Below are 57,306 nucleotides of genomic sequence, written 5' to 3' on the forward strand. Positions count from 1 at the left end.
GGTCGAGAAGCTTGGCGGCCGCTTCGGGCACGAAGGGCTGGGCCAGGATGCCGACTGCGCGCAGGACCTCCGCCGTCACGTAGAGGACCGTGGCCATCCTGGCCGGATCCGTCTTCCGCAGCACCCAGGGCTCCTGCGAGGCGAAGTAGCGGTTGGCCTCCGCCACCACGGCCCAGATCTCCGCGAGCGCGTTGTGGACGGCAAAGCCTTCCATTGCCGCCCTCGCCTTCCCCGGCAGGGCATCGGCGAGCCAGAGCATGTCCTGGTCCGCCTGGGTGAGTTCGCCGGGCTGCGGCACGGCGCCCGCACAATTCTTCGCGATCATAGACAGCGAACGCTGGGCTAGGTTGCCGAGGTCGTTCGCCAGATCGGCGTTGATCCGATTGACGATAGCCTCATGCGAGTAGTTGCCGTCTTGGCCGAACGGAACCTCCCGCATGAAGAAGTAGCGGAGCTGGTCGACCCCGTAGAGATCGGCGAGGTCGAAGGGATCGATCACGTTGCCGACCGACTTCGACATCTTCTCCCCGCGGTTGAACAGGAAGCCGTGGCCGAAGACCCGCTTCGGGAGCGGCAGGCCTGCCGACATCAGGAAGGCCGGCCAGTAGACCGTGTGGAAGCGGACGATGTCCTTGCCGATGATGTGCACGTCGGCCGGCCAGTAGTGCCAGCGCGGGTTGCTTTCGTCCGGGAAGCCGCAGCCGGTCACGTAGTTGTTGAGGGCGTCGACCCAAACATACATCACGTGCTTCGGGTTGCCCGGAACCGGCAGGCCCCAGTTGAAGGTGGTGCGGCTGATCGAGAGGTCCTGCAGGCCGGACCGGACGAAGCTGACGATCTCGTTGCGCCGGGTGTCGGGGCCGATGAAGTCCGGATTGGCCTTGTAGTGGTCGAGCAGGCGATCCTGGTAGGCCGAGAGGCGGAAGAAATAGCTCTCCTCCTCGATCCATTCCACCGGCGTGCCTGTGGGTGCGCGCCAGCTGCCGTCGGGCTGCTTGGTCAGCTCGCTTTCGTCGTAATAGGCCTCGTCCCGGACCGAGTACCAGCCGGAATACTTGGATAGATAAATGTCCCCGGCCTCCTCCATCCGGCGCCAGAGCTCATGGGTCGATGGAAGGTGGTCCGCATCGGTGGTGCGGATGAAGCGGTCGTAAGAGCAGTTCAGCCGGTCGGCCATGTCCTTGAACTTGGCCGCCATCTCGTCGACGAAGGCCTTCGGGGTCGTGCCGTTCCGGTCGGCGGTCTGCTGGATCTTCAGGCCGTGCTCGTCGGTGCCCGTCATGAAGAACACGTCGAACCCGTCGATGCGCTTGAAGCGCGCGATCGCGTCGGAGGCGACGATCTCATATGCGTGTCCGATATGGGGGGCGCCATTCGGATAGGAGATGGCCGTCGTGATGTAGAACTTCTGCTTCTCGGCCATGTTGAACCCTTGCCGTCAGAACCTTCGAACCCGCCGTCATCCTCGCCGGCGGCAGTCAGGCCGTTCGCCGGACCGCATCGGCGAGATCGTCGAACAGCGTCAGGATGAATGGCCGGCGGTCGAGGTTGAAAACGTCGATCTCGCGGGCCGTGCGGGCGATCTTCTCACATACCTCCACCAAAGGCGCAAGGCGCGACGCGCCAAGGCCGGCCTGCTCCCGAAGCCGTTCCGTCACCCAGCGCTGCACGGTCTCGATGGCGAGCTCGTAACTGTCGTCGGCGTCGCGTCTGGCGAGAGCCTCCGCCAGGGCATGGACCTGCCGCACGTCGGTCCGCGGAAGGGACTGCAGCAGCCGTGTGACCTGGTCGATGAAGCCGACCTTGCCGGCATCCAGGAGCTCGAGGGTCCGGCGGGCCGAGCCTTCGCCGTACCGGAGGGCCTGATCCATGACGTCGTCCGGAACGCCGTCCCAAGGCGCACCCAGAGAGCCGATGACCGACCGGATGTCCGTGTCGTCGAGGGGCCGCAGGAGCAATCGCCGGCAACGCGAGCGGATCGTGGGGAGAACCCGTTGCGGGGCATGGCTCACGACCAGGAAGAGCGACCGCGGCGGCGGCTCCTCGATCATCTTGAGCAGTGCATTCGCGCTCGAGATCGTCAGATCCTCGGCGCTGTCGACGATGCAGACGCGGTATCCGCCGTCGGCGGCAGTCGAGCCGAACATCGCAAGCGCCCGGCGGACCGCTTCGACGGGAATCGTCGCCGAAGGGCCCTTCTTGTCGGTCGCCGGCGCCCGCCGCAGGATCGCAAGGTTGGGATGGGACAGGGCCGCCACCTGCCGCGCCACGGGATTGTCCGGGGCCATCGCAAGGTCCGCCAGGGCCGGATTGCCGCTCCGGCGGGGATCGAGCACCGTCCGTGCGACCCGATAGGCGAGCGTCGCCTTGCCGATGCCCTGAGGTCCGCCGATCAGCCAGGCATGGTGGAGCCTGCCGCTGCGCAGCCCTTCAAGGAAGGCCTCCTCCCCTTCCCTATGACCGAAGAAGGCGAACTGCTCCCGGGGATGAGGCGTGCCTTCGAGCTGATCCGGCTCGGTGCTGTCCCGCTCTTCACGCGACATCGAGGGGTCTCGCTGCATGTTGCGTCAGTCGGGGAAGCCGTTCAGACAGCGCGTTCCAGATGATGTCCTCGACCTCTTCGGCCGGACGATCGGCATGGATCACCACGCAACGTTCGGGAAAGGCGCGTGCGATCGCCAAGTATGCCTGCCGGAGCGCCTGATGAAAGGAGAGGTCCTCGCCTTCGAAGCGGTCCGCCCCCTCGCCCTCCCCGCGGCGTCTGCCGGCGCGGCCAAGCCCCACCTCGGCCGGAAGATCGAGGATGAAGGTCAAGTCGGGCTTCACCCCCTTGAGGGTGATCCGTTCCAGGGAGTCGATGAGGGCGCCGTCGAGATTGCCGAGGGCTCCCTGATAGGCGCGGGTGGAATCGGCGAAGCGGTCGCAGAGCACGTGGGTTCCGCGCCTGAGAGCCGGCACGATCACGTTGTCGATGTGGTCGATGCGAGCCGCTGCGAACAGAAGAGCCTCGGCGAAGGGGCCGAGGGCCTTGGCGCGGCCTTCCAGAATGAACGCGCGGATGCGTTCGGCGTCCGGCGATCCGCCCGGCTCCCGGGTCACGACGACGGACTGGGACAGGGCCTCGAGCCGCCGCCGCAGCCGTTCGATCTGTGTCGACTTGCCGGCTCCCTCCCCGCCTTCGAAGGTGATGAAGCAACCGGTCATCACAAGCGGTCGACGAGGCTTGAGAAGGCGTTTCGGACCCACCCCGTGCTCATTTCGAGGAGGCCGTCGAGGGCGCGCTGGCTGAGGGTGCCGACTTGGACATCCTCGTTGGCGTAGAGGGGCATCTCGAGCGCCTGCATGTCGCCACGGTCGACCCTGAGCTTGGCGACCTCGGCTCCCTTCTTGACCGGAGCCTTCAGGGGTCCCGTATACACGATCCGGGCGGAGACCCGCTCGGACTCGCCCCGGTTGACGAGGACGCGAACCGGCTTCTTGGCCACGAGAGGCAGGGACCGGCGGTCGCCGCCGAAGACCTGCACCTCCCCGATCACCTGCCCTTCGGAGAAGAGCTGGCGGGATTCGAAGGCGCGGAAGCCCCATTCCAGGAGCTTCCGGGACTCATTGGCGCGGTCCTTCGCCGTCTTCAGCCCGTTCACCACCACGATGAGCCGCTGGCCGTTCTGGACTGCGGAGCCGATGAGTCCGTATCCCGACTCGTCGATATTGCCGGTCTTGAGGCCGTCAGCGCCGATTTCCATCGTCAGGAGCGGATTGCGGTTCTGCTGACGGATCTTGTTCCAGGTGAATTCCCGCTCGCCGAAGATCTTGTAGAGATCCGGGTAGGTTTCGATGATGTGGAGCGCCAGCTTCGCGAGGTCGCGGACGGTTACCTTCTGCTCGGGATGGCCGTACCCCGTGGCATTCCGGAAGGTCGAGTTGGTCATGCCGATCTGCTTGGCCCGCTCGTTCATCATCCGGGCGAAGTTGTCTTCCGTTCCCGCAATGCCCTCCGCGACGGCGATCGCCGCATCGTTGCCGGATTGGACGATGATGCCGCGCAGCAGATCCTCGACCCTGACGCTGCTGTTCACCTTGGCGAACATGGCCGAGCCGCCGGAGCCTGCCCCGCCTTTCCGCCAGGCGTTCTCGGAGATGGTGAACTCGGTATCCATCGAGATCCGACCGTTCTTGATCTCGTTGAACAGGACCTCGACCGTCATGGTCTTCGCCATGCTGGCCGGCGCCACCGGCTCGTCCGCGTTCTTTTCGAACAGGACGGCTTCCGATTCCGCGTCAATGAGGATGGCCGTCGGCGCGATGGTCTGGAACCCTTGGGCGCGGGCGCTGCTGCCCGGCGCAAGAGTGGCAAGGGCCAGGACATTGAACAGAAGCGCGAAGGCTGCCGCGGCACGGCTTATTCGAAACTGACGCATCGTGAGGATTTCCAACTCTCCCGCTAGGAGAGAGGGAATTTGTGGCGCGTCAAGCACAAATCAACGCCAAGGCCACGCTCGGTCGAGGACGCCGCGGCTGTCGGCTATCGAAGGAAGCGAGACTGGTCCAGATTGGTGAAGGACGAGCTCTTCTGGAAGCCGCCCTTCGCGGCTTCAGGCTCAGCATAATAGAGGCCTGCCAAGACCGGCCGGGATGGTGGCACAGGGCGGCTCGAGAGCGATGCGACTGGAACCGGGGTGGCCGCACCCGGGATCGTACCGAGGTCGAAGGGCCGCTCAGGCGGCAGCGGAACCGATCCGCCAAGCGGCGCTCCCGCATTCGCGGCCGTCGTCAGAGGCTGGGAAGCCCGGATCGGTGCAGCAGAGATCGCTTCCTCGGCCCCGTCATCCGAATCGTAGCTGCGCAGGGCAATCGTCTGGCGCGGTGCATTCGGCCGCGGCGTTGCCTGGGCGATCATGGTCGGGGCGGCGTTGGTCAGAGAGGCAGGCTGGCCGTCGGTGCGAAGGCTGGCGAGCAGGATGCGGTCATCGCTGCCGTTGGTGGAGGCGCGGCCGACATACTCGACCTTCACGCGGGCCGTTCCCTGTGCCTTGAAGCCGAGCGCCAGGGCCGCCCTTTCCGAAACGTCGATGACGCGGTTGCCGTGGAACGGTCCGCGGTCGTTCACGCGAACGATCATGGAGTGGCCATTCTGCACATTGGTCACGCGGGCATAGCTCGGCAGCGGCATCGTGGTATGGGCGGCCGCGATCGAATCACGGTCGAAGATCTCGCCATTGGCCGTCATGCGGCCGTGGAAGTTCGAGCCGTACCAGGACGCGAGGCCCTCGGCCTTGTAGTTCGGGTTCTCGGTCGGCGCGTAGGTGCGTCCCGCCACCACATAGGGCTGGCCCACCATGTTGCGACCGCCGCCCTTCGGCACGGGCTGGCCGTCGGCAACAACCTTCGGGCTGGGGGCGACACCGTATTTCGGGTCGATCCCGCCACGCACGTTGGAGGAGCAGTTAGCGGCCGTCAGGGCGATTGCAGTCACGCCCGCGACACGGAGAATGGTCCGATGGTTCAAAGAGGCGACACGCCCCTTCGGCCCCGTCTGCGATCCGGTCCGCTTGCCCTGCATATCGTCTTGCATCCCCTTACCCGCACGATTGCTGCGGGCCGGCTTTTGCCATGAACGTCCCGTCAACGTGCTTCTTGGTGCTTAAGGAAAGGTTAAACTGCTCCGCTTGTCAATGGCCAAGCCTAAACAAATGAAACATTGTGTATTTGATGATAAAAATCCGACATTTCAGATGGTTGGACAAATAACTTGAGGGTTCGAACGATGTCTCCGGATCGTCTCGACCTGATTCGAATGCGAGAGGATCGCGAAGCGGCGGCGGCGTGTGGAGCACCGAAGTTGCGTCCGAGAACTCGCATCACGCCGGATACATTTCCTTTTATCCGCAATGATTTAGCTGAAAGCACTCCAAAGCGGCGGCAATGTCGCCCTGCCGACATCACGACCGCGGCGCTCCGCCGCGACCCACTCATTCTTAACCACAAGACAAAACAGCGGCGGCTTATCGGCCACTTCCTTGCCCTCCAGCCGGATGTTCGTTGATCTATTTACGGATCGGTTCGAGTTGACGGCACACGGCCTGCGGCCTTAGACACCGTCTGAACCATGAGAGCGGGAGGCTGCGCGAGCAGGCCGCATCATCCCCGGAGGGGTGGCCGAGTGGTTTAAGGCAGCGGTCTTGAAAACCGCCGTAGGTGCAAGCCTACCGTGGGTTCGAATCCCACCCCCTCCGCCATGATTTTGCGCCGATGCCGCCTTAGGCGGGCGCGCTCCGGATGTCAGTACAAGCTTTGCAAGAGTGGATTTGGCGGATGAATGCTCCCGCGCCGAAAGTTTCGTTCGTGTCCCTGGGCTGCCCGAAGGCCCTGGTGGATTCCGAGCGCATCATCACCCAGCTCCGGGCCCAGGGCTACGAGCTGACCCGCCAGCATGACGGGGCCGACGTGGTCATTGTCAACACCTGCGGCTTTCTCGACAGCGCCAAGGCCGAGTCGCTCGAGGCCATAGGCGAGGCCATGGCGGAGAACGGCAAGGTGATCGTCACCGGCTGCATGGGCGCAGAGCCGGAGCAGATCCGCGACAAGTTCCCGAACGTGCTCGCGATCACGGGTCCGCAGGCCTATGAGTCCGTGGTCTCGGCCGTGCACACCGCCGTCCCGCCCGCCCATGATCCCTTCCTGGATCTCGTCCCGCCCCAGGGCGTGAAGCTCACGCCGCGGCACTACGCCTACCTGAAGATTTCCGAGGGCTGCAACAACCGCTGCACCTTCTGCATCATCCCGAAGCTGCGCGGCGACCTCGTCAGCCGGCCCGTGGGCGACGTGCTGCGGGAGGCAGAGAAGCTCGCCAAGGCCGGCGTGAAGGAGGTGCTGGTCATCTCCCAGGACACCAGCGCCTACGGTCTCGACGTGAAGTACCAGCCGAGCCTCTGGAAGGACCGGGAGGTCCGCACTCGGTTCTTCGACCTCGCCAAGGAGCTGGGCGAACTCGGCATGTGGGTGCGCATGCACTACGTCTATCCCTACCCGCACGTGGACGAGGTGATCTCGCTCATGGCTGAGGGCAGAATCCTTCCTTATCTCGACATCCCGTTCCAGCACGCCTCGCCGAGCGTCCTGAAATTGATGCGTCGTCCGGCCCACCAGGAGAAGACCCTCGAGCGAATCCAGAAATGGCGCATGATCTGCCCGGACCTGGCGATCCGCTCGACCTTCATCGTCGGCTTCCCCGGTGAGACCGAGGAGGATGTCGACTTCCTCCTGTCGTGGCTGAAGGAGGCCAAGCTCGACCGGGTCGGCTGCTTCCAGTACGAGCCCGTCCAGGGCGCACCGGCGAACGAGATCGCGGCGCCGGTGCCGCCGGAGGTCAAGGAGGAGCGCTGGCACCGCTTCATGCAGACCCAGCAGAAGATCAGCGCCAGGCTGCTCAGGGCGAAGGTCGGCAAGGCCCTTCCGGTCATCATCGACGAGCCGGGCGCCACCGTCGCGACGGGGCGCACGAAGTACGACGCCCCCGAGATCGACGGCGTCGTCTACGTGGCCTCGCCACGGCCGCTCAAGGCCGGCGAGATCGTCGACGTGAAGATCCAGCGCTCGGACGAGTACGACCTGCACGGTTCGGCGGTCTGACGGCCGCCGTCTCCTTACGGGGAAACGATCTGGCCGCTGTGGATGATCTTGACGCCCACGGCGTCGAGATCCGCCCTCGCCTGCGCCAGCGAACCGTTCGTGTCGATTGCGCGCGAGGCGTCCTCGATCACGTAGGTGTCGAACCCGGCCGCCTTGGCGTCGAGCGCCGTCCAGTGGACGCAGAAGTCGAGTGCGAGCCCGGTGCAGAAGACGCGCCGGAAACCCCGCTCCCGCAGATAGCCGGCAAGGCCCGTTGAGGTCTTGCGATCGGCCTCGATGAAGCCGGAATAGCTGTCGATGGCCGGATCATAGCCTTTGCGGATCACGAGCTGCGCGTGCGGGACGTGGACGTCGCGGGAAATCTCTGCGCCGGGCGACCCCTGGATGCAGTGATCCGGCCAGAGAACCTGCCGGCCGTAATGCAGGTCGATCAGCTCGAAGGGCTTCTTGCCCGGATGGCTCGACGCGAAGGACGTGTGTCCCGGCGGATGCCAGTCCTGGGTCAGCAGCACGTGGCGGAACGCCTTTGCCAGACGGTTGATCGGTTCGATCACCGCATCGCCCTCCGGAACTGCGAGCGCGCCTCCGGGCAGGAAGTCGTATTGGACGTCCGTGACGATCAGGACGTCGTTCTCGTTCGGCGTGATCCTGGGCTGCTCTGTCATGTCGGCTGCGTTCCATTCCCTTGCTGCGGTTCAGGTTTAGCGGATCCGGACCAACAAAAAAGGCGGCCGGTTCTCCGGCCGCCTCTCGAATGCTTCGTAGCCTTCGCTTATTGCGGCAGCTTGTCGTCGATGCCCTTCACGTAGAAGTTCATGCCGAGGACCTGCTCGTCCGAGAGGGCGCCGTTGCCCTTGCATTCGACCTCGGTGCCGTCCTGCTTCACGACCGGGCACTTGAACGGGTTGAGCTTGCCGGACTTGATCGCGGCCTCGGTCTCCTCGGCCATCTTCTTCACGTCGTCGGGCATGTTCTTGTAGGGCGACATGACGACCATGTGGGCTGCGAGACCGCCCCACGTGTCCTCGGACTTCCAGGTTCCGTCGAGCACGGCCTTGGTGCGGGCCACGTAGTAGTCCGACCAGTTATCGACGATTGCGGTCAGCTGCGCCTTCGGGGCGAACTGCTCCATGTCGGAGGCCTGGCCGAAGCCGAACTTGCCGCGGGCCTCGGCGGCCTGGAGCGGCGCCGGGCTGTCCGTGTGCTGCGCGATCACGTCCACGCCCTGGTCGAGCAGGGCCTTGGCGGCATCGGCCTCCTTGGCCGGATCGTACCAGGAGTTCGCCCACACGACCTTGATCTTGATGCTCGGGTTCACCGATTGGGCGCCGAGGAAGTACGAGTTGATGCCGGCCACGACTTCCGGGATCGGGAAGGCGCCGACATAGCCGATGGTGCCGGACTTCGACATCTTGGCGGCGATCTGGCCGATGATGTACCGGCCCTCGTGGAACTTCGCCGCATAGGTCGCGAGGTTCGGCGCGCGCTTGAAGCCGGTGGCGTGCTCGAACTTCACGTTCGGGTACTTCTTGGCGACCTTCAGGGTCGGCTCCATGAAGCCGAACGAGGTCGTGAACACCAGGCCATGGCCCGTGCGGGCGAGCTGCTCGATGGCGCGCTCGGAATCGGCCTCGGGCACGCTCTCGACGTAGGTGGTCTCGACCTTGTCGCCGAAGGCCTTCTCGATCGCCTTGCGGCCCACATCGTGCTGGTGGCTCCAGCCGTAGTCGCCGACCGGGCCGACATAGATGAAGCCGATCTTCAGCTTCTGCTGGGCCGCCGCGCCGCCGGCCGACAGGGCCAGGGCCGCAGCCCCCGCCAGAACGCCCATGAGACTCCGTGAAAACATGTCTGCTCCCCTAGGAAAGTAGTTCCGCACATCCGTTGCAGGTCCAGGCATCCCTGGCAATAGGCTCATTGCCTACAATAACATCCCTTTGCCTACCGGTCAGGCACGAAGGGCAGACCAAGCGAGCCGGGGGCTCCGATCGCCCTGCCCCGCCGGATGGACAGGAGCAGAAGGGCGAGGATCGTGGCCAGATAGGGAACTGCGGACAGAGCCTGCGAGGGCACGCCGAACTGGGCCGCCTGGGCATGAAGCTGAAGGACCGTCGCCGCTCCGAAGATGTAGGCGCCGACGAGCGCCCATCCCGGCCGCCAGGCGGCGAACACCACGAGCGCGAGCGCGATCCAGCCACGGCCGGCCGTCATGCCGGGCGACCAGAACCGGGTGTAGACGAGGGACAGATAGGCCCCTGCGAGGCCCGCGCAGGCGCCGCCGAACAGGATCGCGAGAAAGCGCGTCCGCAGGACCGGCAGTCCCAGCCCATGGGCCGAGCCGTGGTTCTCTCCGATGGAGCGAAGCATCAGTCCCACTCGGGTCCGGTTCAGGTAGACGGCCACCGCGATGGTGAGGAGGATCGAGCCGTAGACGAACAGGTCCTGCTCAAAAAAGAGGCGCCCGACCACCGGAAGGTCACTCAGGACCGGGATGTCGAGCGGCGCGATGGGGTTGCGGCGGGCGCCCACGAAGGGCGCGCCGATGAGGCCCGCAAGGCCCAGGCCGAGGATGGTCAGAGCGAGCCCGGACCCGACCTGGTTGGCGGCGAAGCCCAGGACGACGAGCCCGAAGAGCGCCGCCATGAACGTGCCGGCAAGAATGCCCGCCAGGACGCCGAGGAGGGTCGAGTCGAAGGTCACTGCGGCCGCGAAGCTGCAGGCGGCGCCCATCGCCATCATTCCCTCGACCCCGAGGTTGAGGACGCCCGAGCGCTCCGTCACCAGCTCGCCCAGGGCAGCGATGAGGAGCGGCGTCGACGCAGTGACGATGGTCAGGAGAATGGCCTCGAACGTGGTCACTTGCCCCCTCCCCGGGATACGAGACGAACGCGATAGCTCACCAGCGCGTCGGCGGCGAGCACGCACAGGAGCAGGATGCCCTGGAAGGCCTGCGTGAGATCCAGCGGCAGCTTCAGCATGATCTGGGCGCTCTCGCCGCCGATGAAGGTCAGCGCCACCACAAGCGCGGCAATCAGGATGCCGATGGGGTTGAGCCTGCCCAGGAACGCGACCGTGATGGCCGTGAAGCCGTATCCGGGCGAGATCGAGGGCTGAAGCTGCCCGATCTGGCCCGAGACCTCGGAGATGCCGGCGAGGCCTGCCAGGCCGCCCGAAATGGCGAAAACGGCGAGCGTGGTGGACCGCGCACTGAAGCCGGCGAAGCGCGCCGCCCGCGGGGCATCCCCGGTGAGCTTGAGGCGGTAGCCGAAGAGCGTGCGGCCGAGCACGACCGCCGTCACGAGGATGGCGATCAGCGCGAACACGGTCCCGTAATGGACGCGGCTCGCCTCCCAGACCGGAGGCAGGGTCGCGGACGGATCGAAGGTGACGGATTGCGGGAAGTTGAAGCCTTTCGGGTCCCGCCAGGGTCCGCGCACCAGATAGTCCAGCGTCAGCTGCGCCACATAGACCAGCATGAGGCTCGTCAGGATCTCGCTGACGCCGAAGCGGGTCTTCAGGAAAGCCGGGATGAGGCCGTAGAGGGCGCCGCCGATGATGCCGAGCACGAGCATGGCCGGCAGCACCCAGAAGCCGGCCTCCGTTCCGTGGGTCTTCAGCGCGAGCCAGCCGCCGAGCACCGCGCCGATGACGTACTGGCCCTCGGCGCCGATGTTCCAGAAATTGGCCCTGAAGCAATAGGTCAGGCCGATCGCGATCAGGGCCAGAGGCGTCGCCTTCACCAGCAGTTCCTGCAGCGACCATGGATCGCTGAGGGGCTGGATCACATAGACCTGAAAGGCCGCCACGGGCGAGCGGCCCATCAACCAGATCACGAAGCCGGCGATCAGGAACGCCGTGATGAAGGCCGCGACCGGTGCAAGGGCCCGAACCACCGGAGAGACGGTCGTGCGCGGCGTCAGTTCAAACCGCATGCGCCGCTCCCTGCGACTGCGAAACACCAAGCATCTCGAGGCCCACGGCTTCCTTCGTCCATTCGTTGATCGGCTTGAGGGCGCTCAGCTCGCCCTGGTGGATGACCGCCATCCGGTCGGCCACCTCGAAGAGTTCGTCGAGGTCCTGGCTCACCACAACCACGGCGCTGCCCTCACTCGCCAGATCGACAAGGGCCTGGCGGATCAGGCGGGCAGCGCCGGCATCGACGCCCCAGGTGGGCTGGTCCACGATCAGGAGGCGGGGGCGCCGAATGATTTCGCGCCCGATCACGAACTTCTGAAGGTTTCCGCCCGAGAGCTTGCGGGCCTGGGGGTCGGCTTCCGGGGTGCGCACGTCGAAACTTTTGACGATGGCGCCGGCCAGACGCTTGGCTGCGTTGACCAGGATGAAGCCGGAATGGCTCACCTCCGCTGCCGCATGGGAAATCAGGGTGTTCTCGCTCAGGCGGTGCGTCGGTGCCGCTGCATGGCCGAGGCGCTCCTCCGGCACGAAGGCGGCGCCGAGACGGCGGCGGCCATCGACCCCGACGGTGCCGCACCCCTTGCCGGCGATAGCGATCGCGTCGGCTCGATCCGCGAGCCTCTCGCCGGAGAGGGCGGCGAACAATTCGCTCTGGCCGTTGCCGGCAACGCCCGCGATCCCGACGATCTCGCCCGCACTGGCCACGAGATTGATGTGCTTGAGCGCTTGGCCGTGCAGCCCGCCCGGCGCCATGGTCAGGTCCGCGACCCGCAGCATCTCCCCCTGCGGGACGTGCGGCGTTCCCGAGCGGACCTCGCCGACCTCGTTCCCTACCATCAGGGCGGCGATTTCCCGGGCGCTGCGCGCGCGGGGATCGATGGTGCCGACCACGCGCCCCGCCCGCAGGATGGTCGCCCGGCGGCAGAGGCGGCGAACCTCCTCGAGCTTGTGCGAGATGTAGAGGATCGAGCAGCCGTCCGCCGACAGCTTGTCGAGGGTCACGAAAAGATGCTCCGCCTCCTGCGGTGTGAGCACCGAGGTCGGCTCGTCGAGGATGAGGAGGCGCGGGTTCTGGAGCAGGCAGCGCACGATCTCGATCCGCTGCCGCTCGCCCGCCGAGAGGGTCCAAACGGCCCGGTCCGGCTCGAGAGCGAGGCCGTAGGCGCGGCTGATGTCGCCCAGGCGGCTGCGCACGGTCGCCAGGCTCCAGTCGTCGGACAGGGCGACGGCGATGTTCTCCGCCACCGTCAGCTCGTCGAAGAGCGAGAAGTGCTGAAACACCATGCCGATGCCCAGGGCCCTCGCCTCCACGGGCGACCCGATGGCGACCGGCCGTCCTTCCCACAGGATCTCGCCCTCGGTCGGCTCGATCACGCCGTAGAGGATCTTGACGAGGGTCGACTTGCCGGCGCCGTTCTCTCCGAGGAGAGCATGGATCTCCCCCGGCTCGATGGCCAGATCGATCCGATCGTTGGCCAGGAGGTCGCCGTAGCGCTTGCTGATGCCTTTCAGCTCGACCAGGTGATGTCCCGAGGGTGAAGCGTCTGCCTGCACGAACTGCGACTCTAACAAAATGGGTTAACGACGGTTAAGGAGACAGAACCGTGGGAGACAGCCTGTGCGGAACGATCATAGGGACGCCCCGCACCGGTCGGCAATGGCGAATGCATCGTTTATTGTGAGTCTGCAACCAGCCCGCAACACTTGGTCGTGAGAGACGCTTTGACTGAAGAGACCTTTGACATCGCGGTGGTCGGCGCAGGGGCGGTCGGCCTCAGCGCGGCCCTGGCCTTCGCGCGGGACGGATACCGGACGGCTCTCGTCGGAGGGCTCGACGTGCGGCGCGACGGCCGCACGGTCGCGCTGCTCAACGGCTCGATCCGGTTCCTCGACGCCGTCGGCGCCTGGCCTGCCTTGAGGGATGTCTCGGCTCCCCTCGAGACCATGCGGATCGTCGATGACACGGGAAGCCTCTTCCGGCCGCCGCCTGTGGCATTTTCGGCTGGCGAAATCGGCCTCGACGCCTTCGGCTGGAACATCGAGAACGCCACGCTGGTCGAAGGCTTGGCGGAGAAGGCGAGACACCAGGACAACCTGACCCTGATCCCGGAGCAGGCAACCGCCTTCGAGGCGGGCGGTGGCGCCGCCGTCGTATCGCTCAAGGACGGATCGGAGCTGCGTGCCGGGCTGGTAGTGGCGGCGGACGGGCGCAACTCGATGCTTCGCCAAAGCGCCGGGATCGAGGTGAGGCGGTGGTCCTACCCGCAATCCGCCGTCACGGCGATCCTGGCCCATGATCGGGATCATCGCGACAGCTCCACGGAGTTCCATACCCGCCACGGACCGTTCACCCTGGTTCCCCTGCCCGGCCGCCGCTCCAGCCTCGTCTGGGTGACCAGCACCGAGGAGGCGCAACGCCTTGCGGCGCTCGATGACGATGCCCTGGCGCGGCGGATCGAGAGGCAGGCGCAGTCGCTGCTCGGAGCCATGCGCTTGGACGGTCCGCGCGGGCTCGTGCCGATGAGCGGCCTGTCGGTCTCGCGCTTCTGGGCACCGCGCCTCGCCCTCGTCGGCGAGGCGGCCCACGTCTTCCCGCCCATCGGCGCCCAGGGGCTGAACCTGGGCTTCCGCGATGTCGCATCGCTGCGGGACGCGGTGGTGGATGCACGCGGCGAAGGACGCGCGGCCGGGGACGAGGAGACGCTGCGGCGCTACCAGCGCGGGCGCGACCTCGATGTCCGGCTTCGGACGGCTGCGGTCGACAGCCTGAACCGGACGCTTCTCACCGGGCTCCTGCCGGCCGATTTCCTGCGCGGGGCCGGGCTGCTCGCGCTCAGCAACATCGGTCCGCTCCGGCGGGCGGTGATGCGGGAGGGTGTCCTGCCGCGGGTCGGGGCCCCTCGCCTCATGCAGGACGCCCAGCGCGCTTAAGGGAAGAGGTCGTACGGCACCATCCCGGTCCTGATCACGAACAGCAGCGTGGTCAGGGTCAGCATGGAGCCGATCGTGCCGATGAGCACGCAGGCCGAAGCCCGTTCCACGCCCACATTGTACTGGGTTGAGATCACGAAGATGTTCAGGGCGGGCGGCAGGGCCGCCATCGTCAGGGCCGCATAGGTCCAGGTCGCGCCGAAATCGCCGACCGCCGAGAGCAGAATCCAGACGAAGAGCGGATGCAGAACCAGCTTGGTGACGACCAGGATCGGGACCTCGCCGGGGATGCGCCGCAGCGGCCGCATGGCGACCGTCACACCGAGGATGAACAGGGCGCAGGGCGCCGCCGCGCCCGACAGCCACGTCACCATCTGGTTCACGGGCGCCGGCAGGGTCAGGTGCAGATAGCTTGCTGCGATGCCGAGCATCGTCGCCACGTTGAACGGATGCGTCAGGATGCGCCAGACGATCCGCCGGATCGTGGCGCCGAGGCTCAGCTTCTCGAGGCCCGCGACCGACATGAGCAGCGGGATCAGGGAGAACAGCAGCAGGTTGTCGAAGACGAATATCAGGACCACCGGGGCGCTGGCGGCTTGGCCGAGGGCGGCGAGCACCAGCGGCGGCCCCATGTAGCCGATGTTGGAATAGGAGCCGGCGACGCCCTGCATGACCGATTGCGGCAGGTCCTTCGTGTACCGCCAGCCGGCAGAGAACGAGAGAGCGAAGGCGCAGAAGGTGGCGAGCGTCGTCGCCGCGATGAACGACCAGTTCGTCAGCTGGTCGAGGGGCTTGTCGGCGATGAGCCGGAAGAACAGGCACGGCAGGGCCACATAGATGACGAAGAACTGCATCCATGCGAGCCCGGCTTCCGGCTGCCTGACGAACTTGCCGCACAGGAAGCCGAGTCCGATCAGTCCGAAAAAGGGCGCAAGCAGGTTGAAAAGCCCGATCAGCTCGGACATCGCGGGCTCCCGGCCAAGGTCGTGGGAGGGTCCCTTCTGGCAAGGTTCCGTTCTCCCGACAATCCCGATACGCGGCGGGGCTGCAGTCCGAAATTGCAACGCTGAGCCGGTGCCGGGGACGATCTCGCCTGATCGTGAGAGGGGCGGAATTTGTGGAATCCAGATGGGGTCTCTATATTCGGATCAAGGAGTTACGACCCATGAAAGCGAGTTCAGCCAAATTCGCGATCGGCCAGGTGGTCCGTCACCGGCTCTATGAGTTCAGGGGGCTGATTTTCGACGTCGATCCGGAATTCGACAATACCGAGGAATGGTGGCTGTCGATCCCTGAGGAGGTCAGGCCTCACAAGGACCAGCCGTTCTACCATCTCTTCGCCGAGAACGCGGAGACCGAATACATCGCCTACGTTTCCGAGCAGAACCTCCTGCTCGACGAAACCGGCGAGCCACTCCGCAATCCGATGATCAAGGAGATGTTCGTCCGGGACAAGAACGGCGTCTATCGCGCCCATCCGATCCTCGCGAACTGACAAGCATTGCCGAGAATGAAAAACGCCGGGCTTTTGGCCCGGCGTTTTCGTGTCTGTGTGGATATATCGCTTACGGCTTCGGAGCAGCCGGGGCAGCGCCGCCGGCGGCCGGGGCTGCCGGAGCGCCGGCCGCGGGAGCCGCGCCGCCGTTGTTGCTTCCGAGCTGCTTGCGGAGCTCTTCGCTGCGCTTCTGGAGCTCTTCCTGCAGCTTCTTCTGCTGCTCCTCAAGCACCTTCGGGTCGATCGGCGGGCCGTCGAAGGCCTTGGCGAAACCTGCGGCTGGAACCGCGAAGGTGATCTCGCGGCCGAGCTGGTTCTGGACGCTCACGTTGAGATTCGCGCCCTTCTTGAGGGCTGCGATGAAGTCATCCTTCACCTGGGCCTCGGCGAAGCAGCCGTTCGGCAGGCACATGACGTAGCGGCCGGGGGTCGGCTGACCCTGGTCGACCGTGAAGCGCAGGCCCGGCTGAAGCAGGAGGCCCAGCGGCATCACGAAGCGAACGATCTTCTGCGACTGCGGGCCCTTCACGTCATAGAGCGCCATGGCGAGGACCGGCTGGCCCTGGTCCGACACGAAGTCGCGGGTGGTGTAGCAGATCTCGGAATTGGTGTTCTGGTCCTTGCCGCAAACCTTGGTCCATTCCGGCTGAGACGGCTCGGCCTTCACCTGAACGACCGTCGGGCCGGCGTTCTGCTGCGGCTGAGCGGGCTGGCCCTGGGCCGGGGCGGCGGGACGCTGCGCGGGGGCCTGGGCCGGAGCGGCAGGACGCTGCGCGGGGGCAGTCTGGGCAAGAGCGGGAGCTGCCAGCAGAAGGGCCATGGCCGTCGCCAGACCGCGGGTGCCCCCCAGGTTCGCGAGGCGGGTCGCGAGTGACATGTCGTAGATCCTCTTCAGTCGGAAGGTCGGCTGATGAATGGGCCGTAGGCTCGGCTCTCTTCGTAACCTTCAATGGAACGGTTGAATCTTTGCCGATTAAGGCGAAGACATGACGTGTGGCGCTCCTTTAACCTTTCGCGAGGTATGTTTCCAGTCGCTCCGGGAAACTTTCTTTATAATATCCAGTCCCGCGATGCGCTGTGTTCTCTCAGGGGCGCCATGGGCCGGAACGTTCTCAAAAGTCTGACTTTTCTGGCATTCTTAATCCTCGCCTCCCTCCTGACGGCGGCGGCGTCCGGAGCCGAGACCCTGCGGCACGGAATCGCCATGCACGGCGAGCCTGCCCTGGAGCCCGGCTTTCCCCACCTCCCCTATGCAAACCCCGATGCTCCGGACGGTGGGCGAATCGTCCTAGCCCTCCAAGGCTCCTTCGACAGCCTCAATCCCCTGATCGTGATCGGCGTCGCCCCCGACGTGGTGCCGCGATACGTGCTCCAGAGCCTGATGATGCGCTCGGCCGACGAGCCGTTCACCGTGTACGGCCTCATCGCCCGATCCGCCGAAATGCCGGATGATCGGAGTTCCATTACCTTCAACCTGGACCCGAGGGCTCGCTTCTCGGACGGAAAGCCCGTGACGGCGGAGGATGTGCGCTTCACCTTCGAGCTGCTCAAGAAATACGGGAAGCCCTTCCACCGGTCGAGCTTCGCACAGGTCAGGGCGGTGAAGGTCGACAATCCTCAAAGGATCAGCTTCGACCTCACGGGCGTGAACGACCGGGAACTCCCCCTCATCATCGCCATGATGCCGATCTTCGCAGCTCATGCGACCGACCCGGAAACCTTCGACAGGACGAACCTGACGCCGCCCGTCGGGTCCGGTCCCTATACGGTCGCCGAGGTGAAGCCGGGCGAGCGCATCGTGCTCACGCGCCGAAAGGATTTCTGGGCGGATGACCTGCCCGTCACCCGGGGCCTCTATAACTTCGACGAAATCCGCTACGACTTCTACCGCGACGCCAACAGCATGTTCGAGGCGTTCAAGGCTGGGCTCTATGATTTCAGGATCGAAGGCGATCCCGGCCGCTGGGCGACCGGCTACGACATCCCCGCGGTCCGAAGCGGCCGGATCGTGCGAGAAACGGCTCCGATCCGGCTCCCGAAGGGCATGAACGGATTCGTGTTCAACACCCGCCGCTCCCTCTTTGCGGACGTGCGGGTCCGCGAAGCATTGGGCTATGTGTTCGATTTCGATTGGGTCAACCGCAACCTGTTCTTCGGCCTCCTCAACCGATCGGACAGCTACTTCGCCGGGTCGGACCTCTCGTCCGCAGGGCGACCGGCCGGCGGGACCGAAAAGGCGCTGCTCGGGCCGTTCCCCGGCGCGGTGCGCGAGGACATTCTGGAAGGCACATGGTCTCCGGCCGCGCCGGACGGGTCCGGCCGGGACCGCGAAAGCGCGAGGCGGGCTCTCGAACTGTTGGCCGAAGCCGGGTGGACGCTGGAGAACCACGGTCTGCGACACAAGGAGACGGGCAAGGCGTTCACGTTCGAGATGCTGGTCAATTCGCGCCAGCAGGAGCGGCTCGCCCTGAATTTCTCGCAATCCCTCGGCCGCATCGGCATTCAGGCCCGCGTACGGCTCGTCGACGACGTCCAGTACTGGCGCCGGCTTGCCCAGTTCGACTTCGATATGGTGCAGTGGGTCTGGCCTGCCTCGGCGTCTCCGGGCAACGAGCAGCGCAACCGATGGGGATCGGCAGCAGCCCAGAGAAGCGGATCGTTGAACTATTCGGGGGCAGCTTCGCCGGCAATCGATCGCATGATCGATGCCCTTCTGGAGGCGAAAAGCCGTGAGGATTTCGTCTCGTCGGTACGGGCTCTCGATCGGGTCCTGCTGTCAGGATTCTATGTGATCCCGCTGTTCTACGTGGGGGACCAATGGCTTGCCTATGATTCCGGTCTCGGGCGGCCGGACACCGCTCCGCTGTTCGGGAACAATGTCGATACCTGGTGGCGGCGTCCGCGCTGAGGCTTTCTGAAGCAACCCCGCGGATATTGTTGAGCTTCCATTCATCTCCGAAATGAAACAAATACCGTCCGAGGGCGTTGGTGAGGATGCTTTCAATCTTTGCCGTTTCGCCTTTCGATAAGGTATCGCAATGACCCGTTTTCAGCAGGTGCTGGTCGTCGATAACGGCGACCGCGCTCCCGACTGTGCTCTTTCTGCCGAACTGGCCGGCATGGGCTATGCCAGTGTCACGGCTCCCCTCGAAGCGACCGAAGAGGTTCTGGCCATGATGCCGAGGCCGGTTGCGGTCGTTCTTCAGATGCCCCGCCATGCGGACTGGTCCGAGCGCCGCCGCTTCCTCGAACTCGCCAGCCGTCTGCGGAAATCCCTGGCGCCGAACCGCGTGCCTGTCATCGTGGCGGGCGGGATCAGCGGTGCCGCCACCATGCTCCAGAACGAACTCGGCGCTCGCGCCGTCGCGGCACCCGATCTCTAGGAAGCCTCCTCGAGAAGGCGGAAGGTCTCGTCTTCCGCCTCTTTCCGTCGGTCGGTCGTCGCGAAATACGCAGCCGTCCGAGGTTTCATGCCGGATGCGGTCCGGTAAACGGCAATCGTGCTCCCCGGCCCTCCGCCCGTATGCCCCTCCACCACTTGGCCTGATGCGACCTCGCCGCTCATGAGGCCGAGCCCGTAGCCGGGCCTCACCCATTGGCGGTCGGCGATCGGCCCCGGGAGGGCATGAACGCTCCTCATGTCGGCGAGGAGATGATCCGGCAGGAACCCGCCCTTCAGGAGACGGTCCAGCAGGAGCGCCGCTTCCTCGACCGATCCCACCATCAGGCCATGATAGACCCAGCCGGGATGGTAGCCGGTCGCATCGCCCATCGGAACTTGGTCGAGATCGGCCGGCGCGGAGGCGATTCGGGCAGTCCTGATGCCGAGCGGCGCGAGGACGAGCCGGCGCAGCGCCGCATCCAGGGGTTCCCCCGTCGCCTCCTCGACGAGCTGTCGGACGAAGAGGTACCCGATATTCGAGTAGTCCCAGCCCTCGCCCGGCGGATACCGGAGGCGCTCGGCCTGGGTCCGCTCCAGAAGGATCCGAACCGGCCAGGGCTCATCCCCGCGGGCCACGGCCTCGTGATAGGCCGCAACGCCGCCGTAGTTCGCCACACCCGACCGATGCTGAAGCAGGTGCCGAAGGGTGTAGGACCTTCCCGGCAAGGGCTCTTCGAGCGCTAACGAGCCATCCCGCACCAGGACCAGCGCGGCGGCGGCCAGGACGGTCTTGGTGAAGCTCCACCAGGGGACCGGCCGGTCCGCCTCATGGCCGGCGACGACTCTCGCCCCCTCGACGACGGCCCAGCATTCCACGATCAGGCCGCCTTCTTCTCCGCGATGCGCACCAGGTTGCGCAGGATCGTGGTCGTCGCCTTGATCCGCTCGTCCGGCGTCTCGACGTCGCGGATGAAGACGATCTTCATGTCCGGCCGCACCTTCGCGAAGGAGGCCTGCTCGGCCACGTAGGCCACGAGGCCGTTCGGGTTAGCGAAAGCGTTGTCGCGGAACGACACGATAATGCCCTTCGGCCCGCCGTCGACCTTCTCGACGTTGGCGCGGCGGCACAGCACCTTGATGGCCATGATCTTGAGGAGCTGGTCGACCTCCGACGGCAGCGGACCGAAACGGTCGATGAGCTCCGCCCCGAAGGCGTCGATCTCCTGGTCGGTCTCCAGGGTCGAGAGGCGGCGATATAGGCCGAGCCGCAGCTGCAGGTCGGCCACGTAGCTCTCCGGGATCATCACCGGCGCGCCGACCTGGATCGTCGGCGACCACTGGTCCTCCGCAGGCTCCTCGATGCCCGCCTTGAGCTGGGCGACCGCTTCTTCCAGCATCTGCTGATAGAGCTCGTAGCCCACTTCCTTGATGTGGCCCGACTGCTCCTCGCCCAGGAGGTTGCCGGCGCCGCGGATGTCGAGGTCGTGCGAGGCGAGCTGGAAGCCGGCGCCCAGGGTATCGAGGGTCTGGAGCACCTTGAGGCGGCGCTCAGCCTGGACGGTCAGGGGCTTGTTGGCCGGTACCGAGAACAGCGCATAAGCGCGGGTCTTGGAGCGGCCGACGCGCCCACGGAGCTGGTAGAGCTGCGACAGGCCGAACATGTCCGCGCGATGCACGATCAGGGTGTTCGCCGTCGGGATGTCGAGGCCGGATTCCACGATCGTGGTCGAGAGCAGGATGTCGTACTTGCCTTCGTAGAAGGCCGTCATGATGTCCTCGAGCTGACCGGCTGCCATCTGGCCGTGCGCGACCGCGACCTTGGCCTCCGGCACCTCCTTGTCGAGGAAGGCTTTCACGTCGCCGAGATCGTCAAGGCGCGGCACGACATAGAAGGCCTGTCCGCCGCGGTAGCGCTCGCGCAGCAGCGCCTCGCGGATGAGGAGCGGATCGAACGGGGTGATGAAGGTCCGGACCGCGAGACGGTCCACCGGTGGGGTCGTGATCAGCGAGAGCTCGCGCACGCCGGTCAGCGCCAGCTGAAGGGTGCGCGGGATCGGCGTCGCCGACAAGGTCAGGACATGGACCTCGGCGCGGAGCTCCTTCAGGCGCTCCTTGTGGCTGACGCCGAAATGCTGCTCCTCGTCGATGATGATGAGGCCGAGATCCTTGAACTTGATGGTCTTGCCGAGAAGCGCATGGGTGCCGACCACGATGTCGACGGAGCCGTCGCTGATCCCTTCCTTCACCTTCTTCATCTCGGCCGTCGGCACGAAGCGGGAGGCCTGCGCGATGTTGAGGGGCAGGCCCCGGAAGCGCTCGCAGAAGGTCTTGTAGTGCTGGCGCGCCAGGAGCGTCGTCGGCACCACGACGGCCACCTGCTTGCCGCTCATGGCGGTCACGAAGGCGGCCCGCAGCGCCACTTCGGTCTTGCCGAAGCCCACGTCGCCGCAGACCAGACGGTCCATGGGGCGGCCGGATCCGAGGTCGTCGAGCACCGAGTCGATGGCGTTCTGCTGGTCTTCCGTCTCATCATAGGGGAAACGGGCCGCGAACTCGTCGTACAGGCCTTCCGGCGGAACGAGGCGCGGGGCCTCCTTCAGGATTCGCGCCGCCGCGATCTTCATGAGAGCGCCCGCCATCTCGCGGATGCGCTGCTTCATGCGTGCCTTGCGCGCCTGCCAGGCACCGCCGCCCAGCTTGTCGAGCTGGACCTCCGTCTCCTCGGACCCGTATCGGGTCAGGAGCTCGATATTCTCCACCGGCAGGAAGAGCCGGTCGCCACCCGCATAATGCAGTTCCAGACAGTCGTGCGGGGCCCCCGCTGCCTCGATGGTCTTCAGGCCCTCGAACCGGCCGATGCCGTGGTCCACGTGGACCACGAGGTCGCCGGGCGTCAGCGCCGCCACCTCGGTGAGGAAGTCCTGGGGCCGCTTGGACTTGCGCTTCTGGCGCACCAAGCGGTCACCCAGGATGTCCTGCTCGCTAACAACCGCGAGATCGCCAGCCTCGAAGCCGGATTCGAGGGGCCAGATGCCGACCGGCGTCTCGTTGCGCGGATAGGCCATGGCCTCCGAGAGGCGCGAGATCGGCCGTGTCTGCCGGAGATCGTGATCCTGCAGAACGTGGCAGAGCCGCTCCCGGGAGCCATCCGACCAGGCACCGAGGATAACCCGCCTTCCCGAGCCCTGAAGCTCGCGGATGTGGCGCACGACCGCCTCGAACACGTTGGCGTTCTCGTCGGCCCGCTCGGCGATAAAGTTGCGGCCGCGCCTGGCCTCGCAATCGATTACGAGGCGGGTGTCCGACTCAGGCTGGGCGAAGGGCGTCAGGCGCGCAAGCGGCAGAGAGGCGGTCCGTTTGGCCCATTCGTCGGGAGCGAAGTAGAGCGCGTCCGGCGGCAGGGGGCGGTACGGGGCGACGCCGGGCTGGTTCTGGCCCATGCCCTCCTGCCGGGCGTCGTAATAGTCCTTTACCTGGGCCAGCCGCTCGGCCGCCGCGTCGTCCGCGAGGGCGTCGAAGACGACCGGGATGCCGGGCACATAATCGAGCAGTGTGTCGAGGTGATCGTGGAACAGGGGAAGCCAGTGCTCCAGGCCGGCATAGCGCCGTCCCTCGCTGACGGCTTCATAGAGCCGGTCATCCCGCCGCGGCGCCCCGAAGGCCGCCACATAGGCCTGCCGGAAGCGCTTGATGCTCTCGGTCGTGAGTTGGACCTCGCTCATGGGAACGAGGTCGAGGGACCGGAGCGTGCCGACCGTGCGCTGGGTCTCCGGATCGAAGGAGCGGATCGACTCCAGGGCGTCGCCGAAGAAATCGAGACGGACCGGATTCGGAAGGCCTGCAGGATAGAGGTCGATGATGCCGCCGCGCACCGCATATTCGCCGGTGTCCCGCACTGTGCCGGTGCGGAGGAATCCGTTGGTCTCGAGCCAGGTGACGAGGAGCGTCGTGTCCACGACGTTCCCCGGAGCGGCCGAGAAGGTCTCGGCGGCGATGCGTGTCCGCGGCGGCACCCGCTGGACGAGGGCGTTCACGGTCGTGGACAGAATCCGCGGCTTCTCCTCGGAGGTCTTGGAGCGCGCCAGCCGTGCCAGGGTCGTCATGCGCTGCGCCGTGATGGCGGCATTGGGCGAGACGCGGTCGTAGGGCTGGCAGTCCCAGGCCGGGAAGGGCAGGATCTCGATCTCGGGCGCGATGAAGCCGAGACCGTTGGCGAAGTTCTGCTGCCGCTGCCCGTCGCGGGCCACATGGACCAGCACCGCCGGCCCTTCCACATGGCCCGACAGGCCACGCGCCAAATCGGCGACCGCGAGGGCGTCGAAACCGTCCGGGGCGCTCGCAAGCGTCAGGCTTTGGCCTTTCTTGAGGGCGTCCAGGGCTCGGGTCAGGGCAGACTTCATGGGTCAATCATCGAAACAATGGGAGGAAACGCGGGCCTGTCGGCCCGGTTCGGAGAGCGCGATGCAGGGTGCCGATCAGACGTGGATCGGCGAAGTGTGGGTGTGAAAGCCCTTCAGGCGCCGGAACAGGGGCGTGTCGTAATTCTCGGGCGTGGGAGTCTCGCCCGTGATCCAGCCGAGCAGGTCCCGGTCGGTCACCTCGATGAGCCGCTCGAACTCGGCGAGGTCCTCGTCGGACAGCTCCCCGATCTCCGCATCGGCGAATCGGCCCATGATCAGGTCCATCTCCCGCATGCCCCGGTGCCAGGCCCGGAACAGGATCTGCCGCCGGCGGACGTCGAGATCGGCGCTGCTGCGTGTCGTCCCGCTCATGAAGATTCTCCATTTGTTCATGATTTGCGTCGCCTAACGGCGGCTTGGCGGCTATATAACCATCTCGATCAGAGTTGCCACCCACCAGAATGTCCTTGCGTCCTTCGATTCTCGATCCGCTCTTCGCCCCGGCCAACACCCTCCCCGGGGTCGGGCCCAAGGTCGCGCCCCTCCTCGACCGCCTCGTCGGCGAGCCCGGCCGGCCGACCCGGGTCATGGACCTGCTGTTCCATCTTCCGAGCGGCGGCGTCTCCCGCGAGATGAAGGGATCGATCGCCGACGCGCCGGTCGGGGAGCCGGTGACGCTGTCCGTCACCGTCGTGGCCCACCGCCCTCCTCCGCCCGGACGACGCGCCCCCTATCGGATCCTCGTGGAGGACGAGACGGGCGACGTGACCCTGGTGTTCTTCAACGGCCAGAAGGCCCGCCTCGAAAAGCTCCTGCCGGTCGGCGAACGACGCTATGTCTCGGGCAAGATCGAACTTTGGGAGGCGATGCGCCAGATGGTGCATCCGGACCGGATCCTGGACGACAAGGGCATCGAGAACCTGCCGGCCGTCGAGGCGGTCTACGGCCTGACGGAAGGCCTCTCGTCCCGCATGGTCGGGCGCTACGTCGGGGCCGCTCTCGAACGGGTTCCCCGGGTGCCCGAGTGGCAGGACGCCGCCTGGCTCGACCGCAACGGCCTGCCGGATTTCGCGTCGGCCCTGGCGGCCATCCACCGGCCTGGCAATGCTCAGCAGCTCTCCGAGGACGCCCTCTCCAAGTCGCCCGCAAGGCGGCGACTGGCCTATGACGAGATCCTCGCCTCTCAGCTTGCCCTTGCTCTCGTCCGCAGCCGGATGAGGCGCCTGCCCGGGCGGGTCAATGCAGGCGACGGACATCTGGTCGAGCGGATCAAGCGCGCCCTGCCCTTCGGGCTGACGGGATCGCAATCGAAGGCGGTGGACGACATCCGCAACGATCTCGTGGCCGACAAGAAGATGTTGCGGCTCCTGCAAGGGGACGTCGGGTCGGGCAAGACGGTGGTCGGACTGCTGGCGATGGCGAGCGCCATCGAGGCCGGGCGTCAGGCCGCTCTCATGGCGCCCACGGAAATCCTCGCTCGCCAGCATTACGAGCGGATCGCCCCGCTCGCCGAGCAGGCGGGCCTTTCCATGGCCTTGCTCACCGGGCGCGAAAAGGGAGCTGCAAGAAAAGCGGTTCTCGCCGGGCTCGCCGATGGAAGCATCAACATCGCGGTGGGCACCCACGCCCTCTTCCAGGAGGGGGTGGCCTTCCAGGACCTCGGCGTGGCCGTCGTCGACGAGCAGCACCGCTTCGGCGTGCATCAGCGTCTCGCCCTGGGATCCAAGGGCGAGGCGGTCGACATCCTCGTCATGACCGCAACTCCGATTCCGCGTACCCTGGCGCTGACCTATTTCGGCGACATGGACGTCTCGGTGCTCAGCGAGAAGCCGGCCGGCCGCAAGCCGATCGCCACCAAGCTCATCTCCATCGAGCGCCTCGACGAGGTGATCGGCGCGATGGGGCGGGCGATCGGCAACGGCGACCAAGTCTATTGGGTCTGCCCTCTGGTCGGAGAATCCGAAACGGTCGATCTCGCCGCGGCGGAAGAGCGGTTCGAGCAGCTGAAATCCATTTTCGGCGACCAAATCGGCCTCGTGCACGGCAAGATGGCAGGCCGCGACAAGGACGCGGCCATGGAGCGGTTCTCGAAGGGCGAGACCAAGATCCTCGTTTCCACCACCGTCATCGAGGTCGGCGTGGACGTGCCGAATGCGACCATCATGGTGATCGAGCACGCGGAGCGCTTCGGCCTTGCCCAGCTCCATCAGCTGCGCGGGCGGGTCGGGCGCGGGTCCCGCAGCTCGACCTGCCTTCTGATCTACAAGGGGCCGCTGGGACAGGTCGCTCAGGCCCGTCTCGAAATGATGCGCCAGACCGAGGACGGGTTCAGGATCGCCGAGGAGGATCTGCGCCTTCGCGGCGAGGGAGAGGTGCTCGGCACGCGGCAATCGGGCCTGCCGGGCTTCAAGCTCGCCCGCCTCGAGGTCGACGGCGATCTCCTCGCGGCGGCGCGGGACGACGCCCGCCTGATCGTCGACCGGGACCCGGACCTCGTCAGCGACCGCGGCCAGGCCCTCCGGGTGCTGCTCTACATGTTCGAGCGCGACTCCGCGATCCGCCTGCTCAGGGCCGGGTGAGGACTATTCCACCGTGACCGACTTCGCGAGGTTGCGCGGCTGGTCCACGTCCTTCCCCATGAAGACGGCCGTGTGATAGGCGAGCAGCTGGATCGGCACGGAGTTCACGATCGGCGCGACGATCGGATGGGCGGACGGCATCACGATGGTGGCCATCGTGTCGAGATCGGTCTCCAGGGCCCCCTTCTCGTCCGTGATCAGGATGATGCGTCCGCCGCGCGCGGCCACCTCCTGCATGTTCGAGACGGTCTTCTCGAAGATCGCATCGTGCGGCGCGATGACGATGACCGGCATCGTCTCGTCGATGAGCGCGATCGGCCCGTGCTTCAGCTCGCCCGCCGCATAGCCCTCGGCGTGGATATAGGAAATTTCCTTGAGCTTCAGGGCCCCTTCGAGGGCCAGCGGATACGAGGTGCCGCGCCCGAGATAGAGCACATCCTTCGCCTTCGAGAGTTCGCGGGCGAGGATCTCGATCTGGTGTTCGCGCTTGATCGCCTCGCTCATGAGGCCGGGAACGCCGATCAGCGCATCGACCAGCTCCTTCTCGTCTTCCGCGCTCAGGGTGCCGCGCGCCCGGCCGGCCGCGATGGCGAGCGAGAGGAGCACCGTGAGCTGGCAGGTGAAGGCCTTGGTCGATGCAACACCCACCTCGACCCCGGCAAGGGTCGGGGCGATCACGGCGCTCTCCCGCGCCATGGTCGAGGTCGGGACGTTCACGACCGAGAGGGTGTGCTGCTTCTCGGCGGTGGCGTAACGCAGGGAGGCCAGGGTATCGGCCGTCTCGCCCGACTGGGATACGAAGAGAGCGAGGCTTCCGGGCTCCAGCGGGGCTTCGCGGTACCGGAACTCCGACGCGACATCGATCTCGACCGGGATGCGCGCAAGGCGCTCGAACCAGTATTTCGAGATGAGGCCTGCCAGGTAGGCCGTGCCGCAGGCGGAGATCGACAGGCGCTTCAGGTCCCTGAAATCGAACGGGAGCGCGACCGGCAGCTCCACCCGTCCGGCCGTGAAATTCACGTAATGGGCGAGGGTCCGTCCGACCACTTCCGGCTGCTCGTGGATTTCCTTGACCATAAAGTGGCGGTGGTTGCCCTTGTCGGCCATGAAGGAGCCGGTCGGGATCTTGTGCCGGGGCCGCTGAACCATCTGGCCGGCCTCGTCTCGGATATCCGCCCCGGACCGGTGGAGAATCGCCCAGTCGCCGTCCTCCAGATAGGTGATCTCGTCGGTGAACGGCGCCAGCGCGAGGGCGTCCGACCCGAGATACATCTCCCCGTTGCCGTAGCCGATGGCCAGGGGAGCACCGTGGCGCGCGCCAATCAGAAGGTCGTCTTCGCCGGAAAACAGGAAGCCGAGCGCAAAGGCGCCGCGCAGGCGCGGCAGGGTCACGGCGACCGCCTCGATGGGCGGACGGCCCTGACGCATCTCATAGGTCACGAGCTGGGCGACGACCTCGGTGTCCGTCTCGGTCTCGAACCGGACTCCCTTCGCCTCGAGGCCAGTCTTCAGCTCGCGGAAGTTCTCGATAATGCCGTTGTGGACGACGGCCAGCCGGTCCGTCGCGTGAGGATGAGCATTCGTCTCGTTCGGCTTGCCGTGGGTGGCCCATCGCGTGTGGCCGATCCCGATGATGCCGGACAGGGGCGCCTGGGACAGCTTGACCTCGAGATTGCGGAGCTTGCCCTCCGCGCGGCGGCGGTCGAGCCGGCCGTTCTCCAGCGTGGCCACACCGGCGGAGTCGTACCCACGGTATTCCAGCCGCCTCAGGGCCTCGACGATCTGCTCCGCCACCGGAGACCTGCCGACGATTCCAACAATTCCGCACATGCCGAGACGCGCCTTCTTTCGCAGCTTACGACGTTAAGCTTCAGATCCCGCTAGCGAACAGGCTAACGCTCTTCAAATCAACTTGCGTGACGGATTGTGACACTCAAGACTATTTATGCTTTTTCTCCAGGGACTTCTGCCGAAATGCGGTAGCCCATTGTTCCTTGATGACCTGACGGCCACGGCCCAGCGCAAGGGCGTCCTGGGGGACATCGTCCGTAACGACGGAGCCGGAGCCAACATAGGCGCCCTTCCCGATCGAGACCGGAGCGACGAGTGAGGAGTTCGATCCGACGAAGGCGCCCTCCCCGATCTCCGTCCTGTACTTGCCGAAGCCGTCGTAGTTGCAGGTGATCGTGCCGGCCCCGATGTTCACCTCCGGCCCGACGGTCGCATCGCCCAGATAGGTCAGGTGCCCGACCTTCGCGCCTGCGCCCAACTGGGAGTTTTTGATCTCGACGAAGTTACCGACCTTGGCCTTCGGACCGACCACGGCGCCCGGTCTGAGGCGGGCGAACGGGCCGACCGCCGCCCCCGCGGCGATGCGGGCGCCCTCCAGATGGCTGAAGCTGTGGATCACCGCATGGTCCTCGATCACGACCCCCAGGCCGAACACCACGTTGGGCTCGATCACGACATCCCGGCCGATCTTCGTGTCGTGGCTGAAAAAGACTGTCTCTGGTGCGATCAAGGTCGCACCGCCGGCCATGGCGGCGTGACGAAGGCGCTCCTGCATCATGCGCTCCGCGGCCGCGAGCTGAGCCCGGTCGTTCACCCCGTGGACCTCCTCCTCCGCCACGGTCACTGCGGCCGTCCTATGCCCTTGAAGACGCGCGATCGCCACGATGTCGGTGAGATAGTATTCGCCCTTGGCATTCTGATTGCCGACCCGGTCGAGGAGATCGAGAGCCACGTCGCCCCTGATGGCCATCAGGCCGCCGTTGCAGAGAGTGATCGCCCGCTCGGCCTCGCTGGCGTCCTTGTGCTCCCGGATGTCCAGAATCTGATCGCCGGCCATGATGAAGCGTCCGTAACCTGTCGGGTCCCGCGCCTCGAAACCGAGCGCGACCACGGCCGCCCCTTCGGCAAGCGGGCGTCGGAGCGCCACCAGGGTCTCGGCGCTGACGAGGGGCGTATCGGCATAGACGACGATGACGTCGTCGGGCTTCTTCTCGAGCGCCGCCCGCGCGCTCAGGACGGCGTGCCCCGTTCCGAGCCTTTCCCTCTGCACGAAGACCTCGGCTTCGGGCATGATCGTTCGAGCTTCCCGCGCGACATCGTCTCGGCCCGGACCGACCACGACCGCCACCTCGGTCGCCCCGACCGCCATGACCGTGGCCACTACGTGCCCTACCATCGAGCGGTTCGCGACCTCATGGAGAACCTTTGGCCGGTCGGACTTCATGCGGGTGCCCTCGCCTGCCGCCAATACGATGGCGAGGCAGCTTCGGGCGGAAACCGAGGTCGGGGAGTCGGGCGATGTCATAACGCTTCAGTTCCTTGCGGTCTCGGGAGCAGCTAGCTCAGAGTGAGTAGTTCGGCAATCGTTCATCCAGGAAAGAGCAGGATGAGGACATCACCTCGTTTACATCACGCTTACGATTGTCGATATGTATACGGTTTCCCACTGTTTGGCTTAAAGAGCCACGTTCTTACAAGAGTATCGCTGTGCCGGTTCCGCCGGGGTCGTCATCCCCCTATCTCCCTCGTCGGCGCGACATGCTGGCCTATCTCGGCGCGTCGGTCGCCGGGCTTGCAGTCGCGCCAGGTCTTCGCGCCCAAACGCCCCAGGCCACGATTTATGCACGGATGGGCGATAATCAGCGCTTCGATGCTGCAGCTGTGGTCGATCTTGCGCGGCAGCTCGCCCGCAAGCCGTTCGTGCCGTTGCCGAACGATCTGCCCGACTTCTTCTCGAATCTCTCCTACGAACAGTATGTCGCGATCAAGTCGAAGCAGGCGCCGATCTGGAGCGGCGAAGGTCGCGGAATCGCCGTCGAACCGCTGCATCGGGGATTCGTCTTCACGAACCCGGTCGACATCTATCTCGTCGAAGACGGCGCCGTGCGCCGGGTCGGCTACAACCCGTCTCAATTCGACTACGGGCGCCCGAACGTTCCGAACAACATCGGCGACATCGGGTTCTCGGGCTTTCGCCTGATCGCCACACCGAGCGAAGGAAAGCCGTTCGACTTCGCCCTCGTCCAGGGCGCGACGTTCTTCCGGGCCGTCGCGAGGGGGCAGAATTTCGGCGCAACGGCGCGCGCTCTGACCCTCAAGCCCGCAGATCCGAAGGGGGAGGAATTCCCGGTTTTCCGCGCCTTCTGGCTTGAGCGTCCAGCCCCCGGCAGCAACAGCATTACGGTTCACGGGCTGATCGACTCCGAATCGACCTCCGGCGCGGTCCGCATGACCTTCCGCCCCGGGGACATGACGATCATCGACGTCGAGACGACTCTTTTCCCGCGCGTGAACCTCGATCACGTCGGCCTCGGCGGCATCGGCTCGACCTATTTCTACGGACCGAACGACCGACGCAGCGCCGACGACATCCGGCCCGCCGTATACGAATCATCGGGCCTTCAGATGCTCAACGGCCAAGGCGAGTGGCTGTGGCGCCCGCTGCACAATCCCGAGGCGCTTCAGATATCGGCCTTCGTGGACGCCGCCCCGCGCGGCTTCGGCCTTCTCCAGCGGGACCGCGCCTACGAGGCCTTTCAGGACGATGACCAGCGCTTCGAGCGCCGCCCGAGTCTCTGGATCGAGCCGCTGGGCGACTGGGGTCAGGGAAGCGTCCAGCTGCTGGAAATTCCCACGGACGCGGAGATCAACGACAACATCCTGACCTATTGGCGGCCCAAGGCTCCGATGGCGGCGAATTCCGAAATCGCCTTCGCGTACCGGCAGTACTGGTGCTGGGTGCCGCCGGAGCGGCCGCCCCTGGCAGCCGTATCGGCGACCCGGGTCGGGCGCGGGACGAGCGGCCGCCGCCGGCGCTTCGCCATCGATTTTTCCACGGAGGCCCTGGGTGACAATTTGCCGGCGGACCTTAGATCCGTCTTAACAGTTACTCCGGGAACGTTCCAAAACCTCAAGAACTGGGTCTATCCCGAGCGGAAGACGGTACGAGTCGCTTTCGAGCTTGACCCAGGAAACGAAAACGCGTGTGAGATGCGCCTGATCCTGGAAGCAGGCGGAAAACCGATTAGCGAGACATGGCTTTATCGTTGGACACCATAGGTCCCGATTCGAACAAATCCGGCCATCGGCGGCATGAACCGATCATGCCGCCCGAAAAGCACCTCGACATGCCGACGCAGCACCTGCGGCGCTGGTCGGACGCTCAGGTGCGCCGTCCCGTGCGCCGGCATCCGCGGCTCGGAACGTGGCTCGCCCGGTTGTTCGTCTTTGGCGGCGGCCTTCTCCTGACCGCCTACGGCACCTATGAGATGTATCAGGTCGTGTCGGTCAGCCGCACGACGGTCCTGCAGTGGGCCCTCGTCGCGCTCTTCACGGTCAACTTCTCCTGGATCGCCATCGCGTTCACCAGCGCCGTCCTGGGCTTCTTCGCCCTGTTGCGGAAGCCAGGGTACTCGGGCGGCCTGCCGACATCGCTGTCCCAGCGGACCGCGATCGTCATGCCGGTGTACAACGAGCAGACGTCACGGACCTACGCGGCGCTCGAGGCCATCTACGAAGAGGTCGAGGCCACCGGGCTCGGCGCGCATTTCGACTACTTCATCCTATCCGACACCACGCATCCGGATGCCTGGATCGCGGAGGAGCGGGCATTCCTGGCGCTGCGTGAGCGCCTGGGGCCCGGCGGGGCGCGCTTCTTCTATCGCCACCGCCCGAAGAACTATCACCGGAAGGCCGGCAACATCGCCGACTTCGTGACGCGCTGGGGCGGCCACTACGAGCACATGCTCGTACTCGACGCCGACAGCCTCATGACCGGCGAGTGCATCACCCGTCTGGCGGCCGCCATGGAGGCCGATCCGGATGCGGGCATCATTCAGTCGCTGCCGCTCATCATCAACCGGAACACCCTCTTCGCCCGCCTTCAGCAGTTCGCGGCCCGCGTGACCGGACCGGTGATCGCCATGGGGCTCTCGGTCTGGATGGGACGCGACGGCAACTACTGGGGCCACAACGCGATCATCCGCACGGCGGCTTTCGCTGCGCATGGCGGCCTTCCCGATCTGCGCGGCAAGCCGCCGCTGGGCGGCCACATCCTGAGCCACGACTTCGTCGAGGCGGCCCTGCTCCGGCGCGCCGGCTGGGACGTCTACATGCTGCCCGATCTCGGTGGGTCCTACGAGGAGAGCCCGCCCTCCCTGATCGACCTCTCCGCCCGCGACCGCCGCTGGTGCCAGGGCAACCTCCAGCACATGCGGGTAATCGCGGCGAAAGGGTTCAAGCTCGCGACGCGGCAGCACTTCGCCACCGGCATCATGTCCTATCTCGCGTCGCCGTTCTGGCTCTTCCAGCTGATCGTCGGTATCGCCCTGGTGCTTCAGACCACCTACATACGGCCAGAGTATTTCGCCCGCGACTTCCGGCTCTATCCGATCTGGCCCCGGTTCGATCCCGAGCGCGCCCTGGCGCTTTTCGCCCTGACCATGGGCATCCTACTCGCTCCCAAGATCTTCGGCCTTCTTCTGATGCTTCTGCGCGGTCAGGAGCGTCGTGCCTCGGGCGGCGCATTCCGGCTCGTGATCTCGTCCCTGATCGAGATCATCCTGTCGGCGCTCCTTGCGCCGATCATGATGCTGATCCAGTCCGGCTCGGTGTTCCAGATCCTGCTCGGCCGGGACACGGGCTGGCAGCCCCAGCGCCGGGATGACGGCTCGATCCCGTGGAAGGACATTGTGCGGCGCCACCGTTCGCACACGGTGCTCGGGGCGTTGGCAGGCATCTCGGCCTTCCTGATCGCCACGTCGCTGTTCCTCTGGATGTCTCCGACGATCCTCGGCCTTCTGCTGGCGATCCCGCTCTCCTGGCTCAGCGGCCAGCTCGGCGCCGGCCTCGCGCTCAAGCGGATGGGACTGCTGCTCACGCCGGAGGAGCACCAGCCGCCGACGATCGCGACGCGGGCGAACGAACTGCAGGCCCGCAATGCAGCCCTCGGCTTCGACGACGAAGATGCCCTTCGGGCGATCTATTCCGACAGCGAGCTCCGGGAGCGCCATGTGGAGATGCTTCCCGCAGCAGCGCCTCGGAAGCGCGGCGAGATCGAGACGGACCGGGCTCTCGCGGAGGCCAAGCTGGCCGATGCGGAAACCATCGACGATGCGCTGGGCTGGCTGAAGCAAAAGGAGCGCATGGTCGTGCTCCACGACCGCGCCCTCCTCGACCTCCTCGTCCGCCTGAAGGGTAAGCCGGCCGAAGCCCAGGCGGCGGAATAGGCCTCTGCCTAACCGCCCGCTGCTGCGACCCCGCCGATCTGCGGCATAGCCTTTTCGAGGTCCCCCGCCACCTCGCTCAGGGCCCAATCCCGGAAGGCCTGGATTTTGGCCGAACGCCTACGGGCTTTCGGGTATGCGAGCCAGTAGCTTCGGTCCGCCGTCACGACCAGATCGAACGGCTGGACCAGGCGGCCTGCCGCGAGATCGTTGGGGAAGAAATAAGGGTTGACCATGGCGAGCCCCTGCCCCGCCATGGCGGCCATGCCTTCGAACTGCTGCGCACCCAGCGAATTGTCGGGCCGGTCGGAGAGATCCACATCCGGCAGGCCTGCTGCCGAGAACCAGTCCCGCCACCATGGGTCGCTCGGCGTCAGGATCGGCAGCTTCAGAAGGTCCGCCGGTTCCCGCAGATCCACCGTCCTGATCAGGTCGGGACTGCAGACCGGGGTGAACTGGTTCGGGAACAGAAGGTGGGTCTCGACCCCGGGCCAGTCGCCGGTCCCGCTCCGAATCGCGATGTCGAAATCGCTCTTCGCCAGGTCGATGACTTGCGTAGAAATATCGATCTGAACGGCGATGTTCGGGTGAAGCTGCTGGAAGCGGCCCAGCCTGGGAACGAGCCAGGCGGATGCAAATGTGGTCAGGGTGGTGATCGACAGGACGGACTGGACCGCCTCTTCCAGCCCGTCGAATGCGTCCCGCAGTGCCTCGAAGGCTTCCGTCACCGCCGGCGCGAGCTGTCGTCCCTTGGCCGTCAGCACCACCTGCCGCGGCAGCCTCGTGAACAGCGGTGCTCCGACCCGATCCTCCAGCATCTTGATCTGATAGCTGACGGCAGCCTGCGTCATGCCGAGTTCCTCGGCCGCGCGGGTGAAGCTCTGATGGCGCGCCGCCGCCTCGAAGACACGGATGGCGCTCATGGGGGGAAGTCTGGACATGGATGATCCATAAGGTTGGCTTATGCCAGCCCTCCGGCTTTCGCTTTGTCAAGGCGCCGCAATGGGAGCACCTTGAAACAGCACGGGCCGAGGACGGAATGCCTCGGCGGCCCATAGAAATCGGTAGGCTGTCATGAAATACGATGATGTCCGCCGCCTCCGCGGCGTCGACGGCGTTTGGTTGCGCCTGAAATTCTGGCTGAACAGGGAACCGATTCCCCGCCGGCCGATAATCGCCAACTTGAGCCACCTCTCCGACCACCAGCGCCGTGACATCGGCCTCGATGAGGAGCTGCGCTACGTAGACTGGCGCGCCCTTCGAGCCAACGGCTGGCGCTGAGGCGCCGGACGCGACCGGTGAAATCGCCTTTTCGGGTCCGGCCCGATGCATTCTCTTAAGCCGGAAGCATCGTCCGAGCGGACCTCCGGTTCCGCGAAGGCTCTAGGAGGTCAGGCGGCTGGGCTTCAGCTCGCCACTATGCTCGAGGAGCGAGTGTGCGGTTGCGGCGATATGAGCTTCGATGCGCTTGAGATCGCGCACGATGTCGAGCTGTAGCGCACTCGTGTCGCCTATGGATTTCCCCGAACGCAGCTGCTCGAGATTGCGCTGCGTGATGGTGCGCTCGAGATCGCGGAAACGCTCCTTCTCGGACACGAGTCGGCGGGCCGAGTTGAGGTCCTGGAACATCAGCACCGAGGCGGCAAGCTGAAGGTGTTCCAGGAGCTTGGCATGCATGTTGTCGATGTCCGACAGGCTGTCCTTGGGCAGGCGCAGATGGTTCCGGATACGCTTGGCGGCGAGCTCCATTAGGTTCTTGTCGATGATGTCGCCGATGTGTTCGAGGTTGATGGCGAAGGCCAGGATGTCGGACAGCCGTCTCGCCTCCTCGTCGCTCAAGGCCTCGTGATTGATCGAGCTGAGATAGCGGCGGATGGCGGAGTACAGGCGATCGACCACGTCGTCGGTCTGGCTGATCGCTCCGACACGGCTGATGTCGTCCTGATGGAACAGGTCCTGCGACCCTCGTAGCATCGTCTCGACCGTGTCGGCCATCCGCAGCACCTCCCGCGCCGCGTTCGACAGGGCCACGGAAGGGGTGTCCAGGGCGTCCGTGTCGAGATATTGGGGGACGCCGGGGTCCGATGCGCGGACCTTCTCCGGAAAGAGCCTGAGCAGCAGCGTGGCGATCCATGGCAGCGGCAGGATGAAGATCGCCGCCACGGCCAGGTTGAACAGCGTGTGAAAGTTGGCCGCGAGCCTCGCCGGGTTCGAATCGATCAGGTTCAGGTAGGGCAGGAGCAGATCGATGAGCGGAAGGGTCGCCGCGCAGATGAGGAGCCGCATCGCGAGATTGCCGAACGGCACCCGCAGCTTGACTGGGTCTCCGCCGGTACCCTCCAGCAGCGGATTGAGCGAGCTGCCCAGATTGGCACCGAGCACCATCGCGAGCGCCGAGTGAGGATCGATCACGCCGGCGCTCGCCAGTGACATGATGAACAGGAGCGCCGCGACGCTGGAATGCGCGGCCCATGCCAGAACGGCAGCGAGCATGACGAGAATGAGCGGGTCGGGCGCGATTGCGGCGAGCAGGCTCTTCAAGACGACCGATGATTCGATGGGGTGAATCGTTTCGGAGAGCAGGTGCAGCGAGAGCAGCATCAGGCCGAGGCCGATGGTGACCCGGCCGAGATCCCGCGCCTTGCTCGTGGAACCTCGACGGAACGCCATGTACCCGCCGAAGATCAGGAACGGGAAGATCAGGGTGATGTCGAAGGAAAGCACCTGGACGATCAGGGTCGTGCCGACATTGGCGCCGAGCATCACCGCCAGTGCGGGGATGAGGTCCACGGCGCCCCCGGCCGTGAAAGATGCCACCATCAGGGCGGTGGCGGTGCTGCTCTGAAGCACCGTCGTCACCCCGACGCCGGCCAGGAAGGCCCGCAGCCGCGTCCGAAGCCCCACGCCGAGAATCCAGCGCAGATCGCTCCCAAAGGCCCGTTGAACTCCGCTATTGACCATGTTGATACCCCACAGCAGCAGGGCAATCTCACCGAGGAGGTGGATCAAGACGGAGGTTGCAGACATTCATTCCTCTAAGTGGCGGGCCGGAAACTCGATCGATCTGCTTAGTCCGCCTGTGACGATCCCGCAATCAGGTTGCCGGCTAATTATGCGATCGTACGCCGATTCTTTCCCGATTGGAGGGTGAAATCAGGGTTCACCCAAGGTCATGCTCGGGTTGGGGCGTGCGGCAGCGCTAGCGCATCGTGCGGAAAAGTGGACCCGGTTTTCCGCACGAACGATGCGCCGCTAAATAAGTGGAGCATCGGAATCGATCCCAAAAGTGGAGTCCACTTTTGGGTCCGATGCTCTAGGCCGCCGGCAGGTGCAGCCACTCGACGAAAGCGTTGATGATCAGGTTTACGGACAAGGCCGCGAGGATCACGCCCATGATCCGGCGTAGGACATTCGTGCCGCCCCGGCCGATCAGGCGTCCAATTCCGTCTCCCAGGAGGAAGATCACCAGCATCATCGCAAGAACGACACCAAGGACGGCGAACGTGACCGTTTGCTCGGGGATCGTGAACCGGTTGTTGTCGGTCAGGATGATGATGGCCAGCATGGCCCCGGGACCGGCGATGATCGGGGTCGCGAGCGGATAGATTGCCGTACTGAGCGCGGTGCCGGCAGGCTCCAAGGGCGACTTCGCCGCCGCGTGAGGTTCGCCGAGCACCATCGTGAGCGAGAACAGGAGCAGGATGATGCCGCCCGCGATCTGGAACGAGATGAGCGATATGCCCATGGCATGGAGTACGAACTGACCGGCGATGCCGAAGAACAGCAGGATGAAGAACGCGAACACGACGGCCATCACGGCGGCGCGCCGCCGATCGGCACGCTCCAGTTCCGAGGTTGCCCCAAGGAACAGCGTCAGATGACTTATCGGGTCGAGCATGGCCCAAAGCGTGAAGAACTGGTTCACGATGAGATTCTGATCGTCCAACATGCGACTGTTCCATTTTGCTGTTGGACCTCTTTAGGTCGGGAAGCTTGCGCCACGATGAGGCAGGCGGCACAACCGGGTCGAGCAACGGCGCTTTCACGAGCAGGAGGGTTTCGCGCGATGGCAATTCCGGAGACGATGCGACAGATCCGTTTCGAGGGTGCAGGCGGCCCCGAGGTCATTCGGCTCGAAAACGCTCCGGTTCCTCGTCCAGGACCCGGTCAGGTCCTGATCGAGGTGGCGGCTGCGGGCGTGAACCGCCCCGATTGCATCCAGCGCGCGGGTGCCTACCCTCCCCCGCCTGGAGCAAGCGATATCCCGGGGCTGGAGGTATCCGGCCGGGTCGTCGCGCTTGGCGAAGGGGTCATGTCCCTGAATGTGGGTGACGAGATCTGCGCCCTCCTCTCCAGCGGCGGCTATGCGGAATATTGTATCGCGGACGAGGCCTTGTGCCTGCCGGTTCCAGGCCCATTGTCTCTCCTCGAAGCTGCCGGCGTTCCGGAGACCTACTTCACGGTCTATGACAATGTCTTCACGCGGGGACGCCTCAAGGCCGGTGAGGCCTTCCTGGTCCATGGAGGCTCGAGCGGAATCGGATCGACTGCGATCCAGCTCGCCAAGGCGGCAGGTGCTACCGTTTACGCGACCGCAGGGTCACCGGAAAAATGCGCGTTCTGCCGCTCGCTGGGCGCCGACGAGGCCATCGACTACCGGGCACAGGATTTCGTCGAGGAGATCCGCCGTGTGACGGACAAGCGCGGGGTCGACGTGATCCTCGACATGGTCGGCGGATCCTACATCGCCCGCAACATCTCGGTCCTGGCCGTCGAGGGGCGCTTGGTGCAGATAGCCTTCCTGCAGTCGAGCAAGGCCGAGATCGACTTCAGGCACATCATGGTGCGGCGCCTCACCGTCACGGGATCGACGCTGCGGCCCCGTTCGGTCGCGCTCAAGGCCGCCATCGCGGATGGACTGCGCCAGAACGTCTGGCCGCTCCTCGAAGCCGGACGCGTGCGGCCCGTCATTCATGCCACGTTCCCGCTCGAGGAGACCCGGGCAGCCCATGAGCTGATGGAGTCCAGCGCCCACCAGGGCAAGATCCTCCTCGAGGTGCGCCGCGCATGACTTTCGTCCGCTCCGGTGCCTAGTTCCTGAAAAGGAGGCGCGGCGCGAGAAAGCCCACGCCCGTGATGAGACAAGCCATCACGACGAGGACGCCGCCGACCGGCAAGACCGCGAGTGCGCCCCCGACGATCAGGGGGCCGGCTCCCTGTGCGGCGAAGATGCAGAACGCGAAGAGCGCGACGGCGGAGCCTGTCGCTCCGGGCGCGAGCTCGGCCGCATGGGTCTGAAACTTGTTGTGGAGCATGAAATAGCAGAGCCCCAGCATCATGAAGGATGCCACGTTCCATGCCCAGGGCAAAGGAAACGCGAAGATGACCAGTGCAAGGCCGCTGCCGAGCCCGCCGATGCGGCTCATCCTCGTTGGTCCGAGAACGCGGATGATGCTCCGAACGGTGAGCGCATAGAGCACGCCGCCGAGGCCGAACCCGCCTAGCACGAGACCGGCTTCGAAGGCGCCGGTCCCGAAGCGTGCCGCAAGAATGGCCGCCACGAACGGGAACGTCCCGTATGCGACGGTCGCGCCGATGAAGACCATGGCGAAGAACAATGGGGCCCGGTGGGCCGATAGGATCCTTCCATAGGAGCGAAAGATCGGACGTCGCGCGCTTCCTGTCCGCTCGGGCTTCTCCCTGGGAAGCGCCCGGAGCGCGATTGTTGTCGCCATTCCCATGAGGACGGCCGTGACGAGGAACACGGCCCTCCATCCGAGGAGGGCCGACACGATCCCGGCCGCTGTCGCCCCCAGCATCTGGCCGAGGATCGACGCGATCAGGAAGCGGCCCAGCGCCACCTGCCTCTCCGATGCCTCCACGCTGTCGCTCAAGGCCGCGATCGCCAGTGGGATGATGCCCCCCGCTGCGAAGCCCGATATCCCTCTCGCAACCGCAAGGGACGGAAAGCTCGGTGCCAGGGCGCAGAGGACGAGGAGGACGGTCACGAGACTCCCGCACAGGAGGATCAGGCGCATCTTGCCGAAGGAATCCCCTGCCGGCCCAAGGATGGGCTGACCGAAGGCATATGCGAGCGCAAAGGCCGTGACGAGAAACGAGGTTGCGGCGAGAGAGACGCCGAACTCCGCGGACAGCATAGGAACCATCGGGTCGACGATCCGGATGCCAAAGCCACTTGCAAACGCGCAGGCTCCCAGGGTCGCGGCGAGGCGGTTCATCGTCCGGCTGGAAGGCTCATGTACGGCGCCTTCGCACTTCCCGGATCACGGCGGAGTTGTCCCAATCGCCCTCCCCGTTGGACATACAGCCCTCCAGGACACCCAGGAGCACTTCGGCCAACGGCAGACGCTGACCGGCACGATTGGCTTCCTGGAGGATCAAATGGACGTCCTTCCGGCTCTGGACGATCTTGCCCTGCGGGGTGAAATCACCCTCCAACATCTTCTGCCCCTTTACGTCCATGATCTGCGAATAGGCGGCGGACTCACGGGCGATGGACAGGAAACGCGACGGATCGAGGCCGATGCGTTCGGCGAAGGCAAGGGACTCCGCAAGCGCGAGCCGGTTGAGGCCGAGCGCAAGGTTGATGGCGAGCTTCGCCCTGCTCCCGTCACCTGCTGCGCCGACATGGACGTGTCGCGGGTAGATCGCGGTGAGAACCTCCCGGCATTGCTCGGCTACGGCCGGATCGCCGCCGATCAGCCCAAGACCTTCGCCTTTGGCGACCTGACCGCTGCTCCCTGAGACCGGCGCGTCCAGGAACGACGAACCACCGTCTCGGACACGGTCCTCAATTGCGGCAATGGTCGAGGGGTCGCAGGTCGCGGTGCAGAAAATGGTCAGGTGCCGGTCGGCCGTGAGGAGGCCCCCCTCGCCTTCGATCACCTCCGCGACCTGCTCTCCGGTGAGGACTGCAATCAGAACGGTATCGCATCTCTCCGCAACTGCGCCGATCGAGGGTGCGGGCATGCCCCCGATCTCCTCGAGGGCCCGGCGCTTTGCCGGATCGAGGTCGAATCCGACAACCGGAAATCCGGCGTTCAGCAGACGCTGCGCCAGAGCGCTCCCCATGAGGCCAAGTCCGATCAGGCCGATCGCTTGCGGCATTGGATCTCCCCTCTAGACGGCTGGCGCCGGGATATCGGACGCGGACGCCCCGAAGGCCTCTTCCGCCATCAAGGTCTCCATGACCCGATAGAGCGTCGTGAAGTCACGATCCGCCATGCCATGAGCCAGCGCACGGGACAGGAGGCGCTCCGTCAGCAGGGCGTAGTGGCCCGAGAAGCTCATCTCCCGCTGCATCTCGACTGCCATGGCCAGATCCTTTGCCAGGTTCGAGACCGGAGAGCGCCCGTCAAACGTTCCAGAGATGATGTGGTTCGGGAACCGTGCCTCGCTGATGAAGCTCCGTGCATTGCCCGCATTCAGCACGTCCACCGCATCCGACAGGCGGATGCCTGCGCGTTCCGCCATGCGGCAGCCTTCGCTCGTCGCGAGGAAAATGGTGTGGCAGATCATGTTGTGCACGAGCTTCATCATGTGCCCGGAGCCGGTGGGGCCGAGATGAAAGACCCGTGCCGCAACGACGTCGAGAACCGGCCCGATGCGGTCGAGGTCTGCCGCGCGCCCCCCCGTCATCAGTGTCAGCCGCCCCTGATCCGCCGCCTGCGCCCCACCCGTCATTCCGGCATCAAGATAGGCCCGGCCGTGGCCCGCCGCGATGGCGGCAAGACGCTTCGTCGCCTCCGGATGGGAGGTCGTGAGATCCACCAGGACCTGGCCTCGGGCCTCCATCGAGAGGATGCCTTGCGGTCCACTCAGGCACTCCTCGATTTCGGCGCTGCCCGGAAGGACGAACAGAATGGCCGAGCACACCCGGGCGAGCTCGGCTGGTGGGGCAAACGCAACCTGATCCGACAACCCGGCGTTGGCCCTGGCGCTTTCGCCTACGTCCCAGGCGCCCGCGAGCCGGCCGGCAGCATCCAGCCGCCGTGCGATGCCTCCTCCCATGCGGCCAAGGCCAATGACGCCCACATCTCGCATGTTCGTCATGCCGGCTTCGTCGAACCTCCGCGCATGAGGCTGAGCAGCGGCGTGAGAGCAACGAGAGCCGCCACTCCCAGCAGCGCTGCCGACAGAGGATGCTGAACGAAGATCAAAGGATCTCCCGCGGAGCTGATCATAGCCTGCTGAAGCGAGCGCTCCAGGATCGGACCGAGGATCATTGCGAGAACCAGGGGCGCGGCCGGAAACCCGGTCTTGCGCAGCAGGTACCCGAAGATCCCGAACCCGATCATGACGCCGACGTCGAAGGTGGAGTTATGAACGCTGTAGGCCCCGACGACGCAGATCACCACGACGACGAGAGCCAATAGGCTGTACGGCACCTGCAGGAGCTTCACCCAGAGCCCGACGAGCGGCAGGTTCAGCGCGAGCAGCATGACGTTGCCCAGATACATGGAAGCTACGGCGCCCCAGAAAATGTCCGGATGCTCCGCGATGAGCTGCGGCCCTGGCCTGATGCCGTGGATCATGAGCGCCACGAGGATCATGGCGATCGAGGCATTGCCAGGAATGCCAAGCGTCAGAAGCGGGATGAACGACGAGACCGACGCCGCATTGTTGGCGGATTCCGGGGCGGCGACACCCTCGATGGCGCCGTGACCGAACTGCTCGGGGTGCTTGGAGATCTTCTTCTCCACCGCATAGGACACGAAGGAGCTGATGATGGCCCCTCCTCCCGGCAGAATGCCGATGAAGAAACCGAAGAACGATCCGCGGGCGATGGGAGCCCAGGCCCGTTTCCAATCCTCCCGCGTCGGGAAGATGCTCTTGATTCCAGGTTTCACGGCAACCGGTTGCTCCGGAGACTCCAAGTTGCTGAGAACTTCCGCGATCCCGAACAGACCCATGGCGACGACGACGAAATCCAGTCCGTCGGTCAGGTTCGAACTTCCGAAGGTGAAGCGCTCTGCCCCGAACACGGGATCCAAACCAATGGTCCCAAGGAGAAGCCCGAGAACGGTCATGACAAGGCCCTTCAGGGCAGAGCCGCCCGAGAGGTAGACCGCCATGGTGAGGCCGAGGAGAACGAGCGAGAAATACTCGGCAGGTCCGAACCGAAGTGCGAAATCCGCCAGGATCGGGCTGATGAGCGACAGGCCGAGCACTCCAAGGGTACCGGCAATGAACGAACCGATCGCCGCGATGCCCAGAGCGGCACCCGCTCGTCCGGCCCGCGTCATCCGGTATCCGTCGAGGCAGGTGACGACGGAGCCGGCTTCACCCGGAATGTTGAGGAGGATCGAGGTGGTCGACCCGCCATACATGGCTCCGTAGAAAATACCCGCGAGCATAATCACGGCCGAGACCGGCTCCATGCCGTAGGTCAGCGGGAGCAGCATGGCAATGGTCGCCGGAGGGCCGAGCCCCGGCAGCACACCGATCGCGGTTCCGAGGACGGCGCCGAAGCCCGCATAAGCCAGGTTCCAGGGAGACAGCGCGACGGCGAATCCACTGGCAAGATTTTCCAACATCCTCGCGTGCCTCTAGTGACCGAACAATGCGCCGAGAATTCCCTCCGGCAACGGCACGTCCAGCATCCGATCGAAGAGAAGATAGCTGCCGATCGACAGAAGGACGGCCGGCAGCAGAGACCGCAGTCCGAGACGGACACCCAGGACCAAGAGCAACACGACCGAGAGTGCAGCGGTCGCGAGCACGTAGCCAAGAGGATCGAGCATCACGACGAAGGCGACAAAGCCCACGGTCGCGAGCAGTGGTCGTCGCACCTCCACGAACGGCTCGCCACCCGAGCTCTGCCCGCGCCAGTCCTGAACGAGCAGGAGGGATGAGAGGACGACCAACCCGACGCCTCCCAGGAACGGGAAGAATCCCGGCTGCGGCTCGCTCGGTGTTCCGATCTGGAGCTGGACCGCCCCGACGATTGCTCCCAGACCCAGCAGGAGAAAGAACCCTCCAGCGATCAAATCGCCGGACTTGAGGCCACGATGCTGCACGGTCCGGCCCTTACTTCTTCAGGGAAGTACCAAGTTCCTTGTGGAGCTCGAATTCAGCGCGCCAGACCTTCCCGAACTCGTCCGGCCCCAGATACTGAATGCGGTCGCCGAAGGATTTGATCATCGCCTGAACGGTTTTGTCCTCGGTCATCTTCTTGCAAGCATCGGCGAGCTTCTCGATGACAGGACGAGGCGTACCTTTCGGCGCCAGCATTCCGCGCCAGAGATAGTAGACCACGTCGACGCCCTCTTCCTTCGCGGTCGGAACGTCCGGGAAGCTCGGGTCACGCTCATCGTCCAGAACAGCGAGCGGTCGCAGCTTGCCCGACTGAATGTAGGAGATGAAGGTCGTGGTCGGATTGATGGCGACATCGACATGTCCGCCGAGAAGCGCGAGGGTCGAAGGTCCGCCTCCATCATGCGGAACATTCCGGCTCTCGATCCCGGTGATCTTCGAGATCTGCTTCCAGGTGAGATCGGCCTGGCTCCAGGGGCCTGCATTCCCGAACACGAGTTTGCCCGGATTGGCCTTCGCCCAGGTAATCATCTCCTTGAACGTCTTATAGGGAGCGTCGGGCTTCGCCGCGACCATGACGGGGCTGTAGTTGATGCGGCAGATCGGATCGAGATCGTTCGGCCCTTTCGAGCGTCCTTCCACGGCCGGAAGAGTCGTGCTCCAGTTGGGTCCCCCGAACAGGATCGTATACCCGTCCGGTGCGGCCTTGGCGACTTGATCCGATCCGATGGCTCCACCCCCGCCCGGCTTGAGCTGGATGATGATCGGCTGTCCGAGATACTCATTGGCGACGCTCGTGACGGCACGTGCCGTCATGTCGTGCGATCCGCCCGCCCCTGAGGGAATAATCAGCGTGATCGGCTTGCTCGGGAACTCCTGCGCCGATGCCGTGCCCCAGCAAAGAACCGCTGCAAGTGCAGAGACTGCGGCGATGCCGCACGTGCTTGCCAACTTCATTGACCTTCCTCCACTTTGGTCGTTCTTCTGTTCCTCCTGCTTTGATGGTGAGGAGGTTGATCGGTCCGGCCTGGCGTGGGCTCGGACACGCTTCGGATTTTTGGGGCTCGCGCGGTGCAGAAGTTCTGCTTCTCCGGAGCCGCGGAAAAGATTGCGTTGCCGTTCAACCGGATGTCAATTGTTGAGTGCCACTGGATCTGCGCGGCGAAATGCGAACGACTGTTCAGTGACCCGGTTCGCTTCGTGATGTCCTTTCCTGAACCCAATGCCCGCGCAATCAGGAGCCTGCGGTCATTTCCTAAAAGATCAGTGTTGCCAAAGACTTTCGGGGAATCTCACACAGGCTTCTCTGCGGTCGAACCAGGAGCGATGAATCACGAAAACAGATTACAAACAGCAGATATTATAATGGACGCAATGACTCGGCAGGGCGCACCAAGCAATGTAGCACAGCCGTTGTTGCGAACGGCCAGCGCGAGGGCAGAGCATGCAGATTCGTCTGTCAGGATATCAGGGGCCGGCATCGGTTCACACGCGCGGTCTCCATGACCTCGCCCGCCGTCTCTCCTCGGAGGGTTGGGAAACACAGGTTCAGGAGGATGTGACGGCGGCCGGACAAGCGGCGAAGGCTCTTTTCTCCGGTGTCGAGAGCGAGGATGCGCAGATCTGCTACATGGCATCCGGCTACCTGACCGCTCGCGTGCCGTCGCTCGCGGTTCTCGACCTGCCTCTTACGGTTCAAGACCGCTTGGCGGCACATCAGGCCTTGGATGGCGAGGCCGGACGGATTTTGTCACATGAGATCGAGCGGATGACAGGCTTGCACGTCCTCGGCTTCTGGGACAATGGCCTTCGTCATATATCGAACCGCACGAGGCCCATTCGGTCTCCGGAGGATTGCTCCGGTCTCGTCATCCGAACCCTGGACAACGAGCTATACAAAAGGACCCTTCGCGCATTCGGATTTCGCCCGGTGGTGACGGACGTCCGCGAGCTCCGTCAGGCCGTCGTGAACGGGACGGTCGATGCTCAGGAAAATCCCCTGACAAACATGCTGAACTTCGGGATTCACGAACACCACCGGCATCTCAGCCTCACCGGACACATCTTCGGTGTCGCTCTGCTCGTCTGTCGTGCCTCTTGGTTCAGGGCACTGCCGCTGGACGTATCCACTGCCCTCTCCCAAGCCGCCGCAGCCGCGACACGGATGCAGCGTCAGCTCGCCCTGGAGGAGGATCGGATCGTCCTGTCCCGGCTTCTGGAGTTCGGCGTCGAGATCGTCTCTCCGGATGATCTCCAGATGGCGGACTTCCGGAGTATGGCGGCTCCCGTCCTCGCCGCCGCAATGGCGGAGATCGATCAGCCGCTCATGAGGGCCTATTTCGGAGACCGGACGTTCGTCCCTTTGAACTGACGCTCAGATTTGCTCCTGAGGCATCGATGCCGTGGCGCCATGAGACGATCCATATGGGCCCACCGCGTCTGGCGACGTCCGGCTGGATCACGCCTCGTTGTCGCGCAGCGTCGGCGTCCCAACCCTTCGATCGAAGGTAATAGCCCACACCTCGTCGCCGTATCCTCCGCGAGCGAGATGGATCACTTGCATTGACACTCCAATTTTTTTGTTTTTCAATCGATAAATAAGAGCAATGGGAGGAAGCTCATGCCGCGATCCGTGAACCGCGCCGCCATCTACGAGGCTGCCGACAAGCTGTCCAACTGGGGGCGGTGGGGTAAGGACGACCAGATCGGGACCCTCAACAACGTCTCCCCGGAGGACATTGTTTCGGCCGCGAAGCTGGTCCGCAAAGGCAAGGCCTTCGCTCTCGGATTGTCGTTGAAGGAACCTATCCAATCCGGGCTCTTCGGGGGACGCTGGAACCCGATCCACACCATGCTGGCAACGGGCACGGACGCTGCATCCGGCAACCAGGACGATCCTGCGCCTTATCTCCGCTATGCGGACGACGCCATCAACATGCCGTGCCAGGCCTCGACCCAGTGGGATGCGCTCTGCCACATCTTCCTCGACGACAAGATGTACAACGGATACGACGCGAAGCTGGTCGACGCCCGGGGTGCGAAGAAGCTCGGAATTGAGAACGTTCGCGACAAGATGGTCGGACGTGGCGTTCTGCTCGATGTCGCGCGCTGGAAGGGTGTCGATTCGCTCGATGACGGCTATGGCATCACCAACGACGATCTCGAAGGGTGTGCGGCAGCCCAAGGCATCGAGATCCGCAAAGGCGACTTCGTCATCGTGCGGACGGGCCATCAGGAGCGCTGCCTCGCCAAGGGCGATTGGTCGGGCTACGCGGGTGGCGATGCGCCCGGCTTCGCTTTCGAGACCTGCTATTGGATCCGGGAGAAGGACATCGCGGCGATCTGCTCCGATACCTGGGGGTGCGAGGTGCGCCCGAACGAAACGAGGGATGCCAATCAGCCCTGGCACTGGGTAGTCATTCCAGCGATCGGGATTTCGATGGGCGAGATCTTCTATCTGAAGGAACTCGCCGAGGACTGCGCCGCAGACGGTGTCTACGAGTTCTTCTTCATCGCACCGCCGCTCCATCTTCCGGGCGGCGCAGGCTCGCCGATCAATCCCCAGGCCATCAAGTAGGCACTCATGACATCGGCCGCACGGACGGCGTTCTGCCAACAGCACGTCGTCAGCGCCGGACCTCGGCGAGCATTCGTACGGCCAGAGCGGCCAATACGGTTCCCATGAGCCACCTTTGGACACCGAGCCAGACGGGGCGCCCTGCCAGGAACACGGCGATCCAACCTGCTGCACAGGCGATCGCCGTATTGACCGTCACGCTGATGGCGATCTGCAGCGAGCCCAGCACGATCGACTGAGCTAGTACGCTGCCGGCGGCAGGATCGACGAATTGCGGCAGCAGCGACAGGTACATGACGGCGATCTTCGGATTGAGCAGGTTCGTCACGAAACCCATGAGGAACAACCGTCGCGGACTGTCCTGCGGGAGATCGCGTACCGCGAAGGGAGACCGGCCTCCCGGTCGAACCGCCTGCCAGGCAAGATGGAGAAGGTAGAGCGCTCCACCTATGCGTAGTGCGTCGTAAGCATAAGGAACCGCGAGGACCAGAGCGGTGATGCCGAAAGCGGCACAGAGCATGTAGACGACGAATCCGAGCGCCACGCCCGCGAGCGAAATGAGTCCGGCCGCCCTTCCCTGGCAGATCGAGCGCGAAACGAGATAGATCATGTTGGGACCGGGCGTCAGCACCATGCCCAGCGCGACGAGACCGAAAGCCAACAGATTGGAGACCTCAGGCATGGCGAACCTCTCAGCCTGCCGATGACGCGTGCCAAACCGAAGCGAGCGCAAAACCACCGGGCAACACCCTTATGCCCTCCGGCCCGCACCCGGACAAGATTGCACGGTTGCCAGCCCGGCCGGTTTCCGGCCGCTATTCACCGAGATGAAATGTGACTGCGCCTGCTAGAACGAGGAGCATCGCCAGGATCTTCATTGGGCTGATCGATGTCTCTCGAAGGCCCCAGAGTCCGAAGCCGTCCGCCGTGACAGCTCCGATCATCTGCCCCAAAATGACGGAGAGCAGGAATAGCACGCTTCCCGTCTTTGGGACGACCAAGAGGCTTCCAACCACAAAGACAGCGCCCGTAATGCCGCCTATCCAAGTCCACCATGGCGCCGTCGCTGCATGTGACCAATCCGGTTTATCTTTCACGGTGAACAGCGCGAAGATGACGACGAGAATCACGCTCATGCCGATCGAAAGGACGGCTGCCAGCGCTGGAGATCCAAGGCGGCGAGCGGCTTCGGCATTCACCGGGCCCTGCCATGTGAGAAAGATGCCCAGAACGACGCAGACAAGGATCAGGGGGATTTTCGCGATCGACCCGTCCATCATGCCCAATGCCCCCGCTCTATCTGAACTCCATCAATAAAGTGCAGGAGGGATAGTTGCTCCGCCTTTATTTTTCACATGATAAATGCACTATGTGCAATGCTTCGGTCAACGGTTGCGTCGTGTAGTCCGCGTCCCCAGGGAGCTTGAGCCGTGAACGGCTCGGTGGAACCTCGGAAGTGAGATGCGACGGACGCTCGAGGGAGGAACAGCGGAATGGATTTTGAGCAGCAAGCAAAAGCTCTCGACCAGGTTGGGGCGCGCACGGGAAGCCAGCCTCGGATGGTCAACGCAGCGATCATCGGGCTCGGCTGGTGGGGGCGCACGATCGCACGTGATCTATCAAAGAGCGATGTGATCCGACCGGTTCTCGGCATCGACCCTCTCGAGGGCGGCCGACAGGTTGCTTCTGAGTTTGGGCTGAGGACGTCGGCTAGGTTTGAAGACGCGCTTGAGGATCCGAGCATCGATGCCGTGGTCCTCTGCTCGCCCCACCGCTTCCATGCCGATCAGATCGTGGCCGCCGCCAGAGCCGGAAAACACGTTTTCTGCGAAAAGCCGCTCTGCACGACAGGGGCGGATGTCGAGCGCGCGGTCGCCGCTGTGCGGGAGGCCGGAGTCCAGCTCGGGATCGGACATGAGCGGCGCTTCGAGCCGTCCGTCATCGATCTCCGCAATCGCTTTGCAGCAGGCGAGTTCGGCACGGCACTCCAGATCGAAGCGAATTTCAGCCAGGACAAGTTTTTCGCATTGCCGCCGGATAACTGGCGTCTTTCTCCGGCTGAGTCGCCCGTTGGACCGCTTTCGGCAACCGGAATTCATCTCGTCGATCTGTCGATCGCGATTTTTGGGCAGCCGAAGGAAGTCTGGGCGCGATTGTCGACCCGCGGAAGCTCGTTCGCCAATGGGGACACGCTCGCCATCACCATCGGCTTTCAGAACGGCGCCACCGCACTTCTCTCGGCGATTCTTGCGACGCCGTTCGTCGGACGTATGGCAGTCTATGGCTCGAAGGGATGGATGGAGATTCGGGATCGGACCCATCCCGAGAACCCGACGGGCTGGGATGTTACGACCGTTCATCGTGGCGGGGAGCCGGAGACGGTCTTTGCTGCGCCGCATCCGGCTGTCCGGGACAATCTCGAAAGCTTCGCCGGAGCGATCATCGGCACAGCGCCATACCCCGTGTCGCACGATGAGATGATCGCCAACGTCCGAACATTCGAGGCGATCTCCCGCTCGGTTGCGAGCGGCCTGATCGAGACGATCTGAGGAGCATGGAGGGTGCCTTCGGGCGCCTTATGCAGCAAAAGCTTGCTGCAGGACGTTATCCTGAAGCGGAGAGAGCCCATGCCGGTTCAAAAGCGTCGCGCAATCATCATCGGCGGCTCCATGGGAGGACTGTTCGCGGCCTTGCTTCTGGAGCGCATCGGTTGGGACACGCACGTCTTCGAGCGTGTCACCGCGGAATTGTCCGGGCGCGGAGCGGGAATTGTGACGCATCCTGAACTTGTCGAGACTCTGGCGCTGGTCGGGATCCACCCCGGAGACGATTTAGGCGTTCCGATCGAGGAGCGCCGAACCCTTGGCATCGACGGAGATGTCATCGGCCGCTATCGCTGTCCGCAGATTGCGACATCCTGGAACCATCTGTTTCAGATGCTGCGGAACGCCTATCCGGCGGAGCGATATCACCAGGGCAAGGAACTTGTCAGGATCGAGGAGCATTCGGGCGGAGTGACTGCCCATTTCGCGGACGGGTCCTCGATGGAGGGCGATTTGCTCCTCGGTGCGGACGGCATCCGCTCCGCGGTTCGACAGCAATTTCTCCCCGATGTTCGGCCCGTCTACGCGGGATACGTCGCCTGGCGAGGATTGGTCGAGGAGAGCGCCCTGCCTCAAGCGGCTCTTCAGGACCTCTTTCCCTATTTCGCCTTCTGCCTGCCTCCCGGGGAGCAGATGCTCGGATATCCTGTCGCAGGAGCAGGCAACGATCTCCGGCAAGGCCACCGCCGCTACAATTTCGTCTGGTACCGCCCTGCCGACGAGAGTGATGAACTGCGAAGGCTTCTCACGGACGAGAGGGGCCATACCCACTCCGGTTCCATACCGCCGCCCTTGATCGCAGCCCGCTCCATCGGGGAGATGCGCAGCCACGGCGAACGTGTTCTGGCCCCTCCTTTCCGTGAGCTCCTTCGGGTGACGGAACAACCATTCCTGCAACCAATCTACGATCTTGAGAGTCCACGGATGGCATTCCAACGCGTTGCCTTGATCGGGGATGCAGCCTTCGTCGCCCGGCCACACGTCGGCGGCGGCGTCGCAAAGGCAGCTCACGATGGAATGGCACTTGCGCAAGCACTTTCGACGGAAGTGGATGTCGAGAGCGCCCTCAACCGCTTCGAGGCGGAAAGGCTCGCGATAGGACGCCGGATCGTGGATCAGGCGCGGCGTCTTGGCTCCTATATGAGGACACGTTTTGAATCGCTGGAGGAGCGGCAACTTGCAGAACGTCACCAGACCCCGGAGGCCGTGATGAACGAAACCGCGCTGCTGACTTTCCTGCATGGGGCCGATTTTGGTCAGGCAGAACGTGTTCAGGCGACTATGTGAGGAAAAACCATGAAGATCGGCATCGCTGGCTTGGGACGCATGGGTACGGCAATCGCGGAGCGGTTGCTGGAGGTCGGTCGAGACGTCGTGGTGTGGAACCGCAGCCCCGAGAAGCTGGCGCCGGTCGCTGCAGCTGGCGCGGAGCAAGCAAGCGACCCAGCGGAACTGGCCAAGAAGGTGGATGTCATCATCACGATTCTGACGGACGCTGATGCGATCGATGCGGTATACCGTGGCCCCGGGGGGCTGCTCTCGGCCGGTCTGGCGAACAAGCTCGTGATCGACATGAGCACGGTCCGGCCGGAGACTGAAATCAAGCTTGCAGTCGATGTGCGAAAAGCCGGTGCGGCCTTTGTGGAGTGCCCTGTCGGAGGCACCACCGGTCCGGCAAGGACCGGGAAGCTCATTGGCCTGATCGGCGGAGAGAAGCAGGACATTGCCCGCGCCAGCCCGATCCTGGAGCAGCTTTGCCGCCGCCTTGACCATGTCGGCCCGATTGGGGCTGGAGCGAGCATGAAGCTCGCCATCAACCTTCCCCTGCTCGTCTTCTATCAGGCGTTGGGAGAGGCCTATTCCCTTTGCCGTCATATCGGTCTCGATCCCTCCGCGATGATGGACATCTTCGCCGACTCGTCAGGCGGAGCAAACGTCCTGAAGGTACGAAGCCGAGCGATCGCTCAAGCCCTCACGGGCGAAGAGTTCATTGCCCCCTCCTTCGACATCGATTCGATCCGGAAGGATCTCCGTACCATGCTGGCAGAAGCCGAGATGCGGGGCATCGAACTGCCGCTGGTCGAACGAACGCTCGCGATATACGACGAGGCAAGCCGCTCCGGATGGGGACAGCGGGACGGCTCAAGCATTCCCGCCTATTGGGCGACCCGTTCCTCCGATTGAAATGCCCGCAGCCTGAGGAACAGCGCCCCGGCTTGACAGCGATGGCTGCCCGCAGTCTAGTTGATAATCATTCGATAAATAATCGAGGCAGATCCCATGGCACGTTGGTTGAAGCGCGGACGCGATGCGGAAGCGATTGCAGAGGATGATGCCAGGATCAGGGAGACGGTCGAAGAAATCCTGGCCGATATCGCCCGGCGAGGAGATGCCGGCGTGCGAGAGTTTTCCACCAAGTTCGACCGCTGGGACAGGGACGACTATCGCCTCACCGATAAGGAAATCAGCGACTGCCTCTCGCAGCTGTCGCAGCGCAATCTCGACGACATTCGGTTTGCACAGGAGCAGGTAAAGAACTTCGCGGAGCATCAGCGCCAATCGATGAAGGACATCGAGGTCGAGACGCTGCCGGGCGTGATCCTCGGGCACAAGAACATTCCGGTGAATTCGGTCGGATGCTACGTGCCAGGTGGCAAGTACCCTCTCCTCGCCTCTGCGCATATGTCGGTCATCACGGCCAAGGTGGCAGGCGTCCCGCGCATCGTGACATGCGCCCCGCCCTACCAAGGAAAGCCGGCTCCTGCGATCGTTGCCGCCCAGCACCTGGCAGGCGCCGATGTCATCTACTGCCTGGGCGGAGTCCAGGCTGTCGGCGCCATGGCGCTCGGCACGGAAAGTATCGCACCCGTCGACATGCTGGTCGGACCCGGCAACGCCTTCGTGGCGGAGGCAAAGCGCCAGCTTTACGGACGCGTCGGCATCGACCTCTTCGCCGGCCCGACGGAAACCCTTGTCATCGCTGATGACAGCGTCGATGCGGAGATGTGCGCAACGGACCTCCTCGGTCAGGCAGAACATGGCCCGAACTCGCCGGCGATCCTGCTGACCACATCCGAGAAACTCGCTCGCGAGACGATGGCCGAGGTCGAGCGCCTGCTTGGCATCCTACCGACTGCAGCGATCGCAAGACAAGCCTGGGCGGACTACGGCGCCGTGATCGTGTGCGATACGGACGAGGAAATGGTCCGGGAGGCAGACAACATTGCGTCCGAACACGTCCAGGTGATGACGAGGGATCCGGACTACTTCCTGGCCAATATGACGAACTATGGAGCGCTGTTCCTTGGTCCCCGCACCAACGTGTCCTACGGCGACAAGGTCATCGGCACCAATCATACGCTCCCGACGAAAAAGGCAGCTCGCTATACCGGCGGCCTCTGGGTCGGCAAGTTTCTGAAAACCGTAACCTACCAGAAGATCCTGACCGACGAAGCATCGACCCTCGTTGGCGAGTATTGTTCGCGCCTCTGCATGCTCGAGGGGTTTGCCGGGCATGCCGAGCAGGCGAACATCCGAGTGCGCCGCTACGGCGGCCGCAATATCCCTTATGCGACGGCGGCCGAGTAATGACCGTGCCCTCGCTCCCTCGCCCGCCCTCGTTCCGCCTCGACGGAAAGCGCGCCCTTGTGACAGGTGCGGGACGCGGCATCGGTCTGGCCGCAGCCGCTGCTTTGGCATCCGCCGGAGCCCATGTGACATTGGCGGCTCGGACTGCGGATGAGATCAACGCGGCAGCGCAGGCCATCCGGGACGAGGGGTTTGACGCCGCGGCGCTGTGCCTCGACGTCAATGATCTTGGCGAGGTTTCGCGCTCCCTCGAGGCTCTCGGACCGTTCGACGTCTTCGTCAACAATGCCGGCACGAACCGGCCGAAACCATTTGTCGACGTTTCCATAGAGGACTTCGATGCGATCATGGGCCTGAACGTGCGGTCCGCCTTCTTCGCCGCACAGATCGTGGCGAGGCGCTTGATTGCAGCCGGCATGCCCGGATCCATCATCAACGTCTCGTCGCAAATGGGCCATGTCGGCGGAGCCAACCGGACCGTCTACTGCACGTCGAAATTTGCCCTGGAAGGAATGACGAAAGCCATGGCGGTGGAACTCGGCCCTCACGGGATTCGGGTCAACACCTTGTGCCCGACCTTCATCGAGACCCCGATGACACGCCCCTTCCTGGCCGACGAAAATTTCCGTGCCGGCGTGCTTTCGAAGATCAAGCTCGGACGCCTTGGCCGGGTAGAGGATCTGACCGGCGCGATCGTGTTTCTGGCGAGCGATGCCTCCAGTCTTATGACTGGCTCAGCGCTCCTCGTGGACGGCGGCTGGACGGCCGATTAGAAGCGGCCTTGATAGCCTCAATCTCGACCGCGCAGAGGTTCGTAGCTCGTCATCACGCTCGAGCGAAAAGCCGGGCGCTCACCCAGGCGCTCGTACCAGCTCGCGAGATTGGCGAGGTCAGGCCGTGGAATGTCCATCGTATACCATCGATGGAGCGTCACGGCGGCCGGGATGTCCCCTATCGAGAAGGTTGAGCCTGCAAGCCAGGGCGTATCTGCGAGGCGGGCATCGAGAATGCCATAGACGCGCCTTGCCTCTTCGCTCAATTGCAGAATGCGTTCCGGGCTGCGCTGGGAGGGAGGCTTGCGGACAACCTCCCAGAACAGCGGCACAAAGACCGGCGCCAACGTCGTCTGCATCCAGTCCATCCATTGATCCGCCAAGGCGGCTTCGTTCCATGAGTCGGGATGAAGGGTTCCGCGCCCATAGCGTGCGGCGAGGTAGCGAACGATGACGTTGGATTCCCACAGGACCAGGTCGCCGTCTTCGAGCGTCGGGATCCGGCGGTTGGGGTTCAAGGCACTGTAAGCTGAGGAGTCCAGACCGCCGTAGGAACCGCCTACGTCGAGCCGCTCGGCATCCATTCCGAGCTCGCCCAACGCCCAGAGTACCTTCTGGACGTTCATGGAGGTTGCCCTGCCCCAGAGCTTCATGCCGACCAAGCCTCTTTGTACTTCCTCAACTCGCTTGCCCAGTCATGCCGCATCCCGGCGAAGGCGGGCCATCTCGCCCGTATACCAGTCGCCGATCTCGCTTGCCGTCATCAATGCGACGACTTCATGCCCGATCACATAGTCCAGGAGCTCCTCCAGATAACGAATCCGGTGCGGGACACCCGTAATGTAGGGATGCATCGAGATGGCCATGATCCGGGCATTCTGCTCTCCCTCCTGATAAAGGCGGTCGAACTGATCTTTCCCGGTCTTGAGGAACTGGTCTGACGCGTGCTGCTGAAGGGCATAGACCACGATATCGTTGGTCTCGACCGTGTAGGGGATCGTCGTAATGGGCCCGAAAGGCGTCGCGACCTCTTGCGGCAGATCGTCGATCACCCAATCGGCCACATACTCGATCCCATGCTCCCTCAGCAGGTCGAGCGTCTCTTCGGTTTCCGTCAGACCAGGACTCTCCCAGGAGCGTGGCGGCTGCCCTGCGAATGCGGTGATTGCGTCCACCGTCCGTCGGATGGCGTCTCTCTGGTTCTCGACCTTGTGCATCGGTCCCTGGAGGAAGCCATGCCCCATGAACTCGAAGCCGGCATCCCGACCGGCGGCCGCAACGCGCGGATAGGATGTGCACACGTTTCCGTTGATTGCGAGCGTGACAGGGATGTTTCGGCGCGTCAGCGCCTCGAACTGCCGCCAAAAGCCGGCCCGCATACCGTATTCATGCCAAGACCAGTTTGGCACGTCCGGGAGAAGCGGTTGTCCCATCGGGGGCGACAGGACGGTCCTTGGCATCGCTCCTTCGATCCGCCATTCCTCGACGTTGAGGATGAACCATACCGCCAGTCTGGCTCCTCCCGGCAGGTGGAGCTTCGGTCTGTCGATCAGGGCCTGGTAAGGAATTCGATCCGTGAGCGCCATGATGGTCTCCAATTCGATGAGAAGAGCGGATAATGCTCGTTTCGCGGGTCACATGAATGGTGCGGGTTTGAAAGCATGCCCAGCCTTCTCAAGCCTTGCGATCAGCTCCGAAGACTGGGTGTCCGAAAGCGGCGTCAATGGGGGCCGTAGCTGCGCAAGCCCTGGCTCGCGCAGCAATGTCGCCATCACCGCCTTTGCTGCCGGGATGAGGGGATAGCTCGAGAAAATGTTGCGCACGTCCGCCACGGGCTCTTGCAGTGCGTCAGCGTCCGGGCTCTTCCAGTTGTCGACCAGCTGGCGGATCGCTGCAGCATTGATGTTGCCCGAAGCGGTGATGCAGCCGGCTGCTCCAAGCCTCATCGCCTTCAGGAGAACGCCTTCTGAACTTGGAAAGATGCGGAAGCCTGGGAAGCGAGTGAGCATGGCCTCCGTGTTGGACCAGTCGCCGGAACTGTCCTTGATGCCCAGGACAGTGTCCGGATAGCGCTTGATCAACCGCTCGATGAGGTCATGAGGAATGCCGACGCCGGTCATCTGAGGGATGTGATAGAGCCACAATCCTAAGTCCGACGAACCGACCCGTTCGATCACTTCCGAATAGAACGCGAACAGCCCCTCGACCGATATGGGCTTGTAGTAGAATGGCGGCAGCATCAGCACGCCGCCGCACCCGACGGACACTGCGTGCCTCGTTAGCTCGACCGCATCCGGAAGGGCCGATTGCCCCGTGCCGGGCAGAAGCAGTGACGGATCGATCCCGCCTTCCACCAAATGCTCCAGGAGATGGCGGCGCTCCGCGATCGACAACGAATTCGCTTCGCTCGTCGTGCCGAAAACGGCGAGCCCGTTGGCTCCTTGGGCCAGGAGCCAGCGGCACACGCCGAGAAACAGCGGTGCATCCACCTCGAGATCGGCTTGGAAGGATGTAATGGCGGGGACGAGAACCCCTGCAAAGTCGGCTTTGGCCATCAGGGTTGTGCTTTCAATGGCGGGAAGAAATCGGCCTCGCTCATTTCGTGGCGTCGCCGCCCTCGACGATAATCAGTTCCACCTGCCCGGCCCCGTCTTTGCGGAACGACGAGGCTTCCTGGTATTCGGGTGAGCGATGGCATTCCTCGGCGGCCTCGAGACTCGGGAACTCGATCACCACGAAACGGTGGAACGTTTCCGGCCCCTCCAGGATCTTGAATCGGCCGCCACGGGCCAGCACCTTGCCGCCATATCGAGAAATGATCCCAGGTACGCGGTCCGTGTACTTCTTATACTCGACGGGATCATTGATGCGCGACCGCGCGACCCAGTAGGCGGGCATGATTTTCTCCTTAAGGTTTTCCGAGATTGGGAAGCCAGGTTGCGATCTGGGGGAAGGCGATGATTGCCGCGATGACCGCCAGAAGGCAGATCCAGAACGGGGTCGATCCCCGAAAGATCTCGCCGACCGAGACATTTTCCTGCGGCAACGCAGCCTTGACCGTGAAGACGAGAATTCCAAACGGCGGGGTCAAGAGCCCCGTCTCGATGGCCAGGATGCCGATGATGGCGAATGCCAGAGGATCG

The 57,306-nt window shown here is 64.5% G+C and carries 50 protein-coding genes and 1 tRNA gene (2 of these 51 running past the window's edge); 18 read left to right on the forward strand and 33 right to left on the reverse strand.

The genetic code is table 11. The features are described 5' to 3' along the window. The 5 genes from metG to DES45_RS19545 all read right to left on the reverse strand — a co-directional run. Positions 1-1,423, reverse strand: partial view of a methionine--tRNA ligase gene (gene metG, locus DES45_RS19525; RefSeq protein WP_114771720.1) — the 5' portion only. It extends 128 nt beyond the left edge of the window; 1,423 of the gene's 1,551 nt are visible here — the first part of the coding sequence; its start codon is at positions 1,421-1,423; the stop codon falls past the left edge of the window. Positions 1,424-1,478: 55 nt separating this feature from the next. Further along, positions 1,479-2,543, reverse strand: coding sequence for a DNA polymerase III subunit delta' (locus tag DES45_RS19530; protein ID WP_245571798.1), 1,065 nt, complete (start codon positions 2,541-2,543; stop codon positions 1,479-1,481). After that, on the reverse strand, positions 2,533-3,204 hold the full coding sequence (gene tmk, locus DES45_RS25420) for a dTMP kinase (RefSeq protein WP_173947864.1): 672 nt from the start codon (positions 3,202-3,204) through the stop codon (positions 2,533-2,535). Before tmk ends, DES45_RS19530 begins: the two co-directional genes overlap by 11 nt. Continuing rightward, entirely contained in the window at positions 3,204-4,418 is a 1,215-nt protein-coding gene (locus DES45_RS25425; RefSeq protein ID WP_114771722.1) for a D-alanyl-D-alanine carboxypeptidase family protein, read from the reverse strand. Before DES45_RS25425 ends, tmk begins: the two co-directional genes overlap by 1 nt. Positions 4,419-4,522: 104 nt before the next feature. Further along, complete coding sequence (locus DES45_RS19545) at positions 4,523-5,572, reverse strand: septal ring lytic transglycosylase RlpA family protein (protein WP_245571799.1); 1,050 nt, start codon at positions 5,570-5,572, stop codon at positions 4,523-4,525. A gap of 574 nt (positions 5,573-6,146) precedes the next feature. On the opposite strand from DES45_RS19545, the gene DES45_RS19550 reads away from it, so the two are divergent. Both DES45_RS19550 and rimO read left to right on the forward strand, forming a co-directional pair. Then, a tRNA-Ser gene (locus DES45_RS19550) sits at positions 6,147-6,236 on the forward strand. 76 nt (positions 6,237-6,312) lie between these two features. Further along, entirely contained in the window at positions 6,313-7,629 is a 1,317-nt protein-coding gene (gene rimO / locus DES45_RS19555) for a 30S ribosomal protein S12 methylthiotransferase RimO (protein ID WP_114771724.1), read from the forward strand. Between the two features lie 14 nt (positions 7,630-7,643). On the opposite strand, the gene DES45_RS19560 is transcribed toward rimO, so the two are convergent. From DES45_RS19560 to DES45_RS19580, 5 genes are all read right to left on the reverse strand, one after another. After that, positions 7,644-8,294, reverse strand: coding sequence for a nicotinamidase (locus tag DES45_RS19560; protein WP_114771725.1), 651 nt, complete (start codon positions 8,292-8,294; stop codon positions 7,644-7,646). 107 nt (positions 8,295-8,401) lie between these two features. Next, positions 8,402-9,478, reverse strand: coding sequence for a BMP family ABC transporter substrate-binding protein (locus DES45_RS19565; RefSeq protein WP_114771726.1), 1,077 nt, complete (start codon positions 9,476-9,478; stop codon positions 8,402-8,404). A gap of 92 nt (positions 9,479-9,570) precedes the next feature. Beyond that, the gene (locus tag DES45_RS19570) at positions 9,571-10,488 is read right to left on the reverse strand and encodes an ABC transporter permease (RefSeq protein WP_114771727.1); all 918 of its coding nucleotides are present in this window, start codon (positions 10,486-10,488) and stop codon (positions 9,571-9,573) included. Next, the gene (locus DES45_RS19575; RefSeq protein WP_114771728.1) at positions 10,485-11,561 is read right to left on the reverse strand and encodes an ABC transporter permease; all 1,077 of its coding nucleotides are present in this window, start codon (positions 11,559-11,561) and stop codon (positions 10,485-10,487) included. The genes DES45_RS19570 and DES45_RS19575 overlap by 4 nt, the downstream gene beginning before the upstream one ends. Continuing rightward, complete coding sequence (locus DES45_RS19580) at positions 11,551-13,098, reverse strand: ABC transporter ATP-binding protein (RefSeq protein WP_114771821.1); 1,548 nt, start codon at positions 13,096-13,098, stop codon at positions 11,551-11,553. Before DES45_RS19580 ends, DES45_RS19575 begins: the two co-directional genes overlap by 11 nt. Before the next feature lie 168 nt (positions 13,099-13,266). Between DES45_RS19580 and DES45_RS19585 the strand changes: the two genes are divergently transcribed. Continuing rightward, positions 13,267-14,475: a UbiH/UbiF family hydroxylase gene (locus DES45_RS19585; RefSeq protein ID WP_114771729.1), complete on the forward strand. Its 1,209-nt coding sequence runs from the start codon at positions 13,267-13,269 to the stop codon at positions 14,473-14,475. Here DES45_RS19585 and DES45_RS19590 read toward each other — a convergent pair. Then, positions 14,472-15,440: an AEC family transporter gene (locus tag DES45_RS19590; RefSeq protein ID WP_114771730.1), complete on the reverse strand. Its 969-nt coding sequence runs from the start codon at positions 15,438-15,440 to the stop codon at positions 14,472-14,474. The genes DES45_RS19585 and DES45_RS19590 overlap by 4 nt on opposite strands. A gap of 200 nt (positions 15,441-15,640) precedes the next feature. Here DES45_RS19590 and hspQ point away from each other — a divergent pair, with 200 nt between their 5' ends. After that, positions 15,641-15,970, forward strand: a complete 330-nt coding sequence (gene hspQ / locus DES45_RS19595; RefSeq protein WP_114771731.1) for a heat shock protein HspQ — start codon at positions 15,641-15,643, stop codon at positions 15,968-15,970. A gap of 70 nt (positions 15,971-16,040) precedes the next feature. On the opposite strand, the gene DES45_RS19600 is transcribed toward hspQ, so the two are convergent. Continuing rightward, a complete protein-coding gene (locus DES45_RS19600; protein WP_173947863.1) occupies positions 16,041-16,847 on the reverse strand; it encodes an invasion associated locus B family protein in 807 nt (268 codons plus the stop codon). A 219-nt stretch (positions 16,848-17,066) separates the two neighbouring features. Here DES45_RS19600 and DES45_RS19605 point away from each other — a divergent pair, with 219 nt between their 5' ends. Continuing rightward, positions 17,067-18,878: an extracellular solute-binding protein gene (locus DES45_RS19605; RefSeq protein WP_114771732.1), complete on the forward strand. Its 1,812-nt coding sequence runs from the start codon at positions 17,067-17,069 to the stop codon at positions 18,876-18,878. Between the two features lie 130 nt (positions 18,879-19,008). Then, a complete protein-coding gene (locus DES45_RS19610) occupies positions 19,009-19,353 on the forward strand; it encodes a hypothetical protein (protein WP_114771733.1) in 345 nt (114 codons plus the stop codon). Here DES45_RS19610 and DES45_RS19615 read toward each other — a convergent pair. The 3 genes from DES45_RS19615 to DES45_RS19625 all read right to left on the reverse strand — a co-directional run bounded on the left by DES45_RS19615 (position 19,350) and on the right by DES45_RS19625 (position 24,124). Then, complete coding sequence (locus DES45_RS19615) at positions 19,350-20,228, reverse strand: serine hydrolase domain-containing protein (RefSeq protein WP_170151567.1); 879 nt, start codon at positions 20,226-20,228, stop codon at positions 19,350-19,352. The two genes, DES45_RS19610 and DES45_RS19615, sit on opposite strands and share 4 nt — an antisense overlap. 2 nt (positions 20,229-20,230) lie before the next feature. Continuing rightward, positions 20,231-23,752: a transcription-repair coupling factor gene (gene mfd / locus DES45_RS19620; protein WP_114771735.1), complete on the reverse strand. Its 3,522-nt coding sequence runs from the start codon at positions 23,750-23,752 to the stop codon at positions 20,231-20,233. A 75-nt stretch (positions 23,753-23,827) separates the two neighbouring features. Next, positions 23,828-24,124 (reverse strand): FAD assembly factor SdhE, encoded by a 297-nt coding sequence (locus DES45_RS19625; RefSeq protein ID WP_114771736.1) that lies wholly within the window; start codon positions 24,122-24,124, stop codon positions 23,828-23,830. Between the two features lie 89 nt (positions 24,125-24,213). On the opposite strand from DES45_RS19625, the gene recG reads away from it, so the two are divergent. After that, positions 24,214-26,331: an ATP-dependent DNA helicase RecG gene (gene recG, locus DES45_RS19630; protein ID WP_114771737.1), complete on the forward strand. Its 2,118-nt coding sequence runs from the start codon at positions 24,214-24,216 to the stop codon at positions 26,329-26,331. 3 nt (positions 26,332-26,334) lie between these two features. Here the strand turns inward: recG and glmS are convergent, their stop codons facing one another. Continuing rightward, positions 26,335-28,161, reverse strand: coding sequence for a glutamine--fructose-6-phosphate transaminase (isomerizing) (gene glmS, locus DES45_RS19635; RefSeq protein ID WP_114771738.1), 1,827 nt, complete (start codon positions 28,159-28,161; stop codon positions 26,335-26,337). A 109-nt stretch (positions 28,162-28,270) separates the two neighbouring features. Continuing rightward, positions 28,271-29,647, reverse strand: coding sequence for a bifunctional UDP-N-acetylglucosamine diphosphorylase/glucosamine-1-phosphate N-acetyltransferase GlmU (glmU, locus tag DES45_RS19640; RefSeq protein ID WP_114771739.1), 1,377 nt, complete (start codon positions 29,645-29,647; stop codon positions 28,271-28,273). A 323-nt stretch (positions 29,648-29,970) separates the two neighbouring features. Here glmU and DES45_RS19645 point away from each other — a divergent pair, with 323 nt between their 5' ends. Both DES45_RS19645 and mdoH read left to right on the forward strand, forming a co-directional pair. After that, positions 29,971-31,401, forward strand: coding sequence for an OpgD/OpgG family glucan biosynthesis protein (locus tag DES45_RS19645; protein ID WP_114771825.1), 1,431 nt, complete (start codon positions 29,971-29,973; stop codon positions 31,399-31,401). Then, positions 31,377-33,569, forward strand: coding sequence for a glucans biosynthesis glucosyltransferase MdoH (mdoH, locus tag DES45_RS19650; protein ID WP_114771741.1), 2,193 nt, complete (start codon positions 31,377-31,379; stop codon positions 33,567-33,569). The genes DES45_RS19645 and mdoH overlap by 25 nt, the downstream gene beginning before the upstream one ends. A gap of 8 nt (positions 33,570-33,577) precedes the next feature. Here the strand turns inward: mdoH and gcvA are convergent, their stop codons facing one another. Then, the gene (gcvA, locus tag DES45_RS19655; RefSeq protein WP_114771742.1) at positions 33,578-34,507 is read right to left on the reverse strand and encodes a transcriptional regulator GcvA; all 930 of its coding nucleotides are present in this window, start codon (positions 34,505-34,507) and stop codon (positions 33,578-33,580) included. 133 nt (positions 34,508-34,640) lie between these two features. Here gcvA and DES45_RS19660 point away from each other — a divergent pair, with 133 nt between their 5' ends. Further along, complete coding sequence (locus tag DES45_RS19660) at positions 34,641-34,847, forward strand: DUF1127 domain-containing protein (RefSeq protein WP_114771744.1); 207 nt, start codon at positions 34,641-34,643, stop codon at positions 34,845-34,847. A gap of 102 nt (positions 34,848-34,949) precedes the next feature. Here the strand turns inward: DES45_RS19660 and DES45_RS19665 are convergent, their stop codons facing one another. Both DES45_RS19665 and DES45_RS19670 read right to left on the reverse strand, forming a co-directional pair. Continuing rightward, on the reverse strand, positions 34,950-36,593 hold the full coding sequence (locus tag DES45_RS19665; RefSeq protein WP_114771746.1) for a Na/Pi cotransporter family protein: 1,644 nt from the start codon (positions 36,591-36,593) through the stop codon (positions 34,950-34,952). A 286-nt stretch (positions 36,594-36,879) separates the two neighbouring features. After that, complete coding sequence (locus tag DES45_RS19670) at positions 36,880-37,515, reverse strand: MarC family protein (RefSeq protein ID WP_114771748.1); 636 nt, start codon at positions 37,513-37,515, stop codon at positions 36,880-36,882. A gap of 117 nt (positions 37,516-37,632) precedes the next feature. On the opposite strand from DES45_RS19670, the gene DES45_RS19675 reads away from it, so the two are divergent. Then, positions 37,633-38,637: an NAD(P)H-quinone oxidoreductase gene (locus tag DES45_RS19675; protein WP_114771750.1), complete on the forward strand. Its 1,005-nt coding sequence runs from the start codon at positions 37,633-37,635 to the stop codon at positions 38,635-38,637. A gap of 19 nt (positions 38,638-38,656) precedes the next feature. On the opposite strand, the gene DES45_RS19680 is transcribed toward DES45_RS19675, so the two are convergent. Genes DES45_RS19680 through DES45_RS19705 form a run of 6 tightly spaced genes read right to left on the reverse strand, consistent with a single transcriptional unit; the run spans position 38,657 to position 44,579 of the window. Then, complete coding sequence (locus DES45_RS19680; protein ID WP_114771752.1) at positions 38,657-39,805, reverse strand: MFS transporter; 1,149 nt, start codon at positions 39,803-39,805, stop codon at positions 38,657-38,659. 16 nt (positions 39,806-39,821) lie between these two features. After that, entirely contained in the window at positions 39,822-40,694 is an 873-nt protein-coding gene (locus DES45_RS19685) for an NAD(P)-dependent oxidoreductase (protein WP_114771753.1), read from the reverse strand. Positions 40,695-40,706: 12 nt separating this feature from the next. After that, positions 40,707-41,639 carry an NAD(P)-dependent oxidoreductase gene (locus DES45_RS19690; RefSeq protein WP_114771755.1) on the reverse strand — a complete coding sequence of 311 codons (933 nt, stop codon included), beginning with the start codon at positions 41,637-41,639 and terminating at the stop codon, positions 40,707-40,709. Next, entirely contained in the window at positions 41,636-43,123 is a 1,488-nt protein-coding gene (locus DES45_RS19695) for a tripartite tricarboxylate transporter permease (protein ID WP_114771757.1), read from the reverse strand. Before DES45_RS19695 ends, DES45_RS19690 begins: the two co-directional genes overlap by 4 nt. Positions 43,124-43,135: 12 nt before the next feature. Beyond that, the gene (locus tag DES45_RS19700) at positions 43,136-43,606 is read right to left on the reverse strand and encodes a tripartite tricarboxylate transporter TctB family protein (RefSeq protein ID WP_114771759.1); all 471 of its coding nucleotides are present in this window, start codon (positions 43,604-43,606) and stop codon (positions 43,136-43,138) included. Between the two features lie 10 nt (positions 43,607-43,616). Next, positions 43,617-44,579 (reverse strand): Bug family tripartite tricarboxylate transporter substrate binding protein, encoded by a 963-nt coding sequence (locus DES45_RS19705; protein ID WP_114771761.1) that lies wholly within the window; start codon positions 44,577-44,579, stop codon positions 43,617-43,619. Positions 44,580-45,066: 487 nt separating this feature from the next. Here DES45_RS19705 and DES45_RS19710 point away from each other — a divergent pair, with 487 nt between their 5' ends. Beyond that, positions 45,067-45,993: a TRAP transporter substrate-binding protein gene (locus tag DES45_RS19710; protein WP_114771763.1), complete on the forward strand. Its 927-nt coding sequence runs from the start codon at positions 45,067-45,069 to the stop codon at positions 45,991-45,993. Positions 45,994-46,242: 249 nt separating this feature from the next. After that, positions 46,243-47,199: a cyclase family protein gene (locus tag DES45_RS19715; RefSeq protein WP_114771765.1), complete on the forward strand. Its 957-nt coding sequence runs from the start codon at positions 46,243-46,245 to the stop codon at positions 47,197-47,199. 49 nt (positions 47,200-47,248) lie between these two features. On the opposite strand, the gene DES45_RS19720 is transcribed toward DES45_RS19715, so the two are convergent. Then, positions 47,249-47,881: a LysE family translocator gene (locus DES45_RS19720; protein ID WP_114771767.1), complete on the reverse strand. Its 633-nt coding sequence runs from the start codon at positions 47,879-47,881 to the stop codon at positions 47,249-47,251. Between the two features lie 133 nt (positions 47,882-48,014). Continuing rightward, complete coding sequence (locus DES45_RS19725) at positions 48,015-48,479, reverse strand: DMT family transporter (RefSeq protein WP_114771769.1); 465 nt, start codon at positions 48,477-48,479, stop codon at positions 48,015-48,017. A 213-nt stretch (positions 48,480-48,692) separates the two neighbouring features. Between DES45_RS19725 and DES45_RS19730 the strand changes: the two genes are divergently transcribed. The 5 genes from DES45_RS19730 (at position 48,693) to DES45_RS19750 (ending at position 54,163) form a co-directional block, all read left to right on the forward strand. Further along, the gene (locus tag DES45_RS19730; RefSeq protein ID WP_245571802.1) at positions 48,693-49,748 is read left to right on the forward strand and encodes a Gfo/Idh/MocA family protein; all 1,056 of its coding nucleotides are present in this window, start codon (positions 48,693-48,695) and stop codon (positions 49,746-49,748) included. A gap of 12 nt (positions 49,749-49,760) precedes the next feature. Beyond that, positions 49,761-51,089 (forward strand): FAD binding domain-containing protein, encoded by a 1,329-nt coding sequence (locus DES45_RS19735; RefSeq protein ID WP_342633537.1) that lies wholly within the window; start codon positions 49,761-49,763, stop codon positions 51,087-51,089. 9 nt (positions 51,090-51,098) lie between these two features. Beyond that, positions 51,099-51,986 carry an NAD(P)-dependent oxidoreductase gene (locus DES45_RS19740; RefSeq protein WP_114771773.1) on the forward strand — a complete coding sequence of 296 codons (888 nt, stop codon included), beginning with the start codon at positions 51,099-51,101 and terminating at the stop codon, positions 51,984-51,986. A 96-nt stretch (positions 51,987-52,082) separates the two neighbouring features. Beyond that, the gene (gene hisD / locus DES45_RS19745; RefSeq protein ID WP_114771775.1) at positions 52,083-53,390 is read left to right on the forward strand and encodes a histidinol dehydrogenase; all 1,308 of its coding nucleotides are present in this window, start codon (positions 52,083-52,085) and stop codon (positions 53,388-53,390) included. Next, a complete protein-coding gene (locus DES45_RS19750; protein WP_114771777.1) occupies positions 53,390-54,163 on the forward strand; it encodes an SDR family NAD(P)-dependent oxidoreductase in 774 nt (257 codons plus the stop codon). The genes hisD and DES45_RS19750 overlap by 1 nt, the downstream gene beginning before the upstream one ends. 17 nt (positions 54,164-54,180) lie before the next feature. On the opposite strand, the gene DES45_RS19755 is transcribed toward DES45_RS19750, so the two are convergent. The 5 genes in view from DES45_RS19755 to DES45_RS19775 are tightly spaced (at most 48 nt apart) and all read right to left on the reverse strand, a layout consistent with a single transcriptional unit that may run on beyond the window. Then, on the reverse strand, positions 54,181-54,816 hold the full coding sequence (locus tag DES45_RS19755; protein ID WP_147282453.1) for a glutathione S-transferase family protein: 636 nt from the start codon (positions 54,814-54,816) through the stop codon (positions 54,181-54,183). A gap of 42 nt (positions 54,817-54,858) precedes the next feature. Next, complete coding sequence (locus DES45_RS19760; RefSeq protein WP_114771781.1) at positions 54,859-55,749, reverse strand: polysaccharide deacetylase family protein; 891 nt, start codon at positions 55,747-55,749, stop codon at positions 54,859-54,861. A 48-nt stretch (positions 55,750-55,797) separates the two neighbouring features. Beyond that, positions 55,798-56,718, reverse strand: a complete 921-nt coding sequence (locus tag DES45_RS19765; protein WP_114771783.1) for a dihydrodipicolinate synthase family protein — start codon at positions 56,716-56,718, stop codon at positions 55,798-55,800. A 40-nt stretch (positions 56,719-56,758) separates the two neighbouring features. Next, on the reverse strand, positions 56,759-57,061 hold the full coding sequence (locus DES45_RS19770; RefSeq protein ID WP_114771785.1) for a DUF1330 domain-containing protein: 303 nt from the start codon (positions 57,059-57,061) through the stop codon (positions 56,759-56,761). Positions 57,062-57,071: 10 nt separating this feature from the next. Further along, a protein-coding gene (locus DES45_RS19775) for a TRAP transporter large permease (protein WP_210210238.1) crosses the window boundary here: on the reverse strand, positions 57,072-57,306 show its final stretch. It continues 1,094 nt past the right edge of the window; only the last 235 of its 1,329 coding nucleotides appear in the window; its start codon lies beyond the right edge, outside the window — the gene reads right to left on this strand; its stop codon occupies positions 57,072-57,074.

Source organism: Microvirga subterranea, from assembly GCF_003350535.1.
Lineage (GTDB): Bacteria > Pseudomonadota > Alphaproteobacteria > Rhizobiales > Beijerinckiaceae > Microvirga > Microvirga subterranea.

Bases quoted from the DNA above. Each gene is read 5' to 3' on its own strand.
- hspQ (WP_114771731.1), top strand. From the start codon at position 15,641: ATGAAAGCGAGTTCAGCCAAATTCGCGATCGGCCAGGTGGTCCGTCAC.
- DES45_RS19530 (WP_245571798.1), bottom strand. From the start codon at position 2,543: ATGTCGCGTGAAGAGCGGGACAGCACCGAGCCGGATCAGCTCGAAGGC.
- DES45_RS19760 (WP_114771781.1), bottom strand. From the start codon at position 55,749: ATGGCGCTCACGGATCGAATTCCTTACCAGGCCCTGATCGACAGACCG.
- mdoH (WP_114771741.1), top strand. From the start codon at position 31,377: ATGGCTTTATCGTTGGACACCATAGGTCCCGATTCGAACAAATCCGGC.
- DES45_RS19590 (WP_114771730.1), bottom strand. From the start codon at position 15,440: ATGTCCGAGCTGATCGGGCTTTTCAACCTGCTTGCGCCCTTTTTCGGA.
- DES45_RS19720 (WP_114771767.1), bottom strand. From the start codon at position 47,881: ATGCCTGAGGTCTCCAATCTGTTGGCTTTCGGTCTCGTCGCGCTGGGC.
- gcvA (WP_114771742.1), bottom strand. From the start codon at position 34,507: ATGTCCAGACTTCCCCCCATGAGCGCCATCCGTGTCTTCGAGGCGGCG.
- glmU (WP_114771739.1), bottom strand. From the start codon at position 29,647: ATGACATCGCCCGACTCCCCGACCTCGGTTTCCGCCCGAAGCTGCCTC.
- mfd (WP_114771735.1), bottom strand. From the start codon at position 23,752: ATGAAGTCTGCCCTGACCCGAGCCCTGGACGCCCTCAAGAAAGGCCAA.
- DES45_RS19600 (WP_173947863.1), bottom strand. From the start codon at position 16,847: ATGTCACTCGCGACCCGCCTCGCGAACCTGGGGGGCACCCGCGGTCTG.
- DES45_RS19725 (WP_114771769.1), bottom strand. From the start codon at position 48,479: ATGATGGACGGGTCGATCGCGAAAATCCCCCTGATCCTTGTCTGCGTC.
- rimO (WP_114771724.1), top strand. From the start codon at position 6,313: ATGAATGCTCCCGCGCCGAAAGTTTCGTTCGTGTCCCTGGGCTGCCCG.
- DES45_RS19645 (WP_114771825.1), top strand. From the start codon at position 29,971: ATGGGCGATAATCAGCGCTTCGATGCTGCAGCTGTGGTCGATCTTGCG.
- DES45_RS19565 (WP_114771726.1), bottom strand. From the start codon at position 9,478: ATGTTTTCACGGAGTCTCATGGGCGTTCTGGCGGGGGCTGCGGCCCTG.
- DES45_RS19685 (WP_114771753.1), bottom strand. From the start codon at position 40,694: ATGCCGCAAGCGATCGGCCTGATCGGACTTGGCCTCATGGGGAGCGCT.
- DES45_RS19755 (WP_147282453.1), bottom strand. From the start codon at position 54,816: ATGAAGCTCTGGGGCAGGGCAACCTCCATGAACGTCCAGAAGGTACTC.
- DES45_RS19670 (WP_114771748.1), bottom strand. From the start codon at position 37,515: ATGTTGGACGATCAGAATCTCATCGTGAACCAGTTCTTCACGCTTTGG.
- glmS (WP_114771738.1), bottom strand. From the start codon at position 28,161: ATGTGCGGAATTGTTGGAATCGTCGGCAGGTCTCCGGTGGCGGAGCAG.
- DES45_RS19605 (WP_114771732.1), top strand. From the start codon at position 17,067: ATGGGCCGGAACGTTCTCAAAAGTCTGACTTTTCTGGCATTCTTAATC.
- hisD (WP_114771775.1), top strand. From the start codon at position 52,083: ATGGCACGTTGGTTGAAGCGCGGACGCGATGCGGAAGCGATTGCAGAG.
- DES45_RS19705 (WP_114771761.1), bottom strand. From the start codon at position 44,579: ATGAAGTTGGCAAGCACGTGCGGCATCGCCGCAGTCTCTGCACTTGCA.
- DES45_RS19665 (WP_114771746.1), bottom strand. From the start codon at position 36,593: ATGTCTGCAACCTCCGTCTTGATCCACCTCCTCGGTGAGATTGCCCTG.
- DES45_RS19680 (WP_114771752.1), bottom strand. From the start codon at position 39,805: ATGAACCGCCTCGCCGCGACCCTGGGAGCCTGCGCGTTTGCAAGTGGC.
- DES45_RS19715 (WP_114771765.1), top strand. From the start codon at position 46,243: ATGCCGCGATCCGTGAACCGCGCCGCCATCTACGAGGCTGCCGACAAG.
- recG (WP_114771737.1), top strand. From the start codon at position 24,214: ATGTCCTTGCGTCCTTCGATTCTCGATCCGCTCTTCGCCCCGGCCAAC.
- DES45_RS19545 (WP_245571799.1), bottom strand. From the start codon at position 5,572: ATGCAAGACGATATGCAGGGCAAGCGGACCGGATCGCAGACGGGGCCG.
- tmk (WP_173947864.1), bottom strand. From the start codon at position 3,204: ATGACCGGTTGCTTCATCACCTTCGAAGGCGGGGAGGGAGCCGGCAAG.
- DES45_RS19610 (WP_114771733.1), top strand. From the start codon at position 19,009: ATGACCCGTTTTCAGCAGGTGCTGGTCGTCGATAACGGCGACCGCGCT.
- DES45_RS19675 (WP_114771750.1), top strand. From the start codon at position 37,633: ATGGCAATTCCGGAGACGATGCGACAGATCCGTTTCGAGGGTGCAGGC.
- DES45_RS19710 (WP_114771763.1), top strand. From the start codon at position 45,067: ATGCAGATTCGTCTGTCAGGATATCAGGGGCCGGCATCGGTTCACACG.
- DES45_RS19730 (WP_245571802.1), top strand. From the start codon at position 48,693: ATGGATTTTGAGCAGCAAGCAAAAGCTCTCGACCAGGTTGGGGCGCGC.
- DES45_RS19560 (WP_114771725.1), bottom strand. From the start codon at position 8,294: ATGACAGAGCAGCCCAGGATCACGCCGAACGAGAACGACGTCCTGATC.
- DES45_RS19660 (WP_114771744.1), top strand. From the start codon at position 34,641: ATGAAATACGATGATGTCCGCCGCCTCCGCGGCGTCGACGGCGTTTGG.
- DES45_RS25425 (WP_114771722.1), bottom strand. From the start codon at position 4,418: ATGCGTCAGTTTCGAATAAGCCGTGCCGCGGCAGCCTTCGCGCTTCTG.
- DES45_RS19695 (WP_114771757.1), bottom strand. From the start codon at position 43,123: ATGTTGGAAAATCTTGCCAGTGGATTCGCCGTCGCGCTGTCTCCCTGG.
- DES45_RS19770 (WP_114771785.1), bottom strand. From the start codon at position 57,061: ATGCCCGCCTACTGGGTCGCGCGGTCGCGCATCAATGATCCCGTCGAG.
- DES45_RS19750 (WP_114771777.1), top strand. From the start codon at position 53,390: ATGACCGTGCCCTCGCTCCCTCGCCCGCCCTCGTTCCGCCTCGACGGA.
- DES45_RS19740 (WP_114771773.1), top strand. From the start codon at position 51,099: ATGAAGATCGGCATCGCTGGCTTGGGACGCATGGGTACGGCAATCGCG.
- DES45_RS19765 (WP_114771783.1), bottom strand. From the start codon at position 56,718: ATGGCCAAAGCCGACTTTGCAGGGGTTCTCGTCCCCGCCATTACATCC.
- DES45_RS19575 (WP_114771728.1), bottom strand. From the start codon at position 11,561: ATGCGGTTTGAACTGACGCCGCGCACGACCGTCTCTCCGGTGGTTCGG.
- DES45_RS19625 (WP_114771736.1), bottom strand. From the start codon at position 24,124: ATGAGCGGGACGACACGCAGCAGCGCCGATCTCGACGTCCGCCGGCGG.
- DES45_RS19690 (WP_114771755.1), bottom strand. From the start codon at position 41,639: ATGACGAACATGCGAGATGTGGGCGTCATTGGCCTTGGCCGCATGGGA.